The organism is Acinetobacter sp. CAU_H_S170_2 (assembly GCF_058890445.1).
Window position 1 is genome coordinate 1 of record NZ_JBZYAE010000003.1, and the last position, 57,671, is coordinate 57,671.

Consider the following 57,671-nt stretch of genomic DNA (forward strand, 5'->3'; position numbering starts at 1 on the left):
AGATGTTTTAAGCACGATTTAGGTCTTTATCGTGCACACCCAATAAATACAACACCCCATCTAAGCCGACACTTGAAATGGCTTGATTGGCGTTTTGTCTCACCAGCGGTTTCGCACGGAAAGCGACACCTAGGCCAGCAATCGACAGCATCGGTAAATCGTTCGCACCATCGCCCACCGCAATCGCTTGCTCAAGAGAAATGCCCATCTTATCGGCTAACTCACGTAATAATAATGCCTTACGTGCACCATCGACAATGTGACCTTTAACTTCACCCGTCACCATGCCATTTTCAACGTCTAAGACATTGGCATGGACTTCATCAATACCAAGTTTAGCTTGTAGATACTCTGCAAAGTACTGAAAACCACCCGACAGGATAGCCGTGCGGTAACCTAATGCTTTTAAAGTTGAAATTAAGCGTTCAGCACCTTCTGTAACAGTCAGACGTTCTGCAATTTTAGGTAGGACAGAGGCATCCATCCCTTTGAGCAGTGCGACACGTGCACGGAAGCTTTGTTGGAAATCCAGCTCACCCTGCATTGCACGTTCTGTGATTTCAGCGACTTGTGTGCCGACACCCGCTTCAATCGCCAACTCATCAATCACTTCTTGCTCGATTAAGGTCGAGTCCATGTCAAAACACACCAAACGGCGGTTACGACGGTAGGCATTGTCTTCTTGTACCGCTACATCGACATTTAGTTCATGTGACAAACGTAAACAGGCTGCACGCATGGCTGCGGCATCCAGCATTTGACCACTTAAACCGAATTGAACACAGGCGCGTTTCGGCCCATCGACTTCGCCATTTAAGACTGGACGACCTGACAAACGGGTCACGGTTTCGATGTTGAAACCTTGGTTGGACACAATATTTGTAACTGCTTGTAAGTGAGACGCTTCAAGCTCTGGCGCCAAAGCCGTGACGATATAACGCGTCCGTCCACCTTCACTCACCCACTGGTCATATTCAGTTGTAGTGATTGGTTTAAAACGTACAGTTAAACCAATATCATGTGCTAAAATCAGAATTTCCTTCATGGCCAAAGCTGTTGCAGTTTGGTCATCTGAAGAAATAACAATACCTAAGGTCAATTGGTTATGAATAACTGCTTGTCCGACATCTAAAATTTGTAATGAATGAGTGGACAATACCTGCATTAATCGAGTGAACTGATTAGGTTGGTCTGGTCCTAAAAATGAAATAAGAATGATTTCTCGCATGAATTGACTCGGGTCTGAGCTACGACTATTGTTAGAATCATAATCGAAATTGAATATATTTTCTTTGGAAGTTTACGTTGAATGCGCCTAGACAAGGGCTATTTGCTAGCCTATTAATTGTAAGTTTTGCTTTACATACCTTTTTATTGGTATTGGCAACGACTCATCAACTGAATGAAAACCGTGCCAACCAAGGCCAACTGATGACCTCTCAATTGGTCACGGACAGTCTTGCAGAGCTGGAGCCTGCCAACACGGTTTCTCTTGCGCTTTTGGTCGATCGCTATGCGACCAATCCAAGCGTAGCTTCCATTCGTATTTTGGATGCCAACAATCAAGTCTTGGCGACAGGTGGCCAAGTTCGAACACGTGATGGTGAAGTATTTGTCCGTGATGCTCTGCAAAATGAAAAGAAAGTGGGTAGCATTGAAATCACGCTCATTAAACCAAGTATGGGTGAGATTTTACGTACTCAGTGGTTAGCGATTTTATTGTCCTTAGCGATTCATGGTTTACTGTGGTTGGCTTACCGTGCCATTGCACGCCCAAGTCGTACCGAATATTTGGCACGGATTAATAATGAATCCCGCTTAAAACACGAAATTCAAGTTTTAACCCAAACGCTTGAACAGGAAAAACACCATACGGCGGTCGCGATTGCCCAAGCACAACAACAAATCAAAACCAGTGCGAAGCCTAAAGAGCAGAAACCCGTGATCGTGGATAATCATTCGGTTGCGCTCAATATTCAATTTTATGATCCGAAACAGTTGATGGACTCGGTGAATACAACCGTGTCTATTCCATACTTTAATTTGTGTCAGATTTTCCTCAATAAAAGCACAGAACTTTGTTTAAAACACTACAAACTCAACAGCTCGGACATCACTACAGTTCAATCCTTTAATGAGCATGGTGCCACCCTCAGCATGTCGACAGACACACCTAATGCAGTGCCATGTTTAATGATGGTCAGCAGTGTGTTCCAACTGCTATCTGAGGTTTTGTATAAACGCTACCGCGAAGAAAAGCGCTTTGTTTTACAAACGCGTTGTGGCATTTCAACCGCAGTCGATGCGATGCAACTGTCTGCGAATCAAGCTGCTGAGCGTTTGGTCCAGCAGTTGTCGGCCAAAGAAAGTGCCGTACATTTAAGTAACGAATTATTGAAAGACATCTCTGAAAGTTACCAATTGGTGAATTTACCTAATCCAACCAATGTCTTGACCCGCCATGCCTTTATGGTCAATGGCATGGGTGCGGAGTCTGCAGAGTTGGCACAAAGCTTAAGAACGGAAATTTTAAAAGCAAAACAATCTAAAGCCTCTTAATGATGTCCAACCATAAAAAAAGCCTGACATATGTCAGGCTTTTTTATGGCAATTGTTAAATTTTAAGTTGCTTCTGCGCAATCAAATGTTGCTGCGCACTATACCTTTGCTCTGGATCGGTACAGGCCACTTTAAGCCAATGACCATCGGCTTGTAGCTCCCAAGCATTCAAACAATCATTTAAGTAACTGATTAATCCGTCTTTATAAATCTGCTTTTTCAAAACGCGATCTAATATTGGAAAGCAGGTTTCCACCCGCGAAAATAAATTACGTCCCATCCAGTCTGCGCTGGCACAGTACAGCTTTTTCTCACCGCCATGCTCAAAACAATACACACGGGTATGCTCCAAAAAACGGCCCACAATCGAACGCACTCGGATATTCTCAGACATGCCTTGGACCTGTGGAATCAAACAGCAGATCGAACGGATAACCAGATCAACCTGTACCCCCGCTTGTGACGCACGATACAGTGCAGCAATTAACTGAGGCTCTGTCAAAGCATTGACTTTGATGATGATACGCGCCTTTTGACCGACTTGCGCAAACTGAATTTCTTGCTCAATCAGTTTTAACAGTTCACTGTGTAACGTAAAAGGCGCATGTAACAACGCCTTCAATTTGGCCATTTTGCCCATCCCCGTCAGTTCTTGGAACATACGGTGTACATCTTCACAAATATCAGGCTGTGTAGTCATCAGGCCATAATCGGTATACATACGCGCATTACCCGCATGATAATTGCCTGTGCCCAGATGGGCATAGCGGATCAACTGAGCATTTTCACGGCGTACGATCAAAATCATTTTGGCATGGGTTTTATAACCGACAATGCCATACACCACCACCGCCCCAGCTTCTTGCAAAATATTCGCCACGGTAATATTCGACTCTTCATCAAAACGCGCCCGCAACTCAATCACGGCTGTGACTTCCTTGCCATTTCGTGCCGCCTCTGCCAAGACCTGTACAATTTCCGAGTCAGGTCCGCTGCGGTAAAGGGTTTGTTTAATTGCCAGTACATTCGGATCTTTCGCAGCTTCTTTTAATAAGCCAATCACAGGCTGAAAAGAATCAAAAGGATGATGCAACAACACATCCTGTACTTTTAAGGTATCAAAGGTACTTTTTTGCTTACGCAAAACTTTGGGAATGACTGGGATAAAAACTGGATGCTTTAATTCAGGTCGGTCACAACTGGTACTGAGGCGTGAAAGATTGATTGGCCCATCAATGCGATAAAGCTCCTGCTCAGTTAAATCAAACTCCTTGAGCAAATAATCAATCACCGCTTCGGGGCAGTCATCTTCGATTTCTAAACGCACCGCGCGACCAAAACGGCGTGAAGACAGCTCATCTTTAAGTGCCACCGCCAAATCATCAACATCTTCCGACAAAATCAGATCAGCATTACGTGTCACACGAAAAGCATAACAACCCGTGGCTTTCATCCCCGGAAATAGATCACTGATGTGCTGCTGAATCATTGCGGTTAAAAAAATCTGCGTGTCAGTATTGCCTGCCACGTTTTTCGGCATCTGAATTAAACGCGGTAATGAGCGCGGCGCTGGGACTATCGCCATCTCAATGCTCCGTCCAAAAGCATCTTTACCTTGTAAACTCACAATGAAATTCAGACTTTTATTCACGAGGCGAGGAAAAGGATGTGACGGATCTAAGCTAATTGGGGTCAAAACCGGTTGGATTTCTTTGGCGAAATATTCTGCAATCCACGCTTTATGTTTTTCTAAAATATCTTGGAACTGGATGAACTGAATACCTTGCGCTTGTAACTCAGGCAAAATCGAATGATTTAAAACTTCAAACTGTTTTTTGACGGCACGATGAATGGATTGGGACAGGTCTTCTAATATCACTTCAGTGGGAACAGCATCAGGGGTCCGTGCTATCACATTCATATCGCGTTGTTTCATCAAGCCCGCAATACGAATTTCAAAAAACTCATCTAAATTACGTGAAAAAATAATTAAAAAAGTTAAACGCTCCAGCACTGGCAAACTCGGATCTAATGCTTGTGCTAAAACCCGCTGATGAAACTCAAATAACGATAACTCTCGGTTAAAATACGTCGCCGATGAATGCTGAAAATTATCCATACCCTCTCAATGCTGTTTGCAACAGTCTGTTATGAAGTGTTTGGCAGGGATGTTAGGTAGTCTTTATGACAGTTTAGTTACAACTTCATGCCAAATAGAAAATTCATCCTGACTTTATGCTTAAAGCTGCAACAGCGTACAGTATTCAAACCGACATATGTTCCTTTTCACTTTTTTTCTTGGCTGTAGCGTCTGCTTTCGCGGCCCAATAGCTGGCTAAAACTGGCCCTGAAATGTTATGCCACAAACTAAAGATCGCGCTGGGTACTGCCGTAATTGGTGAAGCGGCAAAATGCACAGCCGCCAAAGCCACGCCTAGTCCTGAGTTTTGCATACCGACCTCAATCGAAACCGCTTTACAGTCGGTATGTGGCAAGTGAAACATCCGTGCTGCTGCAAAGCCAAGTAAATAACCAATCGCGTTATGTAATGCCACCACAGCTAAAATCAATAAGCCTGATTCTAAAATTTGTGCTTTTGAGCCGCCAATAATAGCCGCCACAATCAGCACAATCGCCACTACAGAAATTAAGGGCATCACCAAAATATAGCTTTCAACTTTGTGTTTCAGCACGGCACGTACCACCAGCCCTAAAATAATCGGGAACAGCACCACCTGCAAAATTGAACTCAGCATCGACCATGCATTAATTTCAATCCATTGGCTGGCCAACAGATAGAAAATCGCGGGAGTCAACACAGGCGCCAATAAGGTCGATACCGTGGTACATGCGACAGACAAAGCCGTATTGCCTTTCGCCATATAAGTAATCACATTAGATGCTGTGCCACCCGGACAGCAACCCACCAAAATCACCCCGATCGCAATTTCAGTCGGCAAGCGAAATAATAAGCACAGCAGATAAGCCACGCTTGGCATCACCACAAACTGAGCCGCTACCCCAATTGCAACCGCTTTAGGACTTTGCATCACCCCTTTAAAATCTTCCAGTGTCATGGTCATGCCCATACCAAACATGATCAGCCCTAACATCCACGTGATATAAGCCTTCATCCAGACAAAAGTTTCAGGGCTTAGGAGCGCAATGCCTGCAAATAACACCACCCACAGGGCAAAGGTTTTTTGAATCCAAGCGGTAAATTTTAAAAAAGTGCCCATGACCCTTCCCTACTGCATGTTTTTATAATGTCGATATTAGTGATTGAGGTGAGCCGATTGGTTCAGCGCATCAGTTCACGGCATATTGTTGCACAATATCTTTGCAATACAGACGTTTCACACCATGGGCCAGCATCTCTTGCCATGCATGTTGTAAAGAACCATGTAAATCAATGCCTTTGGTGGCATCGGCAATCACATAGGTTTGAAAACCAAGTTTACAGGCATCCATTGCTGTCCATGCCACACAAAAGTCAGTTGCAATCCCAACAATAAACACAGTATCAATCCCACGCTCTCTTAAATAGCCTGCGAGTCCCGTCTGGGTTTTGTGATCCGCTTCTAAAAAAGCAGAATAACTATCAATGTGAGTATGACATCCTTTACGAATGATCAACTGCGCTTTGGCAAGGTCGAGATCAGGATGCAGTTCAGCATCTTGTGTGCCTTGTACACAGTGACGTGGCCAGAGTACTTGTGTGCCATAGTCCAATTCAATGGTTTGAAAGGCTTGTTGATCGGGGTGATTGTCTGCAAAAGAAATGTGATTTTCGGGATGCCAATCTTGGGTGAGTATAATAGTGTCAAAATAATCAGCCAACTGATTAATTTTAGGAATAATTTGATCTGATCCTGCTACCGCCAAATTTCCACCAGGCGTAAAACCATTTTGTACATCCACCACAATCAATGCCATATTCTTCTGCATTCTTCTCTGTCCTTTTTGTTCTGCGCTCGAAGGCCAAGCATAGCTTAATTTATAAAACAGTATTCATCCTCGCGGGTCAAAATTAAATGACCACAGCCTTGAGTGCAATGGGTATGGCGGCAAATTGAAGCGAAAATAGAATACAGAACAAAATGCTAGGCATTAATCTATAACGTTAAAAGGACGATGTCACACATACTTAGAGAACTCGTATAATCATGCAAAATCCTGACGTTTATAGAAGTTTATAACCCAATATTCAATTTGATCGGCTTCTAATGCTCGATTGAGATGAAGAGCCTCTTTTTTTTTAAATGCGTTAATCCATGGCCATAGGTTATGCAAAACGCTCTTTTCAGATGCAAAATAAGATGCATTTCTTTGTCTACCATTTGAACAAGCTGTATTTTTGTAGCGAATGATAAAGTTTTTATACACTTTGACTAAAGCATATTGTTCTTCATGTTGTGTTCGTTCATAATTTGCATAAGCATTATTCAATGCATCAGCGCTTTGAAAATGCTATAAATTAAAATACGCACCCATCCAATCTTATGTTTTTCTGGCCTAACTGGATGGACAAATAGGATATTTTTTTAAAATGACTCAGCAAGCACAGACCATCCAAGGCTCAATTGTCGCAATCGTCACCCCTATGTTTGAAGATGGCAGCGTAGATTGGAAGGGTCTAGAGAAGCTCGTTGAGTGGCACATCGCACAAGGCACAAATAGCATTGTTGCTGTCGGTACAACGGGTGAAGCGTCTACTCTAAGCATGAAAGAGCATACACAAGTGATTAAAGAAATCATTCGTGTCGCGAACAAACGCATCCCTATTATTGCGGGGACTGGCGCGAATTCAACGCGTGAAGCCATCGAGTTGACGAAAGAAGCCAAAGAACTCGGTGCAGATGCTGCTCTTCTGGTTACCCCTTATTATAATAAACCGACCCAAGAAGGCTTATATCAACACTATAAAGCTATTGCTGAAGCTGTTGATCTTCCTCAAATTCTGTATAACGTACCTGGTCGTACAGGTGTCGATATGGCGAATGAAACGGTCATTCGTTTGGCCGATATTCCTCAAATTGTGGGCATTAAAGATGCCACAGGTGATGTCCCTCGTGGCCAAGCACTGCTCGAAGGCCTTGCTGGCAAAGCGATGACCGTCTATTCAGGTGATGATGCAACGGCTTATCAACTGATTCTGTCGGGAGCAAAAGGTAATATTTCTGTGACTGCGAACGTTGCCCCAAAAGAAATGAGCGATGTTTGTGCGGCAGCACTGGCAGGCGAAGCTGAAACAGCTGAAAACCTAAATACCCAAGTTGCAAATTTACACGAAATTCTATTTTGCGAATCGAACCCAATTCCTGTGAAATGGGCACTTCATGAAATGGAGTTAATCGAAACGGGTATTCGTTTACCATTAACACCACTTGCAGAACAATATCGCACACCGCTCCGTGAAGCACTCACAACGGCGGGTGTCATTAAATAAAGAGCACATTAATATGCAATTACGTTTAGGTCTTACTCTCGCACTTTCAGTCGTCAGTTTAGCGGGTTGTAGTTCCCTTGCAGTCAATAACGGTAGTTTGGACTATAAAGAAACAGCAACCTTAGAACCTCTTAAGTACCCTGAAGGCTCTATGGTTCGACCTGCAACGCCGTTGTATCCAGCTCCAACGGTTGAAGCGCTCGCTCTTGAACATGCACCTGTACTTGAAAATAAGCGCGGAAACCGTTTTGCAATGCCGCGCCCTCAAGCTGCTCAAGCCATGTCGAATGCCGAATCAACGGAAACAGTTGATACAGCTGTGAGTCGCCCTCAATTGATTATTGACGGAAATAAGAATCCGCTGCTCAAAATTGAGGGAAATTCTGCTACAATTTGGCAATATACGCTTGCCACCCTCAGCAGCCTCAACCATCAAATTGTTGGTCAAAGCAAAAATGGTTATGAAGCAACCATTAAAATCGATCAACAGGTCTATGTGTTAAGACTGACCGCGGTCGGTAGCAGCAACAACCTCGCTGTGTTCAATGCCGATAACAGTTTTGCAGCGCCTGAAAAAGCCACAGAATTGTTAACCCAGATTTACCAAAATTGGCCAGCCTAGTCGTACTAGGCATTTTTTTTTGAAAAAGGTTCCCTCATGTTAAAACAAACCTTGCTCTATACTGGTAAAGCGAAATCTGTCTATGAAACAGACAGTGCAGACCACCTGATTTTAGTCTTTCGTGATGATGCTTCGGCATTCAATGGTGAAAAGATCGAACAACTAGATCGTAAAGGTAAGGTGAACAACCGTTTTAACGCCTTTATCATGGATAAATTGGCTGCGGCTGGCATTGAGACTCACTTTGAAAAACTTCTTTCTCCAACTGAAGTTCTAGTGAAAAAACTCAGCATGATCCCTGTTGAATGTGTAATTCGTAATTATGCAGCAGGTTCTTTATGCCGTCGCTTAGGTGTAGAAGAAGGTAAGGAATTAACCCCGCCGACTTTTGAATTATTTTTCAAAGATGATGCGCTTGGTGACCCAATGGTCAATGAGTCTCAAGCAATTGCTTTAGGTTGGGCAACTGCCGAGCAACTTGAGCAAATGAAAGTCCTCACTTACCAAGTAAACGAAGTGCTTAAAAACTTATTTGACCAAGGTGGCATGCTACTTGTGGACTTCAAACTTGAGTTTGGTGTATTCCACGACCGAATTGTTCTTGGTGATGAGTTCTCTCCAGACGGTTGTCGTCTATGGGACAAAGAAACCAAGAAAAAGCTCGACAAAGACCGTTTCCGCCAAGGTTTAGGCGGTGTGGTTGAAGCTTATGAAGAAGTTGCTGCACGTTTAGGTATCGACCTTTCTGATATCTAATCTGTTACAGATTCAAAAACCGAGCTTAATCGCTCGGTTTTTTTATGTTTCACATTTTAGATCAATGCCTTGTTATAACTGCAATACAAGCTTATAAGTTCTTTTTTAATCCCCCTCTACAACATAAATATTAAAGTTTCATGAAATTTTATTTATTTTTTTTGTAAAATAGTAATTTCAATCACATGAAATGTCACATTTCTAATGATGCTTTTCTTGTATATCTCCTGATAGAAGGCCCTATGATTTATCAATTAGATGAACTGCAATGTATCGGACAAGGCTGTTCAAAAATGGTGTTTCAGCATCCTGAGGATGAAAACAAAATCATCAAAGTCATGAATCCAAATCGAGTGGATGAAGATGGTGGCTGGAAAGGACATGGCAAACTTAAACGTAGAATGTCGCAAGGCGTTTATCGCCAATTCCGCCGTGAATTATTGCAATATCTACAGCTATGTAAAAATCATTATAAAAATAATATCTTTAGCTTTCCTGTCGAAATGCCTTATGGTTTTGTGAAAACTTCTGTAGGCTTGGGTTTTGTGACTGAAAAAATTGTCTGCCCAAGTGGTGAAGGTATGACTTTATTTGAGTTATGCAAATCACATCAATTTGAGGAAAAACACGCCAAAGCTCTAGATGACTTTTTTCAGCTTTGCTGCGACTTACACATTATCTTCGGTGAGGTAAACATCGCAGGAATTATGTATACAGAGCAGCGAAATAATAAGCCCGAATTTGTCTTGGTCGATGGTATGGGTGAGAAATTATTTATTCCAATCCGGGCTATGAGCAAAAGAATTAATGCACATAATGTACGAAAAACTGAGCGAAAAATTCGCGCCCAAATGCAGCAAATGCTGAACTTAAAAGATGAGCTTCTTCCTCTAAGCTAATACCACTCCTTTAAGTTGCGTCATTCAAAAAGCCGAGCTTAAACGTTCGGTTTTTTTGTTTTTAGATCCAGTGCTATTGCAGTACTTCAGCTTACTTATAAGCTATTCAGCACTGAAAAATAGTCTTGTAAGACATTGATCCACTGTTAAAAAAATCATCAATTCTGTACGCCATAGCGCACAAGACTTCAGGTATATTTCAACTATGTCTCACCTTCATTTTTTCATATGATAAAAACATATGAACAGGACGTTCTCAGATAAAAATTATTCCAACCGAAAAAATACCCTTATTTCCTCATCTCTCATGGCGACAAGATCCATCGATCTCCTAAGAGCCGAAAGCTGGTATAGATGTTGCTTTTATTCAAAAGTACTCAGTAGGGTAAGTTCTATCTTCGTCTTATTTCCTAGATTTGATTTTTTACGGATGGCTATATTTAAAATGAAAAACTGGCAAAAAAAATTACTACTTTCCACTACATTCGTAGCCGTAGCACTGAGCAGTACTGTCCAAGCAAAAGAATGGAAAACCATTCGTTTTGGCACAGAATCCGCATATGCACCTTTTGAATATAAAACACCAGACAATAAGCTGGTCGGTTTTGACATCGACTTGGGCAATGCCATTTGTGCCAAATTAAAAGCCAAATGTGTATGGGTAGAAAACTCCTTTGATGGGATGATTCCTGCGCTCAAAGCGAAAAAGTTCGACGGTATTTTGTCTTCAATGACGGTTACTACGGATCGAGCAAAACAAATCGCCTTTAGTAATAAAATTTACAACACGCCTACCCGCATGGTTGCAAAGAAAGGCTCTCCTTTACTCCCTACGCCTGCATCCCTAAAAGGCAAACGTGTGGGTGTACAACAAGGTACGATTCAAGAAGGCTATGCAAAAGCCTATTGGGCGCCTAAAGGTGTCAATGTAGTTCCTTATCCAAACCAAGATGTGCTTTACCAAGACATGGTTTCGGGACGTCTAGATGCAACATTACAAGATGCGATTATGGTCGATGCTGGTTTCCTAAAATCGGCGAAAGGCAAAGGCTTTGCTTTTGCAGGCAATAATGTGGTCGATGCCAAAACACTCGGTGTAGGTGCTGCAATCGGCTTACGTAAAGAAGATGTCGATCTGAAAAAGAATATTGATAAAGCATTAGCTGAAATTATTGCTGACGGTACCTATAAGAAACTCGAGAAAAAATACTTCTCCTTTAGCATTTATTAATTTATAGAGTGTCGGTTCAATACCGACACTTTTTATATACTGCTGATTTATAAAATATTATATTTTTACTCGGAGAAACTGAGTATGTTTCTGTCTGGCTATGGTCCCGTATTACTCAGTGGCACTTGGATGACCATACAGCTTGCTTTGTTATCACTGCTACTTTCGATCATTATTGGATTGTTTGGGGCAAGTGCCAAACTCTCTCGTATTCAAATCTTACGTCATGTTGCAACCTTCTATACCACGCTCATTCGTAGTGTTCCTGATCTGGTGATCATGTTGTTGCTGTTCTATAGCCTGCAACTTGGATTGAACTCGATTACCGAATCGATCCATATGGAGCAAATTGACATCAATCCCTTTGTGGCAGGGGTGATTACTTTAGCATTTATTTATGGGGCCTATTTTACGGAAACCTTCCGTGGCGCATTTCAAGCCGTCCCTAAAGGTCAACTTGAAGCTGCATATGCCTATGGCATGACCCCATTTCAAGTCTTCAGGCGTGTCCTCTTTCCACAAATGATGCGTTTTGCTTTACCAGGGATTGGCAATAACTGGCAAGTCCTGATTAAAGCCACTGCCTTGGTGTCCTTAATTGGTTTGACCGACATCGTCAAAATTACCCAAGATGCAGGTCGAAGCAGCATGCAAGTGTTCTATTTCAGCATCGTTGCAGCCGTCATTTATCTGGCCATCACCACCCTATCGAATTTAATTCTCATGTGGCTGGAACGTCGTTATTCTGCTGGTGTGAAAAAGGGACAACTATGATTGAAATTATTCAACAATACTGGCAGTCCTATTTGTGGACCGATGGTTTTCAAATGACTGGGGTCGCCATGACCGCATGGCTACTGGTCTTATCGATTGCGATTGGTTTTGTTCTGGCTGTGCCTTTGTCCATTGCTCGAGTTTCTGAGCATGCTTTTGTACGTGGACCTGTTTGGTTTTTTACTTATATTTTCCGTGGTACCCCCTTATATGTGCAGCTACTGATTATCTATACAGGGATTTATAACCTTGAGTTTGTGCATGCCCATGAACGGCTCGATGAGTTTTTTAGAGAGGGGCTTAATTGCACCATTTTAGCGTTTGCACTCAATACAGCAGCTTATACCACTGAAATTTTTGCAGGGGCCATACGTTCGATTCCCTACGGCGAAATTGAGGCAGCAAAAGCCTTTGGAATGTCGCCTTGGAAACGCTATACCCGTATTATTATTCCGTCGATGCTACGCCGAGCATTGCCGTTTTATGGCAATGAAGTCATTTTGATGCTGCATGCAACCACAATTGCCTTCACTGCAACCGTGCCTGATATTCTCAAAATTGCACGAGATGTCAATGCTGCCACTTATGCCACGTTTGATGCCTTTGGCATTGCCGCTGTGCTGTATGCCTGTCTGGCATTTATCCTCATTTGGATCTTTCGTAAATTGGAACAACGCTGGTTGGCGTTTTTAAAACCATCGAATCATTAGGAGAAACAATGGAAAATTCAGCAAAACTGGTGATTCGAGATCTTTGTAAAAGTTTTGGCGATCATGAAGTCTTAAAAGGGGTTTCACTTGAGGCACGCGCAGGTGATGTGATTAGTATTATTGGTTCCTCGGGTTCGGGTAAAAGTACCTTTCTTCGTTGCATCAATTTTCTAGAGCAACCGAGCCAAGGCAGCATTCAGCTCAATGGTGAACAGTTAGAGACCACTTTAGATAAAAACGGCGATCTCAAAGCCACAAACCCTAAACAACTCCAAAAAATGCGTACTCAACTGATGATGGTCTTTCAACATTTCAATTTATGGTCGCATATGACGGTATTAGAAAATATTATTGAAGGACCCATTCATGTCTTGGGGCTAAAGCGGAGTGAGGCGGAAGAGCGTGCGCGAAAATATTTAAGAAAAGTTGGGCTCGCAGAAAATGTCGAAAAGAAATATCCGTCTTTTTTGTCAGGAGGACAACAACAGCGTGTCGCAATTGCCCGTGCCTTAGCAATGGAGCCGGAAGTGATGTTGTTTGATGAACCGACCAGTGCTCTAGATCCTGAACTGGTGGGTGAGGTGTTGAAAGTGATGCAAAGTTTGGCTGAAGAAGGCCGAACCATGATTGTGGTCACCCATGAAATGGGCTTCGCACGCCATGTGTCCAATCATGTCATTTTCTTAGATCAAGGCAAAATTGAAGAGCAAGGTGATCCAAAAGAAGTTTTGATTCACCCCAAAAGTGAACGCCTGCAACAGTTTTTAGAGGGTAACTTTAAATAATTGAATAGTCTTCAAGAGCTTGATGCAGCAATGATTCAACACTCAATACTTAGTTAAAAAGATAAAGTGCCTCGTTTGATCTGATCCCGCGAAATTATATGTACTCAGATAAAAACCGAGCCATTTCGCTCGGTTTTTTACCTTTCCACCTAAGCTTTTATAGATTGGTATATCGATTTTTAGTGGTATCCATCACCAAAAAACTGGTGATCGAGCTAATGGAAGGAATCGTTCCCAAAACATCAGTATGAAACTTTTTATAAGACTTGATGTCTGCCACTTCAACCCTGAGCAAATACTCGACCGAGCCTGTAATGGTATGACACTCTATGACTTCATCCGTTGCAGTGATCACATCCTCAAACTGACTCAAGCTTTCTTTTGAGTGACAAGACAGCCCAATGGTCACATAAACCGTTAAACCAACACCCAAAAGCGAATGGTCAATCACCGCTTTATAGCCTCGGATCACACCAATTCTTTCTAACCCTTGCACGCGTCGTAAACAGGCCGAGGGTGACAAACCCACGCGTTCTGCCAGTTTAATATTGGTTAAATGTGCATCGCACTCAAGCTCACACAATATTTTTCGGTCTAATCGATCTAATTCAATCATTTGTTGCATAAAACTCAGTATTAACGATCAATATACAACCAAATTGTGATAGATCAACAATAAAATGATACTTATTTGATTACTCCATCCCCTTTATGAACGCTTCACTGTTTGTCTCTTATCTGCTGTTCTGTGTCGTGATGACCTGCACGCCTGGGCCCAATAATGCACTGGTCATGCTGTCTGGTGCACGATTTGGCATCCGTAAAACCCTAACTCTGGTTTTAGGCATTGCCTTTGGTGTGGCCGTGCAACTCTTCGCCATCGGCATCGGGTTAAATCAGGTGTTTATGGCCCTGCCCCAGCTCCAATTTATTTTAAGTTTGATCGGCACTGCTTATATTCTGTGGCTCGCATGGAAAATCGCGTCCAGTGGGCCACTCAACATCGAATTAGAACAAAAACCATCGATGGGTTTTCTACAAGGGGCTCTTTTTCAGTGGGTCAATCCCAAAGCATGGATTATCTCCATCAGCACCATTGCCACTTATTTTGCTTTAAACCATCATGTCAGTGATATTCTTTATGCGGCCCTGATTTTAATGGTGGTTTCCATTCCATGTGTCGGGGTTTGGGCTGTCGGTGGTCTTTTTTTACGCCAATATCTGATGAAACCGCGCTTTGCCTTGAGCTTTAACATCACGATGGCAATCACCTTATTAGCCGCGGTGCTACCTGCGGCATTAAAATTGATGAATACGCACATCGGAACATAAAAACGCTACGGTGCTTAAAGAAAAAACTGCTCAATGAATGTGACTAAATCCTAAGCCCCAAAAACAAAAAGCCTGATTTTTTCATCAGGCTTTTTTATTACTGCTGCTGTTGCTGCTCTTGTTGCCAACGGCGTTGCTGTAAACGCTCACCCTCAACCTCACGCTTATTGCGTGCCGACTCATACAGTTTGCTCCCTTTGAGCTCAGGGGGTAAATATTCTTGCATCACAAAATGCTCTGGATAGTTGTGCGGATACAAGTAGTCGACGCCATAGCCCTGCTCTTTCATCAACTTGGTCGGAGCATTTCTTAAATGCAACGGCACAGGTAAATTCGCTGTTTTCTCAGCCAAATCCAAAGCTTTGTTGATCGCAAGATAAGTACTGTTACTTTTGGCACTGGTCGCCAAATACACCGCACACTGCCCAAGAATAATTCGACACTCTGGCATGCCCACCGCTTGAACAGAACGGAAGCATTCTCCAGCAAGCAGAAGTGCATTGGGGTTTGAGTTACCAATGTCCTCAGAGGCTGCAATCAACATCCGACGGGCAATAAAAACGGGATCTTCACCACCTTTGAGCATGCGTGCCATCCAATACAAGGTGGCATCAGGATCACTCCCCCGAATCGACTTAATAAAGGCCGACACCAAATCATAGTGCTGCTCACCCGATTTGTCATAACGGGCGATATTTTGCTGTGCAACTTTGACCACCATTGCATTGGTCACGATATTTTCAACGTCAGGTTCGAAGGTGCCCGCAATGAGTTCAATTAAATTCAAGGCTTTGCGGGCATCACCTGCAGCAAACTGCACCAATGCTTCAAATTCTTCAATTTGAATATAACGCTCTTTTAAAAATGGATCGTTCTTAATCGCTTGCACTAATAAAGTTTGAATCGCATCGGCATCGAGCGCATTTAAGGTATAGACCTGACAACGCGACAACAACGCACTGTTGACTTCAAAAGAAGGATTTTCGGTGGTGGCACCAATGAGGGTAATTTTGCCTTTCTCCACAGCATTCAGTAAGGCATCTTGCTGTGATTTGTTAAAGCGATGAATTTCATCAATAAACACCACAGGTGGCATTAAATCTCCGCCATCAGCAATGATCTCACGGAGCTCTTTAACACCCGTATTGAGTGCAGATAAGCTGACAAATGGTCGGTCGATCGCTTGCGCCAGCAGTAAAGCAATGGTGGTTTTCCCCACGCCTGGCGGCCCCCAAAAAATAATCGATGGCAAATGCCCTTGATCGATCATTTGGCGGAGCGGTGCCTGCTCACCCAATAAGTGATCCTGCCCAATAATTTCAGATAAATCACGCGGGCGTAAACGTTCAGGCAGTGGAATATTGCTATCGGACATAGGGCTAGGACTTATCATGCGTTCATCGAATGCTTATGTTATGGCAAATTCAGGCAAATGACACAAGCTTTTCATGCAATTTGATTGTGCTTTTATCGGCTAGCGAAACCAACGCACAATATAGTCTTCGATGTCGTCATCCTGAATCTCTTCTTCAGAAATACAGCGTCCTGCTGCAGACTTTTTCGCTTTCAGAATACTTTGACGTGAGCCCGTGTTCAAATAGTGCCATCTGGGCAAATTTTTACCTTCATGCAGACGACGGTAAGCACAGCTCGGTGGTAACCAATGAATCGTGTCTAAAAGTTCGGGCGTAAGCTGGATACAATCGGGCACATGCTGCTTTCGGTTCGGATAATCCCGACAACTGGCCGTTTGACAGTCCAGCAGTTTACAGGCCACTTTGGTATAGGCGACTTCTTGGCTTTCTTCATCTTCAAGTTTCACCAGACAGCATAGACCACAACCATCACACAACGCTTCCCACTCTGCTGAACGTAGCTCAGTGAGCGCATAATGCTTCCAAAACTCTGGTCTTAATTCGTTGGACATAACCACTGCCAATAAAACTGAATGCACTATTATAACCTATAGTCACATGGCTTTCAGAGCTATCTAAAGTGTCAATATTTACATCATATTCATAAACTTAAAATACAAACAGAACACTTTTTAAACAAAAGCAACACAGTGTGTCCGAACCTTCTTTCTATACTAATAGAGTAATAAATAAGAACATCTATGGAGAAAAATTATGTTTCGTTGGGCGATTATCTTCGCAGTGATTGCACTGATTGCAAGTTTACTTGGTTTTGGCGGCGTAGCAGGTTTATCCAAAGACTTTGCGATTATTTTATTGGTGATTGCTGTGATTCTAGCGATTGTCGGATTTTTATCCCGTGGCAAAGTCTAAAGTACGCGACTATTCATAAAAAAAAGAAGGATTCAGATCCTTCTTTTTTTATGTGTGCCTTTAAAAATAATTTCTCACATTTCTCATGTACATCGGAATATTTTTCAAATCCTTGTAAAAGTTTTTATGCTTTAATCAGAGCAGATCATCTATCAGGATTTGAGCATGACAATCAGTATTCAAACTCGAGAAATTCAATATAACACAGCCGATGGACAACGCTTAGTCGGTTATTTTGCAGCACCAAGCTCTCAAACACCGCATGCAGGTATCATCGTTGCACCCGAATGGTGGGGCCGAAATGAATATACTGAACAACGTGCTCGCGAACTGGCTGAACACGGTTATGCCGCGCTAGCGATTGATATGTACGGCGACAAAAATGTCACCACAGATGCGAAACAAGCCTATGAATGGATGATGCAAACTTTTGCCGATGCAGACACCATCGTCAACCGTGCGCAAGCAGGTTTAGATACGCTTGCAGCCCAGCCTGAAGTGAATCCCACTCAACTGGCGGCGATTGGTTTTTGTTATGGCGGTAAAGTGGTTTTAGACTTAGCTCGCTCAGGCGCACCGCTCAAAGCAGTGGCGACTTTCCACGCCACATTGGCACCGAAAGCCCCTGCGGTCGAAGGTCAAATTCAGGGTGAAATTTTAGTTTTACATGGTGAGTTAGACAGCATGGTCTCTTTGGATGATGTTGCAAGCTTCCGTGAAGAAATGCATGCGGCAAAAGTGGACCATGAAGTCATCATTTTTGAAGATGCGAAGCACGGTTTTAGCAATCCATTAGCCGATGAGCGTGCCAAAGCCAATGGCGTAGACTTGGGCTATAACCCAGAAGCAGAAAGACAAGGGTTAGATGCAATGTATGACTTGCTAGAACGCAATCTCAGTGCTTAACTAGAGCTGAGAATTCAACTATTTGATTTTTCAGATCCAACAGGATACATAATTAGATTTTAGAGGAGATAACAATGACTGAGACCCACTGCCAATATTGTAATTTTGATGAATATGACGTGCTTGATAAAAATGACTTTGGGGTAATTTTGCCCGAACCCAATGCATTGTCTAAAGGTCACTGTGTCATTATCCCTCTACGTCATGTGAGCTCATTTTTTGACATTACCGACAAAGAACGTAAAAGTTTAATGTCTTTGCTAGAACTGGCACGTAATGAACTCCAATTGCGTCATCAACCTTCAGGCTTTCATATTGGTTTTAATGACGGTGAAATATTTGGGAATGTATCTGAACACTTACATATCCATATTATTCCACGCTACAAAGACCAAGAGCTAAAACTCGATGCACGTTGGGGCATGACAAAAGACTAAGTTTTTATGGTTTTAAATGGCGCGTAAGCGCCATTTTTTATGCGCAAAAACTCGGGCTCAGAAAAGACATTCAGTTATACTAAGCCGAATTTCTTGCTTGTGCCTCAGATGTCTCCTTTCTCTTTTTCAGATGCGTTACTGACTTGGTTCGATGTTCATGGTCGACATGACCTGCCATGGCAAGTAGCCGATGATCCCTACAAAGTCTGGGTGTCTGAAATTATGCTGCAACAGACCCAAGTCAAAACCGTGCTGCAATACTTCGAGCGTTTTATCGAACGCTTCCCAACGGTTGCAGCTTTAGGGACAGCATCATGGGATGAGGTCGCACCCTACTGGGCAGGCCTAGGCTACTATGCCCGTGCACGTAATCTACATAAAGCCGCAGGGGTTGTGGCACGTCAGGGGCACTTTCCTCAAACTTTAGAGGACTGGATTGAACTGCCAGGTATTGGTCCATCTACCGCAGGGGCGCTGATGTCTTTGGGTTTACGTCAGTACGGCGTCATTATGGATGGCAACGTGAAACGCGTGCTCGCACGCTTTTTTGCCATTGAGGATGATCTGAGCAAACCTGTGCATGAACGCAGCATGTGGCAATTGGCCACTGAACTCTGTCCAACTGAACGCAACCACGACTATACCCAAGCCATCATGGATTTGGGGGCAACCGTCTGTACCCCTAAAAAACCACTGTGTTTATACTGCCCAATGCAGCAACACTGTAAAGCCCATGCACAAGGGCTAGAAACCGAATTGCCTTTTAAAAAGCCCAAGAAAGCTGTACCTGTGAAGTCAGCCCAAGTTTTGGTGCTGCGTCATCACAATCAATGGCTGTGGCAGCAGCGCCCCAATAGTGGACTGTGGGGCGGTTTATGGTGTTTACCTATTTTTGAAAATCGTGATGAACTCATGCAACTGTGCCAAAGTCTAGGACTGAAACAAGTCTCGCAACGCGCTGAAATTTCGCATAGTTTCACCCATTTCACTTGGCAACTGGAAGCGCTTTGCTTTGAAGTCGATGCCGATCAGCTCGAACATTTAAGTATAGAATTGGCCAGCACATGGCTAGACATACAAAACGTCACAGAAATGGGCATCCCAACTGCGATGAAAAAATTGATCTCAGCAATTCAACTGTGACATAGTTGGGTGATCGATTGGGTTCACCCTGAGACTTTAAAATTAGATCACTGAAATAATAAAGGATTGTTCGTGCGTTATTGTTTGTCTCGCCTTTCTGCGCTTGCCAGTTTAAGTTTTGTAATTCTGTTACTCGCAGCTTGCCGCACCACGCCGCCTGCACCGAGTGGAAGCCAGTTACCTGCCTCACAAGTCCAACAACTGAAAAACATGCGTTTAGCTAAGCAGCTGCCTGTACCCGTTCAAGGCATTAAACGTCATGGACTCACAGATACTTGGGGAGCGTCACGCAGTAGCGGACGGACGCATGAAGGCATCGACATTTTGGCTCCACGTGGAACAAAAGTTTTTTCTGCCACAGAAGGGCTCGTCGCAGACTTACGCAATAACAATTTGGGTGGTAAAGTGGTTTGGATTATGGGACCAGCAGGCACTTGGCATTACTATGCTCATCTTGATGACCATAAACGTGGCTTAAGTGTCGGCGACTATGTCAAAAAAGGCGACCTGATCGGCTATGTCGGCAATACAGGCAATGCACGGCACACCGCCCCACATTTGCATTATGGACTTTATTTACAAGGTAAAGGCCGTGGTGCAGTAAATCCCTATCCTTATTTACGTTAACTTTAGGAATTTTTCATGTCAGAAACGTTGATCAACCGTCTGGTCGAATTTGCTGAATCAGGCAATCAACAAAAAATCATCTTGGCTGGACAAAACCACCAAGGTTGGATCATGGAAATTACCGAAGATGCACTTTTAATCAGCACTGGATTTGCTGAAAAAACAGGAAAAGATGTCTGGATTAACTTTTCCGACCTCGAACACGCACAATTGTTTTATTGGGACAATCAACACGACCAATGGGCACCTTTTACCCTATAAAAAGATCAGGAGCATGTTCATGACCACTCAACGCTGCGGATGGTGCTCCTCAGACCCACTTTACATCGACTACCATGATCATGAGTGGGGTAAACCACTACATGATGAAAAGCAATTATTTGCGATGCTCTGCCTCGAAGGTCAACAAGCGGGGCTGTCATGGATTACCGTTTTGAAAAAGCGTGAACATTATCATCGCCAGTTTTTTCAATATTCCATTGAACAAATTGCGGCTTTGAGTGATACAGACTTAGCCGAAAAAGTCCAAGATATCGGCTTAATTCGCCATATCGGGAAGCTGACCGCCATTCGTGACAATGCGATTGCATGGCAAGCCCTGAAACAACAAGGCATCAACCCCGTTGAGTGGCTCTGGAACTTTGTCGAGCAACACGCCATCAACAATGATGTCCCAGACTACCGCACAGCACCTGCACAGACACCTCAAAGCCAAAATATGTCTAAAACCCTAAAAAAACAGGGCTTTAAATTTGTCGGACCCACCACCTGCTATGCCTTTATGCAAGCGGTCGGTATGGTCAATGACCATGAAAATAGCTGTCATTTTAAATAAAAGTACATAAAAAACAGGAAAATAAGGATATAGAATATGACGGATAACACCATTCGTGCCTATGCGGCAATGCAAGCAGGCGCAGCGTTACAACCCTATCAATTCGATGCGGGTGAACTGCAACCACATCAAGTCGAAGTCCAAGTCGAATATTGTGGATTGTGCCATTCCGATGTTTCAGTCATTAACAATGAATGGAACTCTTCGGTCTACCCCGTTGTCGCTGGTCATGAAATTATTGGCACCATCAGTCGCCTAGGCTCCGAAGCCAAAGGTCTTAAACTTGGACAGCGCGTCGGTATTGGCTGGACGGCAGAAAGCTGCCAACACTGTGACCCCTGTGTGTCGGGCCAACAAGTGCTCTGTACAGGAGGGCCGACAGCAACCATCGTCGGTCATGCAGGCGGCTTTGCCGACAAAGTTCGCGCAGGTTGGCAGTGGATTATTCCTTTACCTGAAGAGCTAGATCCTGAGTCAGCGGGTCCTTTATTGTGTGGCGGTATTACCGTTTTTGATCCAATTTTAAAACACCGCATTCAAGCCATTCACCATGTTGGAGTGATAGGCATTGGTGGTTTAGGGCATATGGCCATTAAGCTACTTCGAGGATGGGGCTGTGAAATCACGGCGTTCACCTCGAACCTTGACAAAACTGAAGAGCTCAAAGCCATGGGCGCAGATCATGTGGTGAATAGCCGTGATGTGGATGCGCTTAAAACCCAGCGGGGCAAATTTGATCTCATCCTCAGCACCGTGAATGTCTCACTCAATTGGCCTGCATATATCAGTACGCTGGCACCGAATGGCACGATCCATTTGCTAGGCCTGCCTCTAGAGCCCATCAAGTTAAATGCAGGTAGTCTGATTGGTGGAGCAAAGTCTATCACGGGTTCACCCACTGGCTCACCTGCGGCATTACGTCAGCTACTCAAATTCGCTGCACGTAAAAACATTGCGCCACAAATTGAACTGTATCCTATGTCACAGTTGAATGAAGCACTGGAACGGTTACATTCTGGAAAAGCCCGTTATCGTATCGTCCTCAAAGCCGATTTTTAATCCATAAGCGCCTCAAAACAGGCGCTTTTTTTATACCGCTTGTTTGACCAACGTCGAACTGCTGAGTTGCGCTTTCACCCAATCGGCCAACAAGGTGACCGCTGCGTGAATATCTGTTGAAATTTCATGACCTGCATTGAGGCGGATACAGTTTTTATAACGCTGCCCTTCACCAAAGACTTCACCCGGCACTATATTGATGCCATGCTGCTGAGCAAAATAGTACATATCTAAACCATCAATACACTCGGGTAGCTGTAACCACAGCGCATAACCACCTAAGGGTTGATTGATACGTAACTCAACTCCGTTAAAGGCATGCTGAATCATGTGTCGGTATTGCTCAACTTGCTGTTTCAAAATCGGCTTTAACTGCTGTAAATGTTCCCGATAAGCACGACTATAAATGAGATCGGCCAGTGCCAGCTGCAAGGGTGTATTTACTGTGATATTTTGCATCAGTAACGTAGCCTTCAAATGCGCTAAACGCTGCGGAATACAGAACCAACCTACCCGATACGCAGTTGAAAGGGACTTGGAAACCGAACCACAGAAAATCACATAACCCTGCTGATCCCAATACTTAATCGGCAGCGGACGACTCGAGCTGAAACTACATTCACCATAAATATCATCTTCAATCACATAGCACTGATAGCGCGCCGCCAGTTGTGCAATTTTTTCTTTTTCTGCATTGCTTAAGCAAAACCCCAAGGGATTTTGATAATTGGCCGTGAGTAAGCACGCTTTTGCGCCTGAACTTTGCATGACCTGCTCTAAACGTTCAAGATCAAAGCCTTGAGTATCGGCTGGAATTTCAATAATTTTTCGCTTTAACCCCGCCAGCATTTGCAACTGACCATTAAAATTCGGGGTCGGTACAATTACGCTGTCGCCTTCCTTGCTGAGGTGTTGGATCATCACCGACAACGCAGGCATACAGCCATTGCTGATGTAGATATCATCCTGCGAAATATAGAAGCCATCTTCAGCCCAATGCTCAGACAAGGCCTGCCGCAAGCGAATATGACCTTGCTTATCGCTATATAAAAAATCTTCAGGTTGACTGTGTTTTAAAGCACGTTGAATGGAGCGGCGGAGTGCTTCTACAGGCACATGTTTTGGCGAAAGCTGAATCGCTCCCAAATGGATGAGACGGCTATTAATGGAAGACTGTTGAATTTCCAACTGTAGCTCTAAGTTAGAAATATCACGGGCTTGAGACTGAAAATCAGGATGCTGCGGTACAGGAATAGATGGGCTGGTATTTTTTTGATAACTGACAAAATAGCCAGACTTATTTTTCACATGAATATACCCCTGCGACTCGAGTAGTTCATAACAGCTCTTGGCCGTATTCAAGCTGACCTTTTGTAAGTTGGCAAATTGGCGTAACGACAACAGCTTTTGCCCTGCGGGTAATTCAGCATTTTGAATTTTTTCAAGCAACTGTGCAGCCAAGCTTTGATACTGAAATGCCATTCATCTGTACCTATTTTTTTAACTTTTATGTATCTGTATCCATTATGCCAACAGAATTATGCTTCTGTCATTCGTTCACAACCATAAATAGGCACTTTTATGAAAAAAATAATCATATCTCTCTTTTGCTTATTGAGCTTATCGGCTTGCCAACCGCCACATATTTCGCAGCAGGTACAGCAGCAACATTTTATTTGTAAAGCCCTGATTGAAGGGTTTCTGAAAACGCAAAATTTAACTGATTATCAGTTTTTAAGTTTAGCGCCGAGCTTGACTGAAACATCGACCCAACGAACCTATCAATATCGGTTGAACAATGAACGTGAAATGCAGATGAACTTGCCCCACCAGAAAAATTTACAGTTCCAATGTGACCAAAGCAGTGCTGAAAACTTCAAGATCTCGCTCGCTGGTGAAGGAGATGCCATGCTCAGTTTAATCCAGTTAGACCTGCCTCAAGCTTCAACCTTAGAGCTGCTGAACGCTTATCAACAGCCTTAAGTTTTAAAAGATAAAAAAGCCTGGATTGCAGGCTTCTTCGTCTTTAAAATTAACGTAAGGCAGCTGGTAAATGGGCAGGAGTGTCTTCTTGTTCCAGCAATTGATTTTTCATTTTTTGCAGCATTTGATAGGGTTGTTGTTGGACAAACATATTCACAAACTTCAGTGGTATCGATCCCTCAGGGTTAGCATAACCTGAGGTCGAAACCTTGACTTTATTTGATCCCAGTTTCTGAAAGGTCCAATCGCCCTCATAATGATTTAGGCGCACATAATCTGGATTTTTAAGGATGTTTTTATCAATCGCTTTATTTTTAATGCTAATAATGCCCTGACTGTCCTTGGTCATTTTCCCTTGCACCACCAAATCGCGGTCTTTTAAAGGAAAAGGAAAATCCAGCACCATATACAGCTGAAACTCACCTTTTTTATCATCGCGCGACAAGACTTTCACACTGCCCATATACGGCACCCATTTCACCGCATGGTCAACATCTAAGATCAATGACACTGCTTTTTCAATCGGCACATCAAACGTGGTTTCAGCCTTATATAAAAAGACCGGATTTTGCGCATTTTGATAGGTCCAAACTTTAATATTATTTTTATGAATACTGAGTTTGGCTTGATCCATAGGTTTGGCCTGTGCTGTCGTCATCACGGCAACAACACAAGCCATATATATGACTTTTTTCATTCTATTCTTCGTCTTATTTTAATTTTTTATCTTGTTTTTATGGCGAATGAAGCAGGTTTTTAAACTTGAATGTCGTTAAAACCCAGTACATCTTTCATGTCATATTTACGTGCTTCACGTCCTACCACCCAAGCCGCAGCACGCACCGCACCCGAAGCAAAATTCATCCGGTTGGTTGCTTTATGGGTAATTTCAACGCGCTCACCATCGGCAATAAACATAGCTGTATGTTCACCGACAATATCACCGCCACGGATGGTTTGGAAACCAATACTTTGACGCTCACGAGGTCCTGTATGACCTTCACGGCAATACACTGCATCGGTTTTCAAGTCACGCCCTAAAGCACCTGCAATCGCCTCACCCATCATCAATGCTGTGCCTGATGGTGCATCGACTTTATGACGGTGATGCGCTTCAATCACTTCAATATCCACTGTGTCGCCAAAGACTTTAGAAGCCAATTCCAATAGTTTAATCGAAACGTTGACCCCTACAGAATAGTTGGCTGCATAGACCACAGGAGTCTGTGTCGCCGACTCGTCCAAATAAGCTTTTTGTTCGTCATTCATGCCCGTGGTCCCAATGACAATGGCAACCCCAGCTTCACGACAAATTTTTAAATGCTGAACGGTCGCTACTGGTGCAGTGAAATCAATGATCACATCACAATCTTTCACTACCGCTTCCAGACTACCCACCACCTTCACGCCTAGGCTGCCAATACCTGCAAGCTCACCTGCATCTGTACCAACCAGTGAGCTTTCAGGGCGTTCCACTGCCGCAGCCAGTTGATAGCCTGCTTCATGTACCGCTTGAATAAGGATGCGACCCATACGACCGCCGGCACCTAAGACACCAATGCGTGGAGCTGCTGACATAACATATTCCTAATCTAGCTTCAAAATTGCTCTTACTATAGCAAAACTGATTGCCCAGACTAAGGTTTGTTGGCCATTTTCATCGAAAAAATCGCTTTATTCTCAAACATGATTTCTCAAGCTTTTCACAAATTTGCAATCAATCTTACGCAGACTAGGTTCGCGTTTAAAAACAACTTTAAAATGAGGAAAATAGAATGAAAGCCAAGGTACTTTTTCTAGCGATGGCGTTTGGGGGCAGTTGGGCACAAGTTCAGGCTGAACCCGCTGTTCAAGCGGGCGACACCTTAGAAAGTTTGTCACAGGTAAAGATCACTACCAGCACACATCCCAAAGCACAGGCCGAGCAACAAGTACCAACTGCTGCACCTATGGCTGAAGAAATGGTGTCGGTTGAAGAGATCGATCAACCTGAGCTGCCAACAGAAGCGCAATAACATAAAAAAAGCGGGAAAATATTCCCGCTCTTTTCAACACCAATTCAGACGTACCGTATTCAATTAATCAAACAGTCGGTCAAAGAAAGACTTTTTCTTTGGTGATGATTTGTGATCATCTCCATCTAAAGTTTCTTGTAACTCTTTCAACAGTTCACGTTGACGTGCTGTTAAGTTGACTGGCGTTTCAATCACGATACGGCAGAGTAAGTCACCTTGCATACTGGTACGTACAGGTTTAACCCCTTTGCCACGTAAACGGAACATTTTACCCGTTTGTGTGCCTTCAGGAATTTTCAAACTCACACGACCTTCGAGTGTCGGGATTTCAATTTCTTTACCCAAAGCAGCATCGGCAATGCTCACAGGCACATCCATATACAGGTCTGCACCATCACGTTGGAAGATTTCGTGCTCACGCACCACCACTTCTACGTACAAGTCGCCTGACTGACCATCACGAATCGCTTCGCCTTTACCCGTTAAACGAACGCGGTCACCGTTGTCGACGCCCGCAGGAATCGTCACTTCTAAGGTTTGTTGACGGTCTTTAACGCCTGAACCATGACAAGTATTACATGGGTTCTTAATGATCTTACCCTGACCGCGACAAGTGCTACAGGTCTGCTGTACAGAGAAGAAACCTTGCTGCATGCGAACCTGACCTGCACCATGGCAAGTTTTACAGGTTTCAACATCGTTCAGGTTTTTAGAGCCTTTACCGTCACAGGTTTCACACAGTGCTGGTGCAGTAAAGGTAATGGTTTTTTTCACCCCTCTTACTGCTTCTTCCAACGTCAGTTCCATCACATAACGTAAGTCAGAACCACGACGTGCACGCTGTTGACCACGACCGCCTCCGCCACCAAATGCACCACCGAAAATGTCACCGAATTGACTGAAAATGTCTTCTGCGCTGAAACCACCACCGAAGCCGCCTCCGCCGCCCATACCACCTTCAAAGGCTTGATGCCCCATACGGTCATACATGCTGCGCTTTTCGCTATCCGATAAAATTTCATAAGCTTCAGCCGCTTCTTTAAATTTCTCTTCAGCTTCAGCATTGTCAGGGTTGCGGTCCGGATGATATTTCATCGCCAACTTACGGTAGGCTTTTTTAATTTCATCATCACTAGCGGTTTTAGCAACACCTAAAACCTCATAATAATCACGTTTAGCCATGTCTGGCGATGCTCCTCACGGAATTTATTTAATACTCAACTGTGGTCTGAAATTGGGTTCAAACCAAGTTTTACAAGGGGGTGTTTGAAAAAAAATCAGTAGAATTAGAAAACTGCTTTATTTTTCAGAAATTTAGACAGGCCTTTAAACCATACATTTAGAAGGAAGAGAAATGCAATACAGCTAAAAACCACACCTGCAACCGTGCATCCAGTCACCCACAATGCGCTGTCCCAAGTGAAGAAAATAAGAGGAATAAACCACAACGCTGCAAATAACGCCAAAATGCTATAAATCACAATATTGCGCATGACCCAAAGTGCTTGCGCTTGTAACCACACTTCGGCATGATCAATTTGCGTGACTTTTCGGGCATACCAATAGGAAAATGCGCCGCTAATCACAGTAAACAAAGCCAAAAACATGAAGACATAAGAAATCGCGATAGATCGGCGATACTTGGTTACATTGTCTTGCATCATGCGTTTAACCCCATTTGCCACATCGTTTATTTTTTAATGTGTAGCAAAAAACTGCTTTATAAAAATGCCATAAATTTCAGGTGCTACTATATTGAAATTTTCAACGTTTCGCACCTGATATTGGCATAAATTTAAGGCTTATGGCTAATTTTTTTTACTTTAAACCACTGCGCATACAAGGCCGGTAAAAAGAACAGGGTTAATAGCGTCGCCACAATCAGTCCGCCCATGATCGCAACGGCCATAGGTCCAAAGAAAATACTTCTAGACAATGGGATCATCGCCAGAACTGCTGCCAATGCCGTCAGCACAATTGGACGACAACGTCGCACCGTCGCATCGATGATCGCATCCCATGATTCATGCCCTGCTTGAATATCTTGCTCAATCTGATCAATCAAGATCAGTGAATTGCGCATGATCATTCCCGACAAGGCAATGGTGCCCAACATCGCAACAAAGCCAAAAGGTTTATTGAACAGTAGTAGGAACAACACCACGCCGATCAAACCTAAAGGTGCGGTGAGCAAGACAATCATGGCACGAGACATACTGCGCAGTTGAATCATCAGCAAAGTCATGACCACGGCCAAGAACAAAGGCATGCCTGCTGCAACCGATTTACCCCCACGTGCAGACTCCTCCACTGTGCCGCCGACTTCAACCAAATAACCATTCGGCAGTTCCGCACGCAACTGATTCATCTGCTCCGCCATTTCATCCACCACAGTGGCCGGTTGTAACTTGGTCCGTATATCTGCACGTACCGTAATGGTCGGTAGACGGTTACGATGCCAAATCAAACCTTCTTCAAAGCTATAATCAATTTTGGCAATTTGTGCCAACGGTACTGTTCCGCCATTTGAAGTTGGAACGGCAAGGCTCGCCAGTGATGTTACTTCAACCCGCTCAGCTTGATCGCCACGTAAACGGATTTCAATCAGTTCTCGTTTCTCACGGTACTGGTTAATGGTGGCACCTGAAATTGAGCTGTTCAAGAAATTGGCCAAATCTAAACTCGACACCCCCATTTGGCGGGCACGATCTTGATCAATCTCTAAATTGATCATCTTGCTTGGTTCACCCCAGTCCAAATGCACATTGGTGGTGTTGGGGTTAGCACTCAGCATCGCTGCGACTTTATCCGCCCAAGCACGCACTTGGGTCAAGTCTTCGCCCGACACGCGATATTGAAGTGGATAACCGACTGGGGGACCGTTTTCAAGTAAAGAGACGCGAGTACGCACATCAGGCAATAACTGGCGGATTTGGGTGTCTAAGGATTTACGAATTTCATTGCGATCATCCAGTGAAGAAGCCAAGACCACAAACTGAGCAAAGCTGGCTTGTGGTAGCTGCTGATCGAGCGGTAAATAAAAACGTGGCGAGCCTGTGCCCACATATGCCACATAATTATCTATACCTTCTTGCTTCGACAGGAACTGTTCAACTTTTTTCACCGCATTTTCAGTTGCCGTTAAAGATGCACCTTCTTCAAGTTTTAAGTCGACCAAAATTTCGGCACGATTCGAGGGTGGGAAAAACTGCTGTGGTACTAACTTAAACATCAACACCGAGAGCACAAAAATAGCCACCGTCGTCGCAATGACCGTTTTACGATAGGTCACACACAGATCGACCCAACGGCGAAAACCTTGATAGAACTTGGTTTGATAAGGATCGTGATGCTCACCTGCATGATGCACCATCGGCTGAGGTTCTGGCTGTTTGCGCAAACGTGCCCACAAACGGCTATACCACGGCGCTTTTTGAATCAGCTCTTTATTAAAATCAGGCAGGAGTTTGTCACCCAAATAAGGTACAAACAACACCGCTGCAAACCACGACACAATTAAGGCAATGGTCACCACTTGGAAAATAGAACGAGTGTATTCACCTGTACTGGACGCTGCCGTAGCAATCGGTAAGAAGCCCGCAGCGGTAATCAAAGTTCCCGTCAACATTGGGAAAGCCGTCGTTCGCCATGCATGCCCTGCTGCTTGTAGTCGGCTGTAGCCTTGCTCCATTTTGATCGCCATCATTTCCACGGCAATAATGGCATCATCGACCAAGAGTCCGAGCGCTAAAATGAGCGCACCCAAGGAAATTTTATGTAGACCAACATCAAAAATATTCATGCCTGCAAAGGTCATGGCCAAGACCAGTGGAATGGAAAACGCCACCACCAGTCCAGTCCGGAAACCCAGCGAGAAAAAGCTGACTAGCAGTACAATAATCACCGCTTCAGCCAAAACTTTCATGAACTCGTTGACACTACGCTTCACCGCCACAGGCTGGTCGGAAACTTTTTTCAACTCCATACCTAAAGGTAAGGTTTTTTGCAGCTTGGAAAACTCAGTTTCTAAATTTTTACCCAAAGCCAAGATGTCGCCACCTTTACGCATCGACACCGCAATGCCAATGCCATTTTCCCCCATAAAGCGCATACGGGGTTGAGCAGGCTCACTAAAGCCACGATAGACGTCGGCAACATCGCTAAGCTGGATGGTTTTTCCATTCACCAATAAAGGCATACGTTGCAGTTCTTCAACGCTCTTAATTTGCCCTGTGACTCGGAGTTGAATACGATCCGACTCTGTTTCAAAAAAACCTGCACTGGCCATGGTATTTTGCTGTTGCAGGGCTTGTTGTACCACTGTCACAGGGATGCCTAGCTGCGCCGACTTGGTGTTGGAAATTTCAATCCAAATCTTTTGATCTTGCAGCCCAACCAAGTTGACCTTGGCGACATCTTTGACGCGTTGCAGTTGTAACTGTAGACGGTCGGCATATTCTTTCATCACTGCATAATCAAAGTCTTTACCCGTCAGCACATAAATGTTGCCGAAAGTATCGCCGAACTCATCATTAAAGAATGGTCCTTGTACCCCATTGGGCAGCTGATGTTTGATGTCTCCAACCTTCTTGCGTACGTCATACCACACATCCGGTATCTCACTGGAGCGCATAGCATCTCGTGCCACAAAAGTCACCATCGACTCGCCGGGTCTGGAGTAGGCCATAATTCGCTCATACTTACCCGTGGTCATCAGCTCTTTTTCAATACGGTCGGTCACCTGTTCAGACACCTCACGCGCCGTTGCGCCCGGCCAATAGGTCTGTACCACCATCACTTTGAAGGTAAAAGGTGGGTCTTCGCTCTGTGCTAGTTTGGAATAAGACACCACACCCACGATGCCCAGTAACAACATCAAATAAAGGACCAAGCCCTTATTCTTTAAGGCCCATTCCGACAGGTTATAGTTCATGCTTAACCTCCTGTCACAATCTTGACCGTTTTATTGTCACGGCTAATCGGTTGAATTTTTTGTTTTTCACGCAGTAAATGCACCCCACCCACCACGACATAGTCCTTTGGCTGTAAACCTGAACGAATGGTAACGCTGTCTCGACCATACTCCCCCACACTGATAGGGACTTTACGAATGCTGTTGTCAGCATTCACCACCCAGACATAAGCATTTTTACCCGCAGCGGAAACACTGGCTAAAGGTACACTCAACACATTGCTTTCAGTTGAGCTGAAAAATACCCGAGCACTCTGTCCCAGTTGAATTGTATTTTGTCCTTCACGCAAAGCCACTTTGACACTAAAAGTACGTGACTGATCTGCGGCAGGTGAAGTTTCACGGACGTAGGCAGCAAAACGTTCATCGGGTTTGGACCACAAAGTGACGATTGCATCTTGTCCGATTTTAATCTGAGCAATGGCTTGTTCAGGCACACCAATCATCACCTCACGATCGCCTGAAATGGCCAGTTGAAACGCGGGTTGCCCTGCTGAAATCACCTGTCCAATTTCAATATTACGCTCGGTAATCACACCGTTTTTATTGGCAATCAGTTGGTTATAACTGGTTTGGTTTTGCGTAACGTTATAATTGGCTTGTGCTTGTTTCAAGCTCGATAGTGCGGCTTTATATTGATTTTCAACGCTGTCGTACTGTGAACGACTCACTGCATTACTCGGTAATAATTGTTTAAAACGTTTGAGTTCATCCTGCGCATTTTTTTCAGCTGCTTGAGCACTTTCTAACTGTGCTTTGGCTGCATTGAGTTGTAACTGGGCATCCTGTACATCTAAGCGCGCTAAAACTTGTCCGACTTTAACTTGGTCACCCACATCGACCAGACGCTCCGTGACTTGTCCCCCAACACGAAAGGACAGCGCGGTTTGTTGGCGGGCTTGCACTTCGCCAGCATAGCTTTTTTGTTCTAGATGCGTGGTATTCGGTTGACTCACCATTACCAAAGGCACCGACTCTGGTTCGGTCGTGTCTTTGCTACATCCCCACAAGGTGATACTACACACCACCATCATACTTGCCACAAGGGTCTGAATTTTGCTCATGAAGTCTGCTCTTCTTCCATAACCACCAATTAATCAGGCACAATATCCAGACTTAACTTGGTTATTTTTTAATTAATATACTGCATAGTACACTAATTAAAGATATGCTCAGATGTAAATGACTTTTTGAACTTTTTTTTAGGAAAATGTGTGCAAGCTTCAGCAGGACGTCCCAAGGATTTAGAAAAACGGCAACGTATTTTGGAGGTGGCACGTCAGTTGTTTTTACAACATGGCTACCACGGCTCCAGCATGGACCATATTGCCAAGGAAGCGCACGTCACCAAACTCACGGTGTATAACCATTTTCAGGACAAAGCCAATCTGTTCAGTTGTGCAATTGAGGAAACCTGTGAAAAGCTGATGCTGGGTCGTTCATTTCAATTGCAACGTGCCGAAGACTTTGTGCCCATGCTCGAACAGATCTGTGCGCTATCGATGCATATTATTAACCTGCCTGAGGCCATCAAGCTGGAGCACTTACTATTACAGCTGGCCGCTGAACAAAACCCATTACTAGAGAACTTCTATAAAGCCTCTCACCTCAAAATGCGGGCGATTTGGGAACAGTTCTTTGACCAAGCTCAAGCCTTAGGCGTTCTTCAGTTTGAACAGGTCAATGAGGTCATCACCTTATTAATGTCTTTGCTGTTTGGATATCGTCACCAAGAAATGTTGTTGGGGATAAATGAAGTGCCCAATGCCGAACAACGCGAGCAACTGATTCAAGAAGCCATTGCGATTTTTTTATTAAAATACCCCTTACAAAAACCTTAGGATTCGGTTAATTAAATTTATATTTTTGACAATTAATTCAAATACTTATAATTGAAAATCACCTTTATTTTAGAACAATCGCTTGCCCTAAGTTGTTCATTTGATTCTAAATTCAGCAATTAATCCCCTACTTTTGTCTGCCCCTACTTGGATTGTCATCGAATCGGGGTATAGTCAAATTAAGAACAACGAGGGAATAATAATCATGATTCAACAAATTGATGCTCCACTACGTGAAGATGTCCGATTACTCGGCAACCTATTGGGTGAAACCCTCAAGGAGCATGCAGGACAAGATTTGTTTAATCAGGTCGAGCAAATTCGGGCCTTATCCAAAGGGGCACGGGATGGGCAAGTTGAAGCCGAGAAGCAGCTGGAACAACTATTTTTCAGCCTTGAAGATGATGAAATTCTGCCGCTGACGCGTGCCTTTACCCACTTTTTGAACTTTGCCAATATTGCGGAGCAATACCATGTGGTCCGTAGCCGTCGTCAAAGTGAATTTGATGAGACCGCACCCTCTCCAAATCCGCTCGACCACCTCTTTGCCAAATTTAAAAATAACGACATTTCAACCGATACGCTGTTCCAGCAAATCTGTGATTTAAATATTGAACTGGTTCTGACCGCTCACCCCACTGAAGTTAGCCGCCGTACCCTGATCCAAAAATATGATGGTATTAACGATGCCTTATTTAAAATGGATCAGCAAAAACTGACCCCTCGTGAACGCCAAACAGTCCTTGAAGACTTAAAACAACTGATCTGTTCGGCGTGGCAGACCGATGAAATTCGTCAACACCGTCCAACCCCAGTCGATGAAGCAAAATGGGGTTTCACCACCATTGAGCAAACCTTATGGAATGCCGTGCCGAAGTTCATGCGTGAACTAGACGACATGGTAATTGAGCACTGTGGGCAACGTCTGCCTTTACATGTGGCACCTGTACGTTTCGCTTCATGGATGGGGGGTGACCGTGACGGCAACCCGAATGTGACACACAGTATTACGCAAGAAGTCCTATGGCTATCGCGTTGGAAAGCGGCTGATCTTTACTTACGTGACATTGAAGACTTGCGTTGGGAACTGTCGATTCAAAGCTGTAGCGATGAACTGCGTCAAGCCTTGGGTCAAGACCATCCTGAACCCTACCGCGAATATTTACGCGATACCCGCGAACGGCTAAAAGCTACGCGCCATTGGCTCGCAGAAAAACTGCGCGGTGCCGATGCCGATGATAGCTTGGTGATTAAAGCCAAAGAGGAACTGCTACAGCCTTTACTGCTGTGTTATCGTTCTTTAATTGCCAGCAACCTGCCTGAAATTGCCAATGGCAAATTGCTGGACTTTATCCATCGGGTGAACTGTTTCGGGATTGAACTGCTAAAACTGGATATTCGTCAAGAGTCAGGCCGTCATCGCCAAGCAATTTCGGCCATTACTGAATATTTGGGTCTGGGTAATTTTGAAACGTGGACCGAACAAGCGCGTCAAAACTTCTTATTGCAAGAGCTACAAAGCAAACGTCCACTGTTGCCCAAGCATTTAAATGAGCCTGCGCAAAGCTTAATTGAACAACCTGAAGTGCAAGAAGTGTTTGCCACCATGCGCACTTTGGCAGCGCAGCCTCAAGAAAGTTTAGGTGCCTACATTATTTCGATGGCTGAATATCCAAGTGATGTGCTGGCGGTACTGCTTTTGCAAAAAGAAGCAGGCATCCAACATCCACTGCGTGTAGTGCCATTGTTTGAAACATTGAAAGACCTAGATGGCGCCGCAGCCACCATGAATACCCTATTCAATATGCATTGGTATAAACAGCATATTCAGGGCAAACATGAAGTCATGATTGGCTATTCGGACTCAGCAAAAGATGCAGGTTTTATGTCAGCCAATTGGGCACAGTACCGTGCGCAAGAAGAATTAACCGCGATTGCAAAAACGCATGGCGTACAACTCACACTATTTCATGGTCGTGGCGGTTCCATCAGCCGCGGCGGTGCGCCAACACAACAAGCCCTGTTTTCACAGCCACCCGGCTCGATTTCAGGTGCAATTCGAGTCACTGAACAAGGTGAAATGATTCGCTTCAAGTTTGGCTTAGAAGGTATTGCGCTGCAAAACTTAGAGATTTATACCGCTGCCACTTTAGAAGCCACTTTACTTCCACCGCCTGTCCCAAAACCTGAGTGGCGCGAGTTGATGCACAGCATGACCGATTTGTCGGTACAAGTGTATCGTCAGACTGTGCGAGAAAACCCGCACTTCGTAAAGTACTTACGTACAGTCACGCCAGAGCTTGAACTGCAAATGTTACCGCTTGGCTCACGCCCTGCAAAACGTAAAGTCACTGGCGGCATTGAGTCCTTACGTGCCATTCCTTGGGTATTTGCGTGGACCCAGATTCGTTTGATGCTACCCGCTTGGTTAGGTACAGGCGCAGCAATTAACCAAGTGATTGATCAAGGACATAAAGCCACCTTAGATGAAATGCTGGTGGCATGGCCGTATTTCCAAACCCTGATTGATATGTTGGAAATGGTGCTTTCGAAATCTGATGCTCATGTAGCGCTGTATTATGAGTCGCACCTGACCGATGATGATGACTTGAAAGTGCTCGGTGAACATCTGCGTCAGCGCTTAAAGTATGCGGTGCAAACCCTCTTGGCGCTTAAAGGTGAGTCTAAGCTCCTCAGCAGCAACGAAGTTTTAGATCAGTCAATGAGAGTGCGCAAACCGTATTTATTGCCTCTGCATTTACTCCAAGCAGAGTTAATGAAACGTCGTCGCCGCTACCTAGAAGAGCGTCAGGAAACAAATACACCTGTAGATCATGCACTTATGGTAAGTATCGCCGGCATTGCAGCGGGTCTTCGTAACACAGGATAAAGTTTTAAGCCCGCTCCATTTAAAGCACATCACTATGATGTGCTTTTTTATTGACCGCATGGTCAAACCTTTTATAATTTTTTTTATCAATCCAATCATAAATATTTATGAATAAGCGATTGGCTAAATTTACCAATTAAACCTTGATTTATCATTATTTTTAAAAATATAAAGTTTTACCATGCGGTAAAAAGTTCTGAAAAGTCATAAGATTAGTTTGAACAATTTTTTGTATCACTGATTAAATCTTCTAAAAAACAAGAGTATGATGTGCACAATTTATCTTTAGAGTGCTCAAAAAATGTCCAATTGGTTTCCCAAATGGCGCCCGTACGAAGGCAATATCGATGCACGTCCTGTTGGCACAAGTGAATACCTCCCTGCTTCACAAAGTGCAATTTTAGGTGTGCAGCATGCCTTTGCCATGTTTGGAGCAACGGTTCTTGCACCTTTCTTAATGGGCTTCGATCCCAACCTTGCTATTTTAATGTCCGGGATTTGTACCATTTTGTTCTTTATTATGACGGGTGGACGTGTTCCAAGCTATTTAGGTTCAAGTTTTGCCTTTATTGGGGTCGTGATTGCAGCAACGGGCTATACCGCATCGGGCACAGGCGCACTCAATCCAAATTTAGCCATGGCGGGCGGCGGTATTATTGCCTGCGGCGTGCTCTATACCTTGTTTGGTTTTATGGTCATGGCAACGGGCACCAAGTGGATTGAAAAACTGATGCCGCCTGTGGTGACAGGTGCTGTGGTGATGATTATTGGTCTCAACCTTGCCCCAGTGACGGTCAAAGGCGTTGCGGGCAATTCCTTTAATATGTGGATGGCACTGGTTACCGTATTATGTATGGGCTCGATTGCAGTCTTTACCCGTGGTTTATTGCAGCGTCTCTTATTATTAATTGGTTTGCTACTGTCTTACTTGGTCTATTTCATCGTGACCAATGTTATGGGCTATGGCACAGCGATTAATTTTACACCAATTCACCAAGCCGCTTGGTTTGGTTTACCGACTTTTCATACGCCTGAATTTAATGCCAATGCCATGATGATCATTGCACCAATTGCGTTAATTTTGGTGGCAGAAAACCTCGGTCACATTAAAGCCGTGAGTGCGATGACTGGTGAAAACCTAGATCCACACATTGGTAAAGCATTTGTTGCCGATGGTGTCGCAACGACGTTAGCAGGTGGTGTAGGCGCTCCAGGCATGACCACCTATGGTGAAAACATTGGAGTCATGGCAGTCACACGAGTTTACTCGACCATCATTTTTGCCATTGCAGGTGTGTTTGCCATTTTCTTAGGCCTGTCACCAAAGTTTGGTGCCATCATCCATACCATTCCGACCGCGATTTTAACCGGTGCATCGATTGTGGTGTTTGGTTTGATTACCATCGCAGGTGCAAAAATCTGGATTGAAAACAAAGTCGATTTTTCACAGAACAAAAACCTGATGGTCGCTGCAGTCACCATCATTTTAGGTACAGGTGATTTTGCCTTACAAATTGGCAACTTTAACTTGGGTGGTATTGGTACTGCTACGTTTGCAGCATTGTTCTTGAACTGGTTCTTCAGCTTAGGGCAAAAAGATTAATCTGCCTTATTTTTTTGAGTGTTCATTGTTGATCGCAGCCTTCGGGCTGCTTTTTTTGCTCTGATATTCTGGCTCCGATTTACACATGCCACTATGCTAAAAGGATGCCTCAAAATGCAAAAAGGACTAAGATAAAGCAACATTTTCCGCTTTGACCCTGCCATGCGCCTTGATTTTTTTGATCTGCAATTGTTTATCAATATCCTGAGTACAGGCAGTCTTACCAAGGGTGCAGAACGCTCCGCCATTTCTTTACAGGCCGCCAGTGAGCGAATTAAAAAATTAGAACACCATTTTGAAGTCAGTTTATTTACCCGCCATGCAACTGGGGTAAAAGCGACCCTTGCTGGACAAACCTTTGCGGAACATGCGCAGCACTTACTGCAACAACAGCAGCAATTACAACAGGCCATGCTGCCCTTTGCCCACAGTGCAACGAGCAACATTATATTGTGGTGCAACTCATCGGCGCAGAGTGAGTACTTACCGCATTTATTGCCGCAGTATTTAATGGAAAATCCGAAGCTCCATATTGAATTAAAAGAAGCCGAAACCAATGACATCATTCAGGCCCTCAGTACAGGTACGGCGCAGTTGGGGCTGATCTCTGGTTTTTTTGATGCAGGGCAGCTTGAAACTCAAGAGTTTGCTGAAGACCCGTTGGTACTGATCTGCCCAAGCCAGCATCCACTTGCCACTGCGGCTCAACTGGAGCTAGGTGAATTATTGCAACATCCGTTTGTGGGCCTCATGCAATATCACTCCTTACAACAGTCAATAGAAGCTCAAGCCAAACGCTTAGGCTGTGACATCCACTATCGTCTACGGGTGCCGAACTTTGCCGCGATCGCCCAAGTCGTTGCCAATGGCGTCGGCATTGCAATTATTCCCAAACGGGCAGCCCTGCGTTTAAAAGCACAGTATGATTTTCAGCAAATTGAACTATTAGGCAAATGGGCCAACCGCAAGTTGCTGTTAGCAGCACGGTGTTTTGATCAGCTCCCCGCAGATTATCAACGCTTTAGTCAATTCCTCTTGAGCCAACATGACCAGCTCATTGCGCATTAAAGCCAGCACAGTTGATGTAAAACCATATAACTGCCAAATAAGACTAGGCCCACAAAAAACACCTTACGAAAGGCTTGCTCAGGGATGCGATAGCGAATTTTAGTGCCCAACCACATTCCGAGCAATGCAGGAAGCAGAGCGATCAACGACAGTTGATAGTCAATGGGAGTGTCTTCAACAGGATTCAGATGTAAATACGTGGCCAGACACAAGGTTGAAACGGTAAAGGCAAGGCCGAGCGATTGTACCAAATCATCCCGTTTCAAATGCAAGGACTGCAAATATGGCACCACGGGAATCACCACCACCCCTGTCGCCACCGTCAAAGCACCGCCCAAATAGCCCATGATTGGTGATAAATATTTTTCATACGGGGCTAAATTGGGCATGTTTTTGGCAAACAAACCATATAGACCATAAATGGCCAGCATCCCGCCCAACAGCGCTTCACTTTGAAATTCGCCATGTCCAAGTGTAGGAAAAACACTCCAAACTGAACCAATGATCATGCCCACCAGCAACGGCCAAAAGCGCTGTACCAGTCGCAGTACGCGTCCTTCTGCGAACAATTGCCAGAAGTTCGTGACCATGGAAGGGATAATCAGCAAAGTTGCCGCTTGAAATGGGCTAATCACCAAAGATAAAAGTCCCATCGACACGGCGGGCAAACCCAGACCAATGGTGCCCTTAATCATGCCTGCGACAGCAAAAACAAAAATAACAAAAGCAAGCATGACGCTTCTCTCTAAACACTTAGCGCCATGCTATAAAATTTAAATCTGGGCTCATATCACGGTTTTTAGAAGTAAGCCTCAACCAAAGATTGAGGCTTACTGGAAAGAATGGTCTGGACTCAACTGTTATTGAATCTAAATGTGATGCGGTGTGATTCTGCTTAGTATTTAAAATTTAAGCTGAAACGGAAAGTACGTGGATCGCCCCAATTGACCAATTGCGCATTTGGCGTGGTTCCGACTAGATACTCTTTATCAAACAGGTTTTTTACACTGAACTTTGCGCCCCAATTTTTCGCCTCATAACCTGCACTGACGTCGTACAGCATATAGCTCGATAGCGGCACATAAGAAGTCCCACGTTGTGCTGTACGCTCGCCTTGATAATTCGCACTGGCACCAATATTCCAGCCCAGTTGCTCATCATCAAAGAAGTATTGGGTTGATAAAGAGGCTGCATTTTTAGGCACATGGTTAATCCGTTTGCCGATATCACTGCTGGTCGTACTTTCTGTCGTTTCCGCGGTAGGAATATAACTATAGGTTGCGGTCAGATTCCATTGATCCGTCAACGTAGCGGATAACTCAGTCTCAAAACCTTTGGTTTTTTGTTCACCGATTTGCACAGAATAACCGAGGGTAGAATCCGACTCAATCACGTTCTGACGGGTTAAATCATAATAAGCCACATAGCCTTGCAGCCGTTGATTCAGCCCTTGGAACTTAACCCCAACCTCAAACTGCTCTCCCTCTTCAGGGTCCAATAGTGTTCCGCCAGCGCCAGTGTCGCTCACAGGAAAGAATGAGGTTGCATAACTCACATAGGGCGCAAACTTATCATTAATTTGATACATCAAAGATGCATTACCCGTGAAAGCATTGTCCGAGTTTTTCAGCGTCGTATCATTGAAAAGGTCATCGACTTCGACCTGTGTCCAGTCATGGCGACCCGATAAGCCCAAGATCCAATGATCATCAATTTTAAAATTATTACGCAGATATACGCCCATATATTGGGTATCTGTAATTTGATGCGATTTGGTCGTGGTCGCCTTTGCGATAGGGGTATAGATCGGATTATTGGCATTAAAGGATGACAAGCTGTTACTACGGCGCTCATAGTCACTGCGCTCATGCATCATGTCCAAACCAACCATCAAATCATATTGGGTTTTGCCCCAATCAAAATGACGCGACAGATTATGATCCAGCGCAAAATTCACATCGTCTTTAATCTGTCTTTCCACCGTCCGTTTGATGGTCGGTAAAGTGTTATTACTCCCCGCCAATACCGGATTGTTATCTGCATCGGTTGTGGTGACCGCAAAGTTTTGTTTAAAGGTCCAGCCATTATCAAAATAATGCGCATAGTTCGACCCTAAGCGCAAAACATCGACCGTATTGCTTAGATTCGGCGCGCCAAAAAATAAGGTCTGTGAATAGTTTTTATAAGCGCCATTGCTATAGGGAATCCCCTGCTGGCGAATAAAATCCCGATGCTGATAGCTGGCAATCACAGACAGTTCGTCTTTTTCACCTAAGTCAAAATTATAAGACGGTGCAATATAATAATTTTTATAATAAACATAATCGGTTGGATCATCTTGGTCAGAGGCATGACCCACCACACGAAACGCCCCTTTTTCGCTATCATTTGGCGCATAGTTGATATCAAATGTGCCATCCACAAAGGCATTGCTGCCATAGCTCACACTGCCCCGAGAAAAAGTTTCAGCTTGAGGACGTTTGGTGGTTAAGTTAACTAAGCCGCCCGGTAAGGCAAAGCCAAAACCAGTCGATGTCGGCCCTTTGACAACCTCAATTGACTGTAAACCACTGATGTCCTCTGAACGTAGGGCATTATCAGAAGTTTGAATACGCAAGCCATCGACATAGGTCTGTGCGCTGGAAACCTGACCACGAATAATAAAGTCATCCCAACCACGGCGACCATACTGTCCTGCGGTGACCCCCGCTACACCCTGCAAGGCTTCAGACAGTGTTTTTGCTTGTTTTTGTTCGAGTTGTTTTTCAGTAATCACGCTGATCGATTGTGCTGTTTCAAACAGCGGTGCATCTGAACGCAAAACAGCTGATGCAGTTTTTGCTGCATATGCCGCTTTGTCATCTGCATCTTGGGCTTCAAATTGCAAAGTCGGTAAAACTTGGGATGATGCTGTTTCCTGTGTCTCGCCCTGAGCAAACGCTGCTGTAGTCATCACGGCCAGAATGGATAAGCTCAAAGAAGAAATATGAAAACGCATAACATCGATCAACAGACAGAAAGAATGCCAATTATAATCATTTTCATTTGGAAGCCTATTTATTAATAAAATTTAACAATGAATTTAATTGTTAAACCTCATTAACATTATTAATAAGCACTTAAATGACTCAGCCTTCGCTTTCATCCACAGGGTCAGCTTTATATTGATCTTCTAGCACATTACTGAAAATACTTTCAATCATCCAGACGCGATACAAACTATTAAAGACATAGCTCTGCCCATCCACGCGCAGTTCAATCACGGGGAAATCAGGCTGGGATTTCATTTCACAGAGCATGTCATTTTCTTGAAGCTTGGCTTCCACATCTTCGGTGATCCATGCTGCAATTTCCAATTCTTGCATCAGTTGATCAAAATGCGATTTAAAGGATAAATCTTTGCCTTGGGTCCAAACGGCTTTCAAAATCCGATACATGGCATCAACGCGCTGCTCTTCAGGTACGCTATAAAATAACTGTGCCATCGCCAAAGTGGCTGCTTGCGTCGGACGGCAAAACGGTGTGAATTTGATTTCTGTCCGTTTGGATAAACGTGTTGCCAAACTCCAATCAAACCCGTCTCGACCGTGATAACTGAGCGGGTAGACATTGAGCTGAATATTATAATAATCGGCCAGTTCTTCTTTAATATAGGCCAATAACAACCATGAAATTGGATCTTCCAACGCAACGTATAGGTCTAACTCTGGATCGAGCGCCTGAATTTCATTTAACTCTTCAGCATCACTAATCAAATGCTCACGCCAATCAATATGATTGATCAAGAAAATGGGGTTATCGGTAAATAATTTTTGTTGTTTTAAACGGCGCGTTAAACGCAGCAGATCATCGACGGCATGATACTGACGGTCACCGAGCTGGAAGTAACTGGCCAGTACCGCATCATCATTAAAAATACGTTCTGGAAAGTGTTGCTCTTGATGATGACGGCTGGCCATCGCATATAAGGTGCGCAGCTTACCCTCTTGTTTTTGCCACAGCATGTGAAACACATCTTCCAGCAAATACAAAAAGTCCTGCCCACGCAGCGGCGTATGCCGCAAGATGGTTTCTGCTTGGCTCAATGCCTCTGGACTGGGTTGTTCTGGCGTTTCATGAAAGCTAAAACGGTGCTGACGCGACAGAATTTTGGCATCATTTAAACAATAAGTTTGCCACTCCAAAGCCGACATTTGATTCGGCGGTTCAGCAGCCTGACTGGAAATGACCACCTTCAATGGTTTCAGTTCGTCCGCTAAAATTTCTTCAATTTGTGGTAACTGCTGAACCGCTAAATAGCTATATACATCGTCGAGGCGTAAATGAATACTCAAGCCTTGTTCAGTAGATACGACCGTTTGACGAATCGGTTTTTGGTAAAACCAACGCGATCGAATCGGATCGAACCATCGACGCAACAGTGACATGAGCAAAGCCTCTAAATTAAACCCTTGAAAGTACTACAAGGGTTTATATCAATTCACAGCAAAATGATCAATTAGACATCTAAATTTAGATCAGTTACCGCGCCTTTTTCCGCACCAGTGGTCAGTTTTGCAAACTTGGCCAAAGCCCCATAACGATAATTCGGTTGCGGTTTCACCCACGCGGCTTGACGCGCTGCGATCTCTTCTGCCGAAACATGCCACGTCATTTCGCGGGTTTCTGCATTAATCGAGATTTTATCGCCATTTTGCACTAAACCAATTGGCCCACCTTCATAGGCTTCTGGGGTGACATGTCCAATGACGAAACCATGACTACCGCCAGAGAAACGACCATCGGTGATCAGCGCCACAGATTTACCGAGTCCTTTACCAATAATCGCTGAAGTCGGTTTCAGCATTTCTGGCATGCCTGGTCCACCTTTAGGCCCTTCACCACGAATCACCACCACTTCACCCGCTTGAACTTCGCCATCTAAGATGCCACGCATCGCGCCAATTTCACCTTCAAAGACACGTGCTGGCCCCTCAAAGTACAGGCCTTCTTTACCGGTAATTTTAGCCACAGCACCTGTTGGAGACAGGTTACCTTTAAGTACCACCAAGTGAGAGTCTTTTTTAATTGGCGCGTCGAACGGTAAAATAATCTGTTGACCCTCTGGATAGTCTTCAACCTCAGCCAAATTTTCCGCCAAGGTCTTTCCTGTTACGGTTAAACATGAACCATCCAGCATGCCAGCATCCAGCATGCGTTTCATCAACGGTTGAATGCCCCCAATCGCGATCAGCTCAGACATCAAATATTTGCCAGATGGACGTACATCGGCCACCACGGGAATATCTTGCCCAATACGGACAAAATCATCCAAACTCAGTTCAACCCCAGCAGTATGTGCCATTGCCAGTAAGTGCAGCACGCCATTGGTTGAACCACCCAAGGCAATCAGCACTTTAATTGAGTTTTCAAATGCGGCTTTGGTCATAATGTCGCGTGGCTTCAGGTCTAAACGCAGCAAATTCATCACCGCTTCACCTGCTTTTTGACAGTCGATCCGCTTGTCATCCGAAACCGCCTCTTGTGCAGAGGAGCCCGGCAAACTCATGCCCAAGGCTTCAATCGCAGAAGCCATCGAGTTTGCAGTGTACATGCCACCACATGAACCCGGACCCGGCAGCGCCACTTCTTCAATCTGTTTGACCTGAATGGCACTGATTTCACCTTTGGCGTGCTGACCCACAGCTTCAAAGACTGAAATCATGTCAGTATGCCCTGCGCCCGGCTTAATGGTTCCGCCATAGACAAACAACCCCGGACGGTTTAAACGGGCCAAGCCCATGATGCAACCCGGCATGTTTTTGTCACAGCCACCAATCGCGATCACCCCATCATAGGCTTGGCATCCCACCACCGCTTCTATCGAATCCGCAATAATTTCACGGCTCAACAAAGAATACTTCATACCTTCGGTGCCGTTAGAAATGCCATCTGAAATGGTGATGGTATTAAAAATAATGCCTTTGCCGCCAGCTTGATTGACCCCTTTTTCGGCCTCACATGCCAGTTCATTAATATGCATATTACACGGCGTGACATTGGCCCACGTCGAAGCAATACCGACAAAGGGACGAGTAAAGTCTGAATCTTTAAAGCCTGTGGCACGCATCATGGAACGTGCGGGCGCATTTTCAATGCCTTCATAAACAGGAGCTGAATGTTCGCGGATATTGTCTTTACTCATTGTATTTGTCCTTAGCGATGGCGGCGTATTGCTCTACAGTCTTGGCAATTTTTTCTGTTTTTATTGTATAGAAAGCAGGCTAGACATAAAAGTACAATGAGACTTTTGAGTCAATCCCCATCAAGCTCTTCACGGTCTTAACATATTGATCTTGAATCCATCAGGTTGTCTGATACACGGAAACGCCGTCCGCAACCTGCGTAGCCGATTCAATGGGTGGTTTTTTCAAAGCATTCTTTTAGATGCAGAAAATAAACAGGTTTTGCGGACGACCAATGGTTTTGCCTACTTTTGCCGAAACAAAAGTAGGTCGAACCGAAGGTTATCAACTGCAATTTGAGAAACCTATTTAAGACTCCATTGTGCTGAACCAATAACTTTTAAATAAAAAGCACCCCAAATGGAGTGCTTTTTTAATCAGTCAAAGACTACAGCTTAAATTTCACGTACCGCACCTTTAGATGCACTGGTGGTATGCATCGCATAGGCTTTTAAAGCTTTAGAGACTTTACGTGGACGCTGTTCAGCAGGTTGCCAGCCTTTGGCTTCTTGCACTTCACGGCGCGCAGCCATGGTTGCTTCATCCACGGCCAAGTGAATACTACGGTTTGGAATATCGATTTCGATACGGTCGCCATCTTCCACCAAACCAATTGCACCGCCTTCAGCCGCTTCAGGAGACACGTGACCAATGGACAGACCTGATGAACCGCCCGAGAAACGACCATCGGTGAGTAAAGCACAGTCTTTACCCAAACCTTTCGATTTTAAATAACTGGTTGGATACAACATTTCTTGCATACCCGGACCACCACGCGGACCTTCGTAACGAATCACCACCACATCACCCGCAGTGATTTTGCCACCTAGAATCGCTTCTACCGCAGCATCTTGGCTTTCAAACACACGTGCCGTGCCGTTGAATTTCAAGATGGAATCATCTACACCCGCAGTTTTTACAATACAGCCTTCAAGCGCAATGTTGCCGTACAGCACAGCCAAACCACCATCTTGAGAGAAAGCATGTTCAGCATTACGAATGACGCCATTGTTACGATCACCATCTAATCGTGAGTAGTAACGGTCTTGTGAAAATGCAGTTTGCGTCGGTACACCGCCCGGTGCTGAACGGAAGAATTGATACACGTCTTCGTCTTCAGTACGGATGATGTCCCACTTGTCCAAAGCATCTTTTAAGGTTTTTTCATGCACAGTTGGCACAGACGTATCCAACAACCCTGCACGATCCAATTCACCCAAGATCGACATGATGCCACCTGCACGGTGTACATCTTCCATGTGCACGTCTTGTTTTGCAGGGGCAACTTTACACAGCACAGGCACTTTACGTGACAAACGGTCAATGTCGGTCATGGTAAAGTCAACTTCAGCTTCGTGTGCAGCTGCCAACAAGTGTAGAACGGTATTGGTTGAACCACCCATTGAAATATCCAGCGTCATAGCATTTTCAAAGGCTGCTTTGGTGGCAATTGAACGCGGCAACAAGCTGTAATCGTTTTGTTCGTAATGGCGTTTGGTAATTTCAACGATCAATTGACCCGCTTTTTCGAATAATTTTTTACGATTGGCATGGGTTGCTAAAGTTGAACCATTGCCTGGAAGCGATAGGCCCAAAGCTTCGGTTAAACAGTTCATTGAATTTGCAGTAAACATGCCTGAACATGAACCACAGGTTGGACAAGCTGAACGTTCGTATTCAGCCACCTCTTCATCAGTGAAACTATCATCTGCTGCGACAATCATGGCATCAACAAGGTCAATCGCGTGTTCATTGCCACGGATTTTCACTTTACCCGCTTCCATCGGCCCACCAGAGACGAACACTACAGGAATGTTCAGACGCATAGACGCCATCAACATGCCTGGGGTAATTTTGTCACAGTTCGAAATACAGACCATCGCATCAGCACAGTGCGCATTGACCATGTATTCCACTGAGTCAGCGATGAGATCACGTGAAGGCAATGAATACAGCATGCCATCGTGTCCCATCGCGATCCCATCATCGACCGCAATGGTATTAAATTCTTTAGCTACGCCACCTGCTTTCTCAATTTGACGTGCCACAAGTTGACCTAAGTCTTTTAAATGAACGTGACCCGGTACAAATTGAGTGAATGAGTTGACTACCGCAATAATCGGCTTACCAAAGTCTTCGTCTTTCATCCCCGTTGCGCGCCATAAGCCACGCGCACCCGCCATGTTTCTTCCGTGTGTTGATGTTTTTGAACGATAGTCAGGCATTGTACTTTTCCAACATAGTTGTGCTTGAGATGAATGTCCACATTCACTCTGGCTAAAATCTGAGTTCTGAGAGTGTCAAACTGTCAAAAATTTAAACATAACATATTCACATTCTGCGTAAATCTTGTTTTTAGGTATCTCGACCTAAAATACGGACGGCAGTATATTTGCGCGCTACATTTTAACCGATGAGCTGACATTCAATTGCATATGGAAACTACTATAACCCGTTCAATCGCCTTGCAATACAAAACTTCTATGAATAATTTTTAAATTTTGCATGAGTTTTATTTATATGAATTACAAATTTTGAGCGATATGCTATCAAGGATCCTTGCGCTATTTTTTGAATAAAACTCTCGCACATCATTCAGTTAGAACTGCTCTATCGGCTTTTTATGCAGGATAAATCTGTAGCTGCTCGAGTTTTGCTATAATTGTTTTAATCTTCTCCTTTTTTCCGAGTATTTCTTGAAAATCATCTTTGCAGGCACGCCCGAATTCGCGGCTGTGTCATTAGACGCTCTCCTAAAAACAGAACATGAAATTGTAGCCGTCTATACGCAACCTGACCGTAAAGCAGGTCGTGGGCAGAAACTTACCGCTTCGGCCGTGAAGCAGTTGGCTTTAGCACATGATATTCCTGTGTATCAACCGCTGCATTTTAAGTCCTCAACTGAAGAAGGTCTGGCTGCTCAAGCTGAACTCAAAGCCTTAAATGCAGATGTGATGGTGGTGGCTGCTTATGGCCTGATCTTGCCGCAAGTGGTTTTGGATACGCCTAAATATGGCTGTTTGAACATTCACGGTTCACTGTTACCACGCTGGCGGGGTGCAGCGCCTATTCAACGCGCAATTTCTACTGGAGATACCGAAACTGGGGTCACCATTATGAAAATGGCTGCGGGTTTGGATACTGGCGATATGATGTATAAAACCTACTGCCCAATTGAAGCTACAGATACCTCTGCAAGCTTGCATGACAAACTGGCACTCCAAGGGGCTGAAGCGACGGTCAAAGTTTTAGCCTCTGAAAGCACATTGCAGCACTATTTAGACAACCGCGAAGTGCAAGATGAAGCTTTGACAGTCTATGCACACAAACTCTCTAAGGCTGAAGCGCAAATTGATTGGACTTCAACAGCGGTGCAAATCGATCGTAATATTCGCGCATTTAACCCATGGCCTGTCGCATTTATCGCACTGGATGAAAGCAATAATCTGCGCGTTTGGGGTTCGATGTTGTCTCAAGAAAATGCCCAAGCTCAAGCTGCAGGCACCATTTTAGCTATTGATAAACACGGTGTTCATGTCGCTTGTGGCGATGAACACGCGGTGTGTTTAAGCTCTCTGCAATGGCCAGGTGGTAAACCCCTAAATGCCGTACAAATTTTACAAACCCAAAAACTGAATATTGGACAAATTTTATAATGAAACAATCTCCTCACGCCTCAGGTAAGACCCTAAACTTACGTGCTCAGGTTGTTAAAACGTTATTGGCTGTCCAAAATGGTCAATCACTGGCATCGGTACTTCAGCAACACATGGCGATTGTGTCTGACAAAGACCGTGCCTTGTACCATGAGTTAGTTCTTGGCTGTTTACGCCAATGGCATGCGCTTAAACAAGTGACTTTACCCTTGTTGACTAAGCCACTGGAAAACCAAGTCGTTGAAACCTGTTTATATGTGGGTTTATACCAATTGCTGTGTACCCGCGTTGCAGCGCATGCCGCGATTTCTGAAACGGTAGAAGCAGCCAAACAATTGGGTATGGAAAGCTTAAGCGGTGTGGTGAATGCTATTTTGCGCCGTGCAACACGTGAAACGGAACAGTTCTACGATGTTCTAGAACAAGCTTCAAATTTGCCAAGTTGGTTATCCAAACGTTTGAAAAAGGATTGGGGCGAGCAACTGGCTAAAATCAGCTATGAGCTGAAACAAGTTGCACCCTTAACCTTAAGAGTGAACACCTTACAAGTCAGCCGTGACGAATATCTTGAAATTTTAGAAGATGAAGGCATTGAAGCCCATGCCTGTGAACTTTCAAATGTCGGCATTGTGCTGGATGACAGTCTGCATATCCCAAGCCTACCGGGTTTTGAAGTAGGTGGTTTTTCAGTCCAAGATGAACATGCGCAACTCTGTGCAACCTTGTTGCCAGACTTAAATGGCAAATTCGTAATTGATGCCTGTGCAGCACCTGGCGGCAAGACAGCGCATATTTTAGAGATGTATCAGCCAAAAAAACTGATTGCACTCGACCAAGATGAAAAACGCTTAAAACGTGTCTCTGAAAACTTAGAGCGTTTGGCTCTAAGCGAAGAGCCTGTGGAAATTATCACTGCCGATGCAGTGAAATGGACATCGCCTGAACTGGCGGATTGTATCGTTCTCGATGCACCCTGTTCTGCCATTGGAGTAATCCGTCGCCATCCCGATATTCGTTTACTGCGTCAGTCGGGCGATATTGCTAAAACAGTACAACTCCAAAAGCAAATTCTTGAAAATATGTGGCAACAACTCAAAGTCGGCGGCACATTGCTATACATCACCTGCTCGATTTTGAAAGCTGAAAATGAACAGCAAATGGTCGACTTCTTTGCTGAACATACGGATGCGAAAGAAATTAAAATTGATGCCGATTGGGGTGTTGAGCAGATTCATGGTCGCCAACTACTCCCACAAGTAGGGCGTGGCGATGGTTTTTATTATTGTCGCATTGAAAAGATTTAAAAATAAAAGGAGCTGAAAGGCTCCTTTTTTCATGGATGGAGATTAGCAAATAAATCTTGATGACACCTGTTACAAAAACCGAAAATTAAACATCCATAAAAAACCGAGTGAATTTTACTCGATTTTTTATTTAAAATTGAGGTTGGATTACAAGACCCTATGGCTGTAAACGAATTCCAAAATACAGACTCTTTTGCTGGTTCGGTAATAGCTCGGTGAAAATAGTTGAGACACTTTTACCTTGAGGGGTAACTTTTTCCCCAGACTCTTTCATAGGGAGGATATTATTCGAATTCCACGGGGTAGTATACGCCGGGTACATATCGCTAACTTCAACATTGGTTAAAGGATACTCCCCCATGTTTTTCACCATAATGCGGTAAACAATACAATCATTACGACCAATTTGCGTGCTTCCGATTTGATACGCTGCATTCACCACTTGTAAAGCAGACATATCCGTACATCCCGTCTGTTTGAACTGTGTTTTATGTAAAGTTATTTGATTAATACCAATCGTGACCAAATCTTTGTTTGAGATTGGGCTTAAACTCAAACTTTGATTGGTATTGTCTGGTGTCGCAATCAACTCGACTTGACTCGTCATACCATTCACAGCACTGGTCGGTGCTTCCACTTTGACCAAAATTGCTTTTTGTTCACCCGCTTGTAACTGATAACGATCCGAATCTTTCACCATCACATCACCCCCATCTAAAAGACCATCACCATTTTGGTCAATAAATAAAGTGTATAAAAATCCATCATTCGGTTTTAGCAGATTAACACTGAGCTTAATGCCACTTTCAGTCACACGGCCCTGATTGGTTAAGCGATGTGCAAAGACAAAAGTTCCGCCGGTCCGAATCTGTGCTTGCTGATCATTCACTAAAATTAATTGACGTTGTTGCGCCTGCAGTGAACTGACCGCATCTAAAATGACATCACCAAAACCCGTTTGTACCGATTCAATGGCAAACCAAATGTTGGTGCTATTACTTGCTGAGGGTAATACGCTTACCACAGCACAAACCTGAGCTGTAGTTTTGGCTGAAATATTAAGTTGGCTAATACTCTGCCCTGTCATTCCAGCTTTACATTGCTCAGTGGTCAATGGATAAAACTCAACTCTAAGCCCTGAGGTAAAAGGGTTAATACCACTTTGTACTAAAGTTGAATAATCGGTGTTATTTAATGTCGGCTCAACGGATGTTCTAGATGCATATAACTTATAGTCTTGTGCAAAAGCACTGTCATTTTGAATATTTAAAGGAAAATAAACTTTCGCCGTGTTGTCTGCTGACTTGGTGAGTAAAGCAGCACCTGTTCGTCCACCTTGCGCAATATTAAAGATACCTACGCCTGTTTCTGTCGTAGGTGCATTCGCTTTGTTATTGGACAAATCACTCTTGCCGATAATCGGCTTTTGAACTGTCGAGATATTATTGCTTGGCTCAAAATCAGACATCGCTGTGGTTTCAATGGTGGCTGTATTTACCGTCTGCCCATTGGTTGATGTGTCCGTATCTGTCACCAGTAGGTTCTTAATGGTGAATCGATACTTAGCCTTAGCAGGAATATCACCAAGGCTTAGGCCCGTACCCGCAGTATTGGAGAAGAGTGCTGTAAGTGCATTGGCATCCGTCCACTGCGTTGGACATGCTTTACTGTTTCCATCTGTGATGTCTTCACACATCAGAGTGGTCTGATTACTGCCAGTGGTTGTTATACGTTGTAAATTTTTAAAACTATCACGTAAAAACACACTATCGGCTTGAACAGTAGTTTTATTTTCAACATCTAACGTATAAGAAACCAAACGATCTTTAATAGTCAGCGAATCGCTAGTCAGCGCTTTCACCACCGAAAGGTCAACGTCATCTTCTTGAATGTTTAAGTCAAATTTGACATCTGCCTGACTATTGCCACAAGAGCTCAAAGAGGTTGCTATGGCTTTACTCGTAGGATCCAGAGCAAAAGAAAAAGGAACTGTGATATCGGCATTGACGGTGGTATTGCCTAAAATACCAATCACCAAACCGTTGACTTGTACGCCTTTGGTATAGTCCAAAGCACTATTGTAAACAGGCGTATAGTTAAAAGTAATGGAGGTGTTTTGGTTAGATTTACTTAAGCCATCTGTACTGCCAAGCTCAACTAAAGCCGTCCCATCCTGTTTGTATAATTTATAATTAACGCCATAAACCGCTTTAACACCACTATAGTTAGGAGGATAGTCAACTTTAAAGTTCAGTGTAGGCATATCATCTTGGCTTAAGATTTGCCCGACAATATTAAAAGGCACAGCTTGTGTTTTTCCTGAAGTATTATCATTTCCTTCATAATATTTATTAGAACTTGCACTGAACTCAACTGCAGGTTTTAAACCAATTTTAATCTCATCTAAGAAATTACCTTCAGTTGAACCATTCGTTGCCTCAAAAATAAAAGAATACACACCACCTGTCGTAGGAATTCCCCCTCGTACTGTTTCTGCTGTATTCCCGACACTGACACTCTTCCAGCGTGTACTCATTGTTGTTTGCGAGCTAGTTCGGGTAACAGTATCGGAAACAATCGTCTGAAGGCTACTAATTGAACTCCCAGTAATTGTACCAATATGAAATTTCAACGACTCTGCAGTGTTTAAATTTCGACCAGCGTGTTTAAATGACCAAGTAAATTGTTCTCCACCAAATAAACAAACATTTTGGTAGAGAGCAGAGATTGCATCAGCATTTAATTCAGCATATTGGTCATTAGAAGTATTAGGGAGTGCTGCTGCACCTGCCGCTCTCCATATTTCAATTAATCGACCAGCTTGATTCCATGTCCCCGCAGCTCTTATAGGGTGTGTCGTTCTCCAACCAGGAACTTCGGCCTCAGTTAAGAATACATTTGTTTGTGAAGTGTTTGTATTTCCAGCCAGTTTTGCTCCTGATGAAGAATACCCTCTGATATCAGGCTGACTAAAGTTAAGGTTTACAAAGCTTCGTTGAATTGAAACTTCCCCAGATGAAGCCGCAACATCAGCTGCAGATACGGTTCGCAAAGTAGAAGTAACACATAGTGAAGCAAGCAAAACACGAGTGAAATAATGCTTTGTCATTTTTGATTTCCTTCACTGCTGCGGCTACTCTGAACTTGAATTTGAGCGGTATTTAAAAGTGGCCAATATTGTGCATTTACGCCCTGACAGCCGTGTCCATTCAGTTGCATCAACGTAGGTAGGTCAAACGCATCAGAGGGTATCATTCCCTTTTGAGGTAACTGCTGTTGGACTTGAAAAATCGTACGCTCTGCTGCTTGAAAGTGCTCACGAGCATGACGCCAACCCAGTTCACAGTATTTGACTGCTGCCCACACAAGAGTAACCTCGGCTTGCGCCAAACGCTCTGGCGCAACATGGATCGCACCCTGCCCCTTTAAGTACTCTAACTGAACCCAAAGATCACGACGCATGACCTGTGCCATACTTAAAACAGGGGTGGTGAGGGATAATTGAGTAGGCTGATTGAATCCATCCACTAAATGTTGAGCCTGCTGTTGTGCTTCCTGCCCTGCACGGCTTAGTCCTTGTGCTGAAGTTTCACTCTTCGCATAGCTTAGCCACACTTTGGCTTTATAGGCATGATAGCGAAGTAATGGATCTGTCCCATGCAACTCAGCCTCGACCTGCTGAGCCAATTGCTGAACTTGTGGGACTGAGTTGATTGATTGTTCTGCCATAGCACTCGATAGGCCATTGAACATGAACAAACCAACGATGATACCCTTCAAGGTCTTTGGCATCTTATCGCCCTCCTTGAGGTTCTAAAGCAGGGTTCATCATGCCATTACGGCGGCCAAACAGGTCTTCATCAAACTTAAATCTAAAGCGTAAATATGCACCTTCACCTGTTGAGCTAGTATTGGCGAGCTCGGCGTCTTGATAGCCCATAAAATTATAGCCAGCAGATACCCAAAGATTCGTTGCCAATAAATACCCAACCTCAACACCAGCTAAATAACGAGTACCAGCACCTTGGTTTGCCCATAATGCGCCTGTTTGCAGACTCATATCCCAGCGTTCATTGAGGTCATAAATCATACGACCACTGAGTAACTGGGTTAATGCATCACTTTTAACACGATCTTCATCAAACACTGACCATTTTGCCGCATACTGCCCAGACCATGTGAGCTGGCGCTCAGGATGATAATTGACATGGGTTGATGTGACATATGCTTCTCGTTGAAAGGCTGCTTCTAAATCTGTTTCGTTATTTTCATAGAAGTATTCAACTTTTGATAAAACATCTAATTTATTTTGATCAAAATCACGCCATGCCAAACCCAATTGGAAACGGTTACGTAAATGATCGCCCTGATCTACACCTTTGTTATCAATAAAGTTCAGGGTATTTTTAGTCAAAAAAGTCACATCATTCGAGAGCTTACGTGCATAACCAATCGTATTGATCAGGGTATCAGAGTCATCCGAACGACGCCCTTCTAAACGTGTTGTCGCTTTCCAGTTTTCATTGGCTAAATATTCAATTCCAATACTGGCAGCAGTAGAATCGCTATTATTCTCCGTATCGGCAGATAAGGTCTTAATTTTCTCAAAGCTACCACTCAAATAAACTTTTGGTTGTACTTCCCAACGGTTTTTTAAACCAATCGCAGCTTCAGCCTCACGATTACTCATGCCATCAGCAACACGATATTCACTAAAGACTGAACCATCTTTCATATAGTTACTGCTGATACCCACCACAGTACTATTGGTTTCTTCAGTACTATTCATCGAGTAAAGACCATCTATCGAAGAAATCAATTCATGATGCGCATAAAGTTCTGTATTTGCCGCAACTTGGACGCGGCCACCCAACGTCAAGACTTTCTTGTCAGCATCAGATAAGTCCTGCTCATACTCGGTAAATACACTTGCCCCTTTCCAAGGCAATTGTCCCGTAAATTTAATACGACCAGTAGTGCCGTTATAGGCATCAGTATGATCAGTGGCAAGTGTTGCACCGGCTTGGCTTTCATCATAAAGACGAACACCCAATTCCACAGCAAGCAATTTAAAGAAGTTGCGCTCTAAACTCGCAGATAATCCTGTGCGCACGCCTTGATTCACCTGATCTTCCGTGCGAATCGCCTCAAGCCGTGCTAAACCGATGTGCGCAACCTGTGATGTCGCCTTAATTCCACTTTCCATGCGACCAGCACTGATAGTTGCCGCATCATTTTGAAAACCACGGTCAGCTTGCTGATGATAGGCACGTAAATTATTGGTTCCCTTTGAATATTCAAATTCAATTCGTGCTGCATTGCCCTGCTGTTCAGCCGAAGAATCGGTTTGTCCTATTTGTGTCACTTGATCATCAGCAGAACTGGTATTTTCTGATTGCGCCACCTCAGCAATCAGCTTGCCATATTCCCCGACCTTCAACACCGCATTCACACTTGAAATCTGTTCCTTTTGCAGCGGATCATTACTCCGCACAAAAGAGCCGCCTATTTTTAAATGGCTTGGAAATACATAACTGAAGCTTAAGCCAGCAACTTCGTATTCTTCACCAATTTCATCAGCTTCAACTGTAATACGGATATAGTTCGGATTTAAGTCACTATCGACACTCGCCACTGCTTCTTTTAAATAGATACTATTACTATAGGTATCAATTTCATAATCCACAAAACGCGTTAACACTTGTCGATTGATAATCAGACCCGGATTGTTACGGTCTCGCGTCAAGACTTCAACTTTCTCACTATTTTCTAAAATCAGATCATTTGAAATCGTACCTAAACTATAGGGCCCTGTAATCCCCATAGCACGGTTTTCTGTCACCACTTGGCGTGATTTGGTTTGAGCACCAAAAGCGGACACTTGGAATTTGTCCCCTTCATGCCCTAATTTAACACCTGTCAATGAACGGTTATATTGGCCTAAAGAAAGACCTTCATCTCGTTCAGTACGCGTGACATAGTCACCATACATAGCATAAGAGCGGCCTTTGTCTAAACGAACATACAACTTACTGGTCGACTGAGCATCAAAGCCTTTGGCTGCAGCATCACCATAAACTGGATAGTATTCATCTGGCTGAATATCACGAAATAAACGCTGCTTTGAACTCTTGTCTGAATCATAAGCAAGCGTCAGTAAATAATCCCCTTTGACTTTACCTTTTAAGTAAACAGCGGCACGCCCATTAACAGTGGTGTCATCTCCCAAATCTGCAATTTCTTTCAGTTCATCTTCAAAGCCGTCATTGCTCGTCACACTATGCAATTTTTCACGGTCAAAATGATTAAAATTGATGCTGCCTTCAATTAGGCCTACTACAATCAGTGGACGTAAGTCTGCCGTAAATTGAATATCAATTTCTTGTTGAATTAAACCGCTATTGACCATTAAAGTGCCACGTCCTGGCATATTGGGCGCAAGTATTGGGATAATCAACTCACCATTTTCAATAAACGTTTGCAGCCCTGCTTCATTTGGGTTGGCATCCGCTAAATCAATCACACCAATATCACTTGCAACAGTGATCGGAGTTCTAGTCAGAACGGAAACACCCTGTTCATCTTTGATCTTTACCGCAATACTCAAGACATCTTGACCATTCGCAACAGCTGACGCAACTGGTTGTTGTAACTCTAAATGATGCGCTTGCCCTGGTACAACCACCTGTAAAGTTTGAGTTTCACGGACATTTCCCATCAAATCCAGCTGTTCAACTAAAAGGGTATTTGGGCCTATTTCTAAGGGTACACCAACATATTCTAAGCCTTGCTTTTGCTGCTCCGCCAATGTTGCACGCTTACCAATATGCTTGTCATCAATGATTTTCCCATTCACGGACAAACGTTGTGTTGCACCCGCAGTGCCTTGTAACTGAATGGTGGTTTGATTGAACTTCAGCAATTGCCCTTCGTTCAAGTTTAAAATACGCAAAGCATTGCTATCCGCACGGCGTAAATATTCTTCTAAACTCACCACTCCCATCGGTTGAATTGGTTCTAAACTCAAGTCTTGGGATTTAAGCTTAGTCACAGATCCATTTTTACCGAGTAAGCAGTCTTGTTCCCCCTCTGTAGCCAAACAGCCCGTTGTCTGATCTGAACGTGTACTTTTTTCAATAAAAGTTGGGGCATCTATTGATAACTGTTTATTAATGGCCTTTTCAAGGTTGAAATTACCTTGATTCACCTTTTCTTGACGCTGTTTGACTGCATCAAGTAGTGGTGCAGAACATTGCTCTGCATCATTGGCAATCGCAAAATCCGCACGATGTAATTCGCCACGTTTTACATCAACAAAACGGCTCGATGGATCTCCCGCGTTTCGATTAGACTGGATAATAACTTCAGCACCAGCAGGTAAGGTCGTACGGTCTAACTTTAAAACGTGTGTCTTCGGTGATACACCATAAAAATCGTACTTGCCTTCTCGATCTGTAATGATATAACTGCCATCTTCCATAAAGAGGCGAATACCCGGCACCCCCATCTCACCCTGATCTTGCATACCATTGCGGTTACAGTCGGTATAGACCTTCCCCACTACAAATGCATCAGAGCTAAAAACACCCGTCTTGACTTTGACTTTTGCTTGCGCTTCATTTGAACTTAGACCATCAGCATCCACCGCTTTCGCGCGATTGATGCCGTCACCATTTAAAGCATTCGGCCCAATTTGAACACGG

The 57,671-nt window shown here is 44.0% G+C and carries 49 protein-coding genes (1 of these 49 running past the window's edge); 26 read left to right on the plus strand and 23 right to left on the minus strand.

Annotation, left to right across the window (positions count from 1 at the left end):
* Nucleotides 1-7 precede the first annotated feature (7 nt).
* Nucleotides 8-1,228 (minus strand): phosphoserine phosphatase SerB, encoded by a 1,221-nt coding sequence (gene serB / locus AC5EUN_RS17205; protein WP_493352527.1) that lies wholly within the window; start codon nucleotides 1,226-1,228, stop codon nucleotides 8-10.
* A gap of 77 nt (nucleotides 1,229-1,305) precedes the next feature.
* Here serB and AC5EUN_RS17210 point away from each other — a divergent pair, with 77 nt between their 5' ends.
* Entirely contained in the window at nucleotides 1,306-2,559 is a 1,254-nt protein-coding gene (locus AC5EUN_RS17210) for a hypothetical protein (protein ID WP_078425126.1), read from the plus strand.
* A gap of 55 nt (nucleotides 2,560-2,614) precedes the next feature.
* Here AC5EUN_RS17210 and ppk1 read toward each other — a convergent pair whose 3' ends face one another.
* From ppk1 to AC5EUN_RS17230, 4 genes are all read right to left on the minus strand, one after another.
* On the minus strand, nucleotides 2,615-4,678 hold the full coding sequence (ppk1, locus tag AC5EUN_RS17215; protein WP_493352528.1) for a polyphosphate kinase 1: 2,064 nt from the start codon (nucleotides 4,676-4,678) through the stop codon (nucleotides 2,615-2,617).
* Nucleotides 4,679-4,823: 145 nt separating this feature from the next.
* The gene (locus AC5EUN_RS17220; RefSeq protein ID WP_130235497.1) at nucleotides 4,824-5,798 is read right to left on the minus strand and encodes a bile acid:sodium symporter family protein; all 975 of its coding nucleotides are present in this window, start codon (nucleotides 5,796-5,798) and stop codon (nucleotides 4,824-4,826) included.
* A gap of 70 nt (nucleotides 5,799-5,868) precedes the next feature.
* Nucleotides 5,869-6,507 carry a bifunctional nicotinamidase/pyrazinamidase gene (pncA, locus tag AC5EUN_RS17225; protein WP_131230872.1) on the minus strand — a complete coding sequence of 213 codons (639 nt, stop codon included), beginning with the start codon at nucleotides 6,505-6,507 and terminating at the stop codon, nucleotides 5,869-5,871.
* A 216-nt stretch (nucleotides 6,508-6,723) separates the two neighbouring features.
* Nucleotides 6,724-7,008, minus strand: coding sequence for a hypothetical protein (locus AC5EUN_RS17230; protein ID WP_131230875.1), 285 nt, complete (start codon nucleotides 7,006-7,008; stop codon nucleotides 6,724-6,726).
* 100 nt (nucleotides 7,009-7,108) lie between these two features.
* Here AC5EUN_RS17230 and dapA point away from each other — a divergent pair, with 100 nt between their 5' ends.
* The 8 genes from dapA to AC5EUN_RS17270 all read left to right on the plus strand — a co-directional run bounded on the left by dapA (nucleotide 7,109) and on the right by AC5EUN_RS17270 (nucleotide 13,785).
* Complete coding sequence (dapA, locus tag AC5EUN_RS17235; RefSeq protein ID WP_234954706.1) at nucleotides 7,109-8,008, plus strand: 4-hydroxy-tetrahydrodipicolinate synthase; 900 nt, start codon at nucleotides 7,109-7,111, stop codon at nucleotides 8,006-8,008.
* Between the two features lie 13 nt (nucleotides 8,009-8,021).
* Entirely contained in the window at nucleotides 8,022-8,630 is a 609-nt protein-coding gene (locus AC5EUN_RS17240; protein ID WP_493352529.1) for a lipoprotein-34 precursor (NlpB), read from the plus strand.
* 36 nt (nucleotides 8,631-8,666) lie between these two features.
* Nucleotides 8,667-9,386, plus strand: a complete 720-nt coding sequence (gene purC, locus AC5EUN_RS17245) for a phosphoribosylaminoimidazolesuccinocarboxamide synthase (RefSeq protein ID WP_004691818.1) — start codon at nucleotides 8,667-8,669, stop codon at nucleotides 9,384-9,386.
* 242 nt (nucleotides 9,387-9,628) lie between these two features.
* The gene (locus AC5EUN_RS17250) at nucleotides 9,629-10,285 is read left to right on the plus strand and encodes a YrbL family protein (protein WP_159152755.1); all 657 of its coding nucleotides are present in this window, start codon (nucleotides 9,629-9,631) and stop codon (nucleotides 10,283-10,285) included.
* Between the two features lie 445 nt (nucleotides 10,286-10,730).
* Nucleotides 10,731-11,516 (plus strand): ABC transporter substrate-binding protein, encoded by a 786-nt coding sequence (locus AC5EUN_RS17255; RefSeq protein WP_004691819.1) that lies wholly within the window; start codon nucleotides 10,731-10,733, stop codon nucleotides 11,514-11,516.
* Nucleotides 11,517-11,600: 84 nt separating this feature from the next.
* Nucleotides 11,601-12,290, plus strand: a complete 690-nt coding sequence (locus AC5EUN_RS17260; RefSeq protein WP_184117885.1) for an ABC transporter permease — start codon at nucleotides 11,601-11,603, stop codon at nucleotides 12,288-12,290.
* The gene (locus tag AC5EUN_RS17265; RefSeq protein ID WP_493352530.1) at nucleotides 12,287-13,000 is read left to right on the plus strand and encodes an ABC transporter permease; all 714 of its coding nucleotides are present in this window, start codon (nucleotides 12,287-12,289) and stop codon (nucleotides 12,998-13,000) included. The genes AC5EUN_RS17260 and AC5EUN_RS17265 overlap by 4 nt, the downstream gene beginning before the upstream one ends.
* Before the next feature lie 8 nt (nucleotides 13,001-13,008).
* Nucleotides 13,009-13,785, plus strand: coding sequence for an ABC transporter ATP-binding protein (locus AC5EUN_RS17270; RefSeq protein ID WP_058870558.1), 777 nt, complete (start codon nucleotides 13,009-13,011; stop codon nucleotides 13,783-13,785).
* Between the two features lie 157 nt (nucleotides 13,786-13,942).
* Here AC5EUN_RS17270 and AC5EUN_RS17275 read toward each other — a convergent pair whose 3' ends face one another.
* The gene (locus tag AC5EUN_RS17275; protein ID WP_493352540.1) at nucleotides 13,943-14,401 is read right to left on the minus strand and encodes an Lrp/AsnC family transcriptional regulator; all 459 of its coding nucleotides are present in this window, start codon (nucleotides 14,399-14,401) and stop codon (nucleotides 13,943-13,945) included.
* Between the two features lie 95 nt (nucleotides 14,402-14,496).
* Between AC5EUN_RS17275 and AC5EUN_RS17280 the strand changes: the two genes are divergently transcribed.
* Nucleotides 14,497-15,117: a LysE family translocator gene (locus AC5EUN_RS17280; RefSeq protein ID WP_493352531.1), complete on the plus strand. Its 621-nt coding sequence runs from the start codon at nucleotides 14,497-14,499 to the stop codon at nucleotides 15,115-15,117.
* Between the two features lie 97 nt (nucleotides 15,118-15,214).
* Here AC5EUN_RS17280 and AC5EUN_RS17285 read toward each other — a convergent pair whose 3' ends face one another.
* Nucleotides 15,215-16,492, minus strand: a complete 1,278-nt coding sequence (locus AC5EUN_RS17285; RefSeq protein ID WP_493352532.1) for a replication-associated recombination protein A — start codon at nucleotides 16,490-16,492, stop codon at nucleotides 15,215-15,217.
* 99 nt (nucleotides 16,493-16,591) lie between these two features.
* Entirely contained in the window at nucleotides 16,592-17,044 is a 453-nt protein-coding gene (locus AC5EUN_RS17290; RefSeq protein ID WP_130235501.1) for a YcgN family cysteine cluster protein, read from the minus strand.
* Between the two features lie 202 nt (nucleotides 17,045-17,246).
* Between AC5EUN_RS17290 and AC5EUN_RS17295 the strand changes: the two genes are divergently transcribed.
* From AC5EUN_RS17295 to ahr, 8 genes are all read left to right on the plus strand, one after another.
* Nucleotides 17,247-17,405, plus strand: a complete 159-nt coding sequence (locus tag AC5EUN_RS17295) for a DUF1328 domain-containing protein (protein ID WP_004647174.1) — start codon at nucleotides 17,247-17,249, stop codon at nucleotides 17,403-17,405.
* 159 nt (nucleotides 17,406-17,564) lie between these two features.
* On the plus strand, nucleotides 17,565-18,311 hold the full coding sequence (locus tag AC5EUN_RS17300) for a dienelactone hydrolase family protein (RefSeq protein WP_493352533.1): 747 nt from the start codon (nucleotides 17,565-17,567) through the stop codon (nucleotides 18,309-18,311).
* Between the two features lie 74 nt (nucleotides 18,312-18,385).
* The gene (locus AC5EUN_RS17305) at nucleotides 18,386-18,748 is read left to right on the plus strand and encodes an HIT family protein (protein WP_004691832.1); all 363 of its coding nucleotides are present in this window, start codon (nucleotides 18,386-18,388) and stop codon (nucleotides 18,746-18,748) included.
* 108 nt (nucleotides 18,749-18,856) lie between these two features.
* Nucleotides 18,857-19,891, plus strand: coding sequence for an A/G-specific adenine glycosylase (mutY, locus tag AC5EUN_RS17310; RefSeq protein ID WP_125273782.1), 1,035 nt, complete (start codon nucleotides 18,857-18,859; stop codon nucleotides 19,889-19,891).
* Nucleotides 19,892-19,975: 84 nt separating this feature from the next.
* A complete protein-coding gene (locus AC5EUN_RS17315; protein ID WP_493352541.1) occupies nucleotides 19,976-20,518 on the plus strand; it encodes a M23 family metallopeptidase in 543 nt (180 codons plus the stop codon).
* Nucleotides 20,519-20,533: 15 nt separating this feature from the next.
* Nucleotides 20,534-20,779 carry a hypothetical protein gene (locus AC5EUN_RS17320; RefSeq protein WP_279687019.1) on the plus strand — a complete coding sequence of 82 codons (246 nt, stop codon included), beginning with the start codon at nucleotides 20,534-20,536 and terminating at the stop codon, nucleotides 20,777-20,779.
* Nucleotides 20,780-20,798: 19 nt separating this feature from the next.
* Nucleotides 20,799-21,353 carry a DNA-3-methyladenine glycosylase I gene (locus AC5EUN_RS17325; RefSeq protein WP_078425137.1) on the plus strand — a complete coding sequence of 185 codons (555 nt, stop codon included), beginning with the start codon at nucleotides 20,799-20,801 and terminating at the stop codon, nucleotides 21,351-21,353.
* A 36-nt stretch (nucleotides 21,354-21,389) separates the two neighbouring features.
* Nucleotides 21,390-22,412, plus strand: a complete 1,023-nt coding sequence (ahr, locus tag AC5EUN_RS17330; protein ID WP_395474981.1) for an NADPH-dependent aldehyde reductase Ahr — start codon at nucleotides 21,390-21,392, stop codon at nucleotides 22,410-22,412.
* A 30-nt stretch (nucleotides 22,413-22,442) separates the two neighbouring features.
* Here ahr and AC5EUN_RS17335 read toward each other — a convergent pair whose 3' ends face one another.
* Nucleotides 22,443-23,894: an aminotransferase-like domain-containing protein gene (locus tag AC5EUN_RS17335; RefSeq protein ID WP_493352534.1), complete on the minus strand. Its 1,452-nt coding sequence runs from the start codon at nucleotides 23,892-23,894 to the stop codon at nucleotides 22,443-22,445.
* A 99-nt stretch (nucleotides 23,895-23,993) separates the two neighbouring features.
* Here AC5EUN_RS17335 and AC5EUN_RS17340 point away from each other — a divergent pair, with 99 nt between their 5' ends.
* Entirely contained in the window at nucleotides 23,994-24,395 is a 402-nt protein-coding gene (locus AC5EUN_RS17340) for a hypothetical protein (protein WP_493352535.1), read from the plus strand.
* A gap of 49 nt (nucleotides 24,396-24,444) precedes the next feature.
* Here the strand turns inward: AC5EUN_RS17340 and AC5EUN_RS17345 are convergent, their stop codons facing one another.
* On the minus strand, nucleotides 24,445-25,092 hold the full coding sequence (locus tag AC5EUN_RS17345; RefSeq protein WP_078425141.1) for an START domain-containing protein: 648 nt from the start codon (nucleotides 25,090-25,092) through the stop codon (nucleotides 24,445-24,447).
* A 59-nt stretch (nucleotides 25,093-25,151) separates the two neighbouring features.
* A complete protein-coding gene (gene dapB / locus AC5EUN_RS17350) occupies nucleotides 25,152-25,973 on the minus strand; it encodes a 4-hydroxy-tetrahydrodipicolinate reductase (RefSeq protein ID WP_234965018.1) in 822 nt (273 codons plus the stop codon).
* A gap of 197 nt (nucleotides 25,974-26,170) precedes the next feature.
* On the opposite strand from dapB, the gene AC5EUN_RS17355 reads away from it, so the two are divergent.
* Nucleotides 26,171-26,410, plus strand: a complete 240-nt coding sequence (locus AC5EUN_RS17355) for a hypothetical protein (protein ID WP_218288663.1) — start codon at nucleotides 26,171-26,173, stop codon at nucleotides 26,408-26,410.
* A 63-nt stretch (nucleotides 26,411-26,473) separates the two neighbouring features.
* Here AC5EUN_RS17355 and dnaJ read toward each other — a convergent pair whose 3' ends face one another.
* The 4 genes from dnaJ to AC5EUN_RS17375 all read right to left on the minus strand — a co-directional run bounded on the left by dnaJ (nucleotide 26,474) and on the right by AC5EUN_RS17375 (nucleotide 32,446).
* Nucleotides 26,474-27,592, minus strand: a complete 1,119-nt coding sequence (dnaJ, locus tag AC5EUN_RS17360) for a molecular chaperone DnaJ (protein ID WP_493352536.1) — start codon at nucleotides 27,590-27,592, stop codon at nucleotides 26,474-26,476.
* Between the two features lie 104 nt (nucleotides 27,593-27,696).
* The gene (locus AC5EUN_RS17365) at nucleotides 27,697-28,074 is read right to left on the minus strand and encodes a hypothetical protein (protein WP_234954731.1); all 378 of its coding nucleotides are present in this window, start codon (nucleotides 28,072-28,074) and stop codon (nucleotides 27,697-27,699) included.
* Between the two features lie 131 nt (nucleotides 28,075-28,205).
* Entirely contained in the window at nucleotides 28,206-31,343 is a 3,138-nt protein-coding gene (locus AC5EUN_RS17370; RefSeq protein WP_493352537.1) for an efflux RND transporter permease subunit, read from the minus strand.
* A gap of 2 nt (nucleotides 31,344-31,345) precedes the next feature.
* Complete coding sequence (locus tag AC5EUN_RS17375; RefSeq protein WP_234954735.1) at nucleotides 31,346-32,446, minus strand: efflux RND transporter periplasmic adaptor subunit; 1,101 nt, start codon at nucleotides 32,444-32,446, stop codon at nucleotides 31,346-31,348.
* A gap of 150 nt (nucleotides 32,447-32,596) precedes the next feature.
* On the opposite strand from AC5EUN_RS17375, the gene AC5EUN_RS17380 reads away from it, so the two are divergent.
* From AC5EUN_RS17380 to AC5EUN_RS17395, 4 genes are all read left to right on the plus strand, one after another.
* Nucleotides 32,597-33,223 (plus strand): TetR/AcrR family transcriptional regulator, encoded by a 627-nt coding sequence (locus AC5EUN_RS17380; RefSeq protein WP_493352538.1) that lies wholly within the window; start codon nucleotides 32,597-32,599, stop codon nucleotides 33,221-33,223.
* A 205-nt stretch (nucleotides 33,224-33,428) separates the two neighbouring features.
* On the plus strand, nucleotides 33,429-36,113 hold the full coding sequence (ppc, locus tag AC5EUN_RS17385) for a phosphoenolpyruvate carboxylase (RefSeq protein WP_493352539.1): 2,685 nt from the start codon (nucleotides 33,429-33,431) through the stop codon (nucleotides 36,111-36,113).
* A gap of 301 nt (nucleotides 36,114-36,414) precedes the next feature.
* Entirely contained in the window at nucleotides 36,415-37,716 is a 1,302-nt protein-coding gene (locus AC5EUN_RS17390) for a solute carrier family 23 protein (RefSeq protein WP_493352510.1), read from the plus strand.
* A gap of 162 nt (nucleotides 37,717-37,878) precedes the next feature.
* Entirely contained in the window at nucleotides 37,879-38,784 is a 906-nt protein-coding gene (locus tag AC5EUN_RS17395) for a LysR family transcriptional regulator (RefSeq protein ID WP_493352511.1), read from the plus strand.
* Here AC5EUN_RS17395 and AC5EUN_RS17400 read toward each other — a convergent pair.
* The 5 genes from AC5EUN_RS17400 to ilvD (AC5EUN_RS17420) all read right to left on the minus strand — a co-directional run bounded on the left by AC5EUN_RS17400 (nucleotide 38,781) and on the right by ilvD (AC5EUN_RS17420) (nucleotide 47,233).
* The gene (locus AC5EUN_RS17400) at nucleotides 38,781-39,518 is read right to left on the minus strand and encodes a sulfite exporter TauE/SafE family protein (protein WP_493352512.1); all 738 of its coding nucleotides are present in this window, start codon (nucleotides 39,516-39,518) and stop codon (nucleotides 38,781-38,783) included. The genes AC5EUN_RS17395 and AC5EUN_RS17400 overlap by 4 nt on opposite strands.
* 161 nt (nucleotides 39,519-39,679) lie before the next feature.
* Nucleotides 39,680-41,782 carry a TonB-dependent siderophore receptor gene (locus AC5EUN_RS17405; protein WP_493352513.1) on the minus strand — a complete coding sequence of 701 codons (2,103 nt, stop codon included), beginning with the start codon at nucleotides 41,780-41,782 and terminating at the stop codon, nucleotides 39,680-39,682.
* A 130-nt stretch (nucleotides 41,783-41,912) separates the two neighbouring features.
* Nucleotides 41,913-43,211 carry a hypothetical protein gene (locus tag AC5EUN_RS17410; RefSeq protein ID WP_493352514.1) on the minus strand — a complete coding sequence of 433 codons (1,299 nt, stop codon included), beginning with the start codon at nucleotides 43,209-43,211 and terminating at the stop codon, nucleotides 41,913-41,915.
* A gap of 71 nt (nucleotides 43,212-43,282) precedes the next feature.
* Nucleotides 43,283-44,968, minus strand: coding sequence for a dihydroxy-acid dehydratase (gene ilvD, locus AC5EUN_RS17415; protein WP_493352515.1), 1,686 nt, complete (start codon nucleotides 44,966-44,968; stop codon nucleotides 43,283-43,285).
* Nucleotides 44,969-45,403: 435 nt separating this feature from the next.
* Nucleotides 45,404-47,233 (minus strand): dihydroxy-acid dehydratase, encoded by a 1,830-nt coding sequence (ilvD, locus tag AC5EUN_RS17420; RefSeq protein WP_493352516.1) that lies wholly within the window; start codon nucleotides 47,231-47,233, stop codon nucleotides 45,404-45,406.
* A 471-nt stretch (nucleotides 47,234-47,704) separates the two neighbouring features.
* On the opposite strand from ilvD (AC5EUN_RS17420), the gene fmt reads away from it, so the two are divergent.
* Together fmt and rsmB are read left to right on the plus strand one after the other, a co-directional pair.
* The gene (fmt, locus tag AC5EUN_RS17425; RefSeq protein ID WP_493352517.1) at nucleotides 47,705-48,664 is read left to right on the plus strand and encodes a methionyl-tRNA formyltransferase; all 960 of its coding nucleotides are present in this window, start codon (nucleotides 47,705-47,707) and stop codon (nucleotides 48,662-48,664) included.
* Nucleotides 48,664-49,968, plus strand: coding sequence for a 16S rRNA (cytosine(967)-C(5))-methyltransferase RsmB (rsmB, locus tag AC5EUN_RS17430; protein WP_493352518.1), 1,305 nt, complete (start codon nucleotides 48,664-48,666; stop codon nucleotides 49,966-49,968). Before fmt ends, rsmB begins: the two co-directional genes overlap by 1 nt.
* A 157-nt stretch (nucleotides 49,969-50,125) precedes the next feature.
* Here rsmB and AC5EUN_RS17435 read toward each other — a convergent pair whose 3' ends face one another.
* The 3 genes in view from AC5EUN_RS17435 to AC5EUN_RS17445 are tightly spaced (at most 1 nt apart) and all read right to left on the minus strand, a layout consistent with a single transcriptional unit that may run on beyond the window.
* Complete coding sequence (locus AC5EUN_RS17435) at nucleotides 50,126-53,077, minus strand: hypothetical protein (RefSeq protein WP_493352519.1); 2,952 nt, start codon at nucleotides 53,075-53,077, stop codon at nucleotides 50,126-50,128.
* Nucleotides 53,074-53,760 (minus strand): hypothetical protein, encoded by a 687-nt coding sequence (locus AC5EUN_RS17440; RefSeq protein WP_493352520.1) that lies wholly within the window; start codon nucleotides 53,758-53,760, stop codon nucleotides 53,074-53,076. The genes AC5EUN_RS17435 and AC5EUN_RS17440 overlap by 4 nt, the downstream gene beginning before the upstream one ends.
* 1 nt (nucleotide 53,761) lies before the next feature.
* Nucleotides 53,762-57,671 carry the 3' portion of an SdrD B-like domain-containing protein gene (locus AC5EUN_RS17445; protein ID WP_493352521.1) on the minus strand. Its footprint extends 2,114 nt past the window's final position, so 3,910 of the gene's 6,024 nt are visible here — the last part of the coding sequence; its start codon lies beyond the right edge, outside the window; its stop codon occupies nucleotides 53,762-53,764.

Bases quoted from the DNA above. Each gene is read 5' to 3' on its own strand.
- AC5EUN_RS17280 (WP_493352531.1), top strand. From the start codon at position 14,497: ATGAACGCTTCACTGTTTGTCTCTTATCTGCTGTTCTGTGTCGTGATG.
- AC5EUN_RS17270 (WP_058870558.1), top strand. From the start codon at position 13,009: ATGGAAAATTCAGCAAAACTGGTGATTCGAGATCTTTGTAAAAGTTTT.
- AC5EUN_RS17305 (WP_004691832.1), top strand. From the start codon at position 18,386: ATGACTGAGACCCACTGCCAATATTGTAATTTTGATGAATATGACGTG.
- dapB (WP_234965018.1), bottom strand. From the start codon at position 25,973: ATGTCAGCAGCTCCACGCATTGGTGTCTTAGGTGCCGGCGGTCGTATG.
- AC5EUN_RS17390 (WP_493352510.1), top strand. From the start codon at position 36,415: ATGTCCAATTGGTTTCCCAAATGGCGCCCGTACGAAGGCAATATCGAT.
- dnaJ (WP_493352536.1), bottom strand. From the start codon at position 27,592: ATGGCTAAACGTGATTATTATGAGGTTTTAGGTGTTGCTAAAACCGCT.
- AC5EUN_RS17260 (WP_184117885.1), top strand. From the start codon at position 11,601: ATGTTTCTGTCTGGCTATGGTCCCGTATTACTCAGTGGCACTTGGATG.
- AC5EUN_RS17255 (WP_004691819.1), top strand. From the start codon at position 10,731: ATGAAAAACTGGCAAAAAAAATTACTACTTTCCACTACATTCGTAGCC.
- AC5EUN_RS17275 (WP_493352540.1), bottom strand. From the start codon at position 14,401: ATGATTGAATTAGATCGATTAGACCGAAAAATATTGTGTGAGCTTGAG.
- serB (WP_493352527.1), bottom strand. From the start codon at position 1,228: ATGCGAGAAATCATTCTTATTTCATTTTTAGGACCAGACCAACCTAAT.
- AC5EUN_RS17265 (WP_493352530.1), top strand. From the start codon at position 12,287: ATGATTGAAATTATTCAACAATACTGGCAGTCCTATTTGTGGACCGAT.
- AC5EUN_RS17375 (WP_234954735.1), bottom strand. From the start codon at position 32,446: ATGAGCAAAATTCAGACCCTTGTGGCAAGTATGATGGTGGTGTGTAGT.
- AC5EUN_RS17345 (WP_078425141.1), bottom strand. From the start codon at position 25,092: ATGAAAAAAGTCATATATATGGCTTGTGTTGTTGCCGTGATGACGACA.
- AC5EUN_RS17325 (WP_078425137.1), top strand. From the start codon at position 20,799: ATGACCACTCAACGCTGCGGATGGTGCTCCTCAGACCCACTTTACATC.
- AC5EUN_RS17365 (WP_234954731.1), bottom strand. From the start codon at position 28,074: ATGATGCAAGACAATGTAACCAAGTATCGCCGATCTATCGCGATTTCT.
- rsmB (WP_493352518.1), top strand. From the start codon at position 48,664: ATGAAACAATCTCCTCACGCCTCAGGTAAGACCCTAAACTTACGTGCT.
- AC5EUN_RS17290 (WP_130235501.1), bottom strand. From the start codon at position 17,044: ATGTCCAACGAATTAAGACCAGAGTTTTGGAAGCATTATGCGCTCACT.
- AC5EUN_RS17220 (WP_130235497.1), bottom strand. From the start codon at position 5,798: ATGGGCACTTTTTTAAAATTTACCGCTTGGATTCAAAAAACCTTTGCC.
- ilvD (WP_493352515.1), bottom strand. From the start codon at position 44,968: ATGAGTAAAGACAATATCCGCGAACATTCAGCTCCTGTTTATGAAGGC.
- AC5EUN_RS17400 (WP_493352512.1), bottom strand. From the start codon at position 39,518: ATGCTTGCTTTTGTTATTTTTGTTTTTGCTGTCGCAGGCATGATTAAG.
- AC5EUN_RS17410 (WP_493352514.1), bottom strand. From the start codon at position 43,211: ATGTCACTGTTGCGTCGATGGTTCGATCCGATTCGATCGCGTTGGTTT.
- ppc (WP_493352539.1), top strand. From the start codon at position 33,429: ATGATTCAACAAATTGATGCTCCACTACGTGAAGATGTCCGATTACTC.
- pncA (WP_131230872.1), bottom strand. From the start codon at position 6,507: ATGCAGAAGAATATGGCATTGATTGTGGTGGATGTACAAAATGGTTTT.
- AC5EUN_RS17335 (WP_493352534.1), bottom strand. From the start codon at position 23,894: ATGGCATTTCAGTATCAAAGCTTGGCTGCACAGTTGCTTGAAAAAATT.
- purC (WP_004691818.1), top strand. From the start codon at position 8,667: ATGTTAAAACAAACCTTGCTCTATACTGGTAAAGCGAAATCTGTCTAT.
- AC5EUN_RS17320 (WP_279687019.1), top strand. From the start codon at position 20,534: ATGTCAGAAACGTTGATCAACCGTCTGGTCGAATTTGCTGAATCAGGC.
- AC5EUN_RS17250 (WP_159152755.1), top strand. From the start codon at position 9,629: ATGATTTATCAATTAGATGAACTGCAATGTATCGGACAAGGCTGTTCA.
- AC5EUN_RS17355 (WP_218288663.1), top strand. From the start codon at position 26,171: ATGAAAGCCAAGGTACTTTTTCTAGCGATGGCGTTTGGGGGCAGTTGG.
- AC5EUN_RS17435 (WP_493352519.1), bottom strand. From the start codon at position 53,077: ATGACAAAGCATTATTTCACTCGTGTTTTGCTTGCTTCACTATGTGTT.
- dapA (WP_234954706.1), top strand. From the start codon at position 7,109: ATGACTCAGCAAGCACAGACCATCCAAGGCTCAATTGTCGCAATCGTC.
- AC5EUN_RS17395 (WP_493352511.1), top strand. From the start codon at position 37,879: ATGCGCCTTGATTTTTTTGATCTGCAATTGTTTATCAATATCCTGAGT.
- ilvD (WP_493352516.1), bottom strand. From the start codon at position 47,233: ATGCCTGACTATCGTTCAAAAACATCAACACACGGAAGAAACATGGCG.
- AC5EUN_RS17240 (WP_493352529.1), top strand. From the start codon at position 8,022: ATGCAATTACGTTTAGGTCTTACTCTCGCACTTTCAGTCGTCAGTTTA.
- ppk1 (WP_493352528.1), bottom strand. From the start codon at position 4,678: ATGGATAATTTTCAGCATTCATCGGCGACGTATTTTAACCGAGAGTTA.
- AC5EUN_RS17285 (WP_493352532.1), bottom strand. From the start codon at position 16,492: ATGTCCGATAGCAATATTCCACTGCCTGAACGTTTACGCCCGCGTGAT.
- mutY (WP_125273782.1), top strand. From the start codon at position 18,857: ATGTCTCCTTTCTCTTTTTCAGATGCGTTACTGACTTGGTTCGATGTT.
- AC5EUN_RS17370 (WP_493352537.1), bottom strand. From the start codon at position 31,343: ATGAACTATAACCTGTCGGAATGGGCCTTAAAGAATAAGGGCTTGGTC.
- AC5EUN_RS17440 (WP_493352520.1), bottom strand. From the start codon at position 53,760: ATGCCAAAGACCTTGAAGGGTATCATCGTTGGTTTGTTCATGTTCAAT.
- AC5EUN_RS17405 (WP_493352513.1), bottom strand. From the start codon at position 41,782: ATGCGTTTTCATATTTCTTCTTTGAGCTTATCCATTCTGGCCGTGATG.
- AC5EUN_RS17295 (WP_004647174.1), top strand. From the start codon at position 17,247: ATGTTTCGTTGGGCGATTATCTTCGCAGTGATTGCACTGATTGCAAGT.
- ahr (WP_395474981.1), top strand. From the start codon at position 21,390: ATGACGGATAACACCATTCGTGCCTATGCGGCAATGCAAGCAGGCGCA.
- AC5EUN_RS17340 (WP_493352535.1), top strand. From the start codon at position 23,994: ATGAAAAAAATAATCATATCTCTCTTTTGCTTATTGAGCTTATCGGCT.